57 protein-coding genes (1 of these 57 only partly in view) are annotated in these 54737 nt (G+C 73.1%); 34 read left to right on the top strand and 23 right to left on the bottom strand.

The window, feature by feature from the left end:
- From ACIA3K_RS18925 to ACIA3K_RS18915, 3 genes are all read right to left on the bottom strand, one after another.
- Window positions 1–150: the 5' portion of an SRPBCC family protein gene (locus ACIA3K_RS18925; protein ID WP_396802505.1), read on the bottom strand. 312 nt of this gene lie to the left of the window's left edge; the window shows 150 of its 462 coding nt (coding positions 1–150); the start codon lies at window positions 148–150; its stop codon lies off the left edge, out of view.
- A gap of 46 nt (window positions 151–196) precedes the next feature.
- Window positions 197–613: a DUF2795 domain-containing protein gene (locus tag ACIA3K_RS18920; protein ID WP_396802504.1), complete on the bottom strand. Its 417-nt coding sequence runs from the start codon at window positions 611–613 to the stop codon at window positions 197–199.
- An 82-nt stretch (window positions 614–695) separates the two neighbouring features.
- Window positions 696–1673 carry a YihY/virulence factor BrkB family protein gene (locus ACIA3K_RS18915; protein ID WP_396802503.1) on the bottom strand — a complete coding sequence of 326 codons (978 nt, stop codon included), beginning with the start codon at window positions 1671–1673 and terminating at the stop codon, window positions 696–698.
- A 178-nt stretch (window positions 1674–1851) separates the two neighbouring features.
- Here ACIA3K_RS18915 and ACIA3K_RS18910 point away from each other — a divergent pair, with 178 nt between their 5' ends.
- On the top strand, window positions 1852–2253 hold the full coding sequence (locus tag ACIA3K_RS18910) for a ChaB family protein (RefSeq protein WP_396802501.1): 402 nt from the start codon (window positions 1852–1854) through the stop codon (window positions 2251–2253).
- Window positions 2254–2339: 86 nt separating this feature from the next.
- Here ACIA3K_RS18910 and ACIA3K_RS18905 read toward each other — a convergent pair whose 3' ends face one another.
- Window positions 2340–3773, bottom strand: coding sequence for an aldehyde dehydrogenase family protein (locus tag ACIA3K_RS18905; protein ID WP_396802500.1), 1434 nt, complete (start codon window positions 3771–3773; stop codon window positions 2340–2342).
- Between the two features lie 72 nt (window positions 3774–3845).
- On the opposite strand from ACIA3K_RS18905, the gene ACIA3K_RS18900 reads away from it, so the two are divergent.
- Window positions 3846–5456: a phytoene desaturase family protein gene (locus ACIA3K_RS18900; RefSeq protein ID WP_396802499.1), complete on the top strand. Its 1611-nt coding sequence runs from the start codon at window positions 3846–3848 to the stop codon at window positions 5454–5456.
- 51 nt (window positions 5457–5507) lie between these two features.
- Here ACIA3K_RS18900 and ACIA3K_RS18895 read toward each other — a convergent pair whose 3' ends face one another.
- A complete protein-coding gene (locus tag ACIA3K_RS18895; RefSeq protein WP_396802498.1) occupies window positions 5508–6275 on the bottom strand; it encodes a polyprenol monophosphomannose synthase in 768 nt (255 codons plus the stop codon).
- A 141-nt stretch (window positions 6276–6416) separates the two neighbouring features.
- Window positions 6417–6863 carry an SRPBCC family protein gene (locus tag ACIA3K_RS18890; RefSeq protein ID WP_396802497.1) on the bottom strand — a complete coding sequence of 149 codons (447 nt, stop codon included), beginning with the start codon at window positions 6861–6863 and terminating at the stop codon, window positions 6417–6419.
- A gap of 155 nt (window positions 6864–7018) precedes the next feature.
- Between ACIA3K_RS18890 and ACIA3K_RS18885 the strand changes: the two genes are divergently transcribed.
- From ACIA3K_RS18885 to ACIA3K_RS18850, 8 genes are read left to right on the top strand one after another with little or no spacing between them, the layout of a single operon-like run.
- The gene (locus tag ACIA3K_RS18885) at window positions 7019–8692 is read left to right on the top strand and encodes an HAD-IIIA family hydrolase (RefSeq protein WP_396802495.1); all 1674 of its coding nucleotides are present in this window, start codon (window positions 7019–7021) and stop codon (window positions 8690–8692) included.
- Window positions 8689–9663, top strand: a complete 975-nt coding sequence (locus ACIA3K_RS18880; protein ID WP_396802494.1) for a glycosyltransferase — start codon at window positions 8689–8691, stop codon at window positions 9661–9663. The genes ACIA3K_RS18885 and ACIA3K_RS18880 overlap by 4 nt, the downstream gene beginning before the upstream one ends.
- Window positions 9648–10865: a glycosyltransferase gene (locus ACIA3K_RS18875; RefSeq protein WP_396802492.1), complete on the top strand. Its 1218-nt coding sequence runs from the start codon at window positions 9648–9650 to the stop codon at window positions 10863–10865. Before ACIA3K_RS18880 ends, ACIA3K_RS18875 begins: the two co-directional genes overlap by 16 nt.
- Window positions 10862–11545: an SIS domain-containing protein gene (locus ACIA3K_RS18870; RefSeq protein ID WP_396802529.1), complete on the top strand. Its 684-nt coding sequence runs from the start codon at window positions 10862–10864 to the stop codon at window positions 11543–11545. Before ACIA3K_RS18875 ends, ACIA3K_RS18870 begins: the two co-directional genes overlap by 4 nt.
- A gap of 16 nt (window positions 11546–11561) precedes the next feature.
- On the top strand, window positions 11562–13064 hold the full coding sequence (locus tag ACIA3K_RS18865) for a PfkB family carbohydrate kinase (RefSeq protein WP_396802491.1): 1503 nt from the start codon (window positions 11562–11564) through the stop codon (window positions 13062–13064).
- Entirely contained in the window at window positions 13061–13762 is a 702-nt protein-coding gene (locus ACIA3K_RS18860; RefSeq protein ID WP_396802490.1) for an SDR family oxidoreductase, read from the top strand. Before ACIA3K_RS18865 ends, ACIA3K_RS18860 begins: the two co-directional genes overlap by 4 nt.
- Entirely contained in the window at window positions 13759–14712 is a 954-nt protein-coding gene (locus tag ACIA3K_RS18855; protein WP_396802528.1) for a glycosyltransferase family 9 protein, read from the top strand. The genes ACIA3K_RS18860 and ACIA3K_RS18855 overlap by 4 nt, the downstream gene beginning before the upstream one ends.
- Window positions 14696–15679: a DNA topoisomerase IB gene (locus ACIA3K_RS18850; protein WP_396802489.1), complete on the top strand. Its 984-nt coding sequence runs from the start codon at window positions 14696–14698 to the stop codon at window positions 15677–15679. The genes ACIA3K_RS18855 and ACIA3K_RS18850 overlap by 17 nt, the downstream gene beginning before the upstream one ends.
- Window positions 15680–15848: 169 nt before the next feature.
- On the opposite strand, the gene ACIA3K_RS18845 is transcribed toward ACIA3K_RS18850, so the two are convergent.
- Together ACIA3K_RS18845 and ACIA3K_RS18840 are read right to left on the bottom strand one after the other, a co-directional pair.
- Entirely contained in the window at window positions 15849–16883 is a 1035-nt protein-coding gene (locus ACIA3K_RS18845; RefSeq protein WP_396802488.1) for a helix-turn-helix domain-containing protein, read from the bottom strand.
- Window positions 16884–16893: 10 nt separating this feature from the next.
- Window positions 16894–17655 (bottom strand): TetR/AcrR family transcriptional regulator, encoded by a 762-nt coding sequence (locus ACIA3K_RS18840; protein ID WP_396802487.1) that lies wholly within the window; start codon window positions 17653–17655, stop codon window positions 16894–16896.
- A 79-nt stretch (window positions 17656–17734) separates the two neighbouring features.
- On the opposite strand from ACIA3K_RS18840, the gene ACIA3K_RS18835 reads away from it, so the two are divergent.
- The gene (locus tag ACIA3K_RS18835) at window positions 17735–19324 is read left to right on the top strand and encodes an MFS transporter (RefSeq protein ID WP_396802486.1); all 1590 of its coding nucleotides are present in this window, start codon (window positions 17735–17737) and stop codon (window positions 19322–19324) included.
- Here the strand turns inward: ACIA3K_RS18835 and ACIA3K_RS18830 are convergent.
- From ACIA3K_RS18830 to ACIA3K_RS18815, 4 genes are all read right to left on the bottom strand, one after another.
- Window positions 19314–19817 carry a hypothetical protein gene (locus ACIA3K_RS18830; protein ID WP_355053404.1) on the bottom strand — a complete coding sequence of 168 codons (504 nt, stop codon included), beginning with the start codon at window positions 19815–19817 and terminating at the stop codon, window positions 19314–19316. The two genes, ACIA3K_RS18835 and ACIA3K_RS18830, sit on opposite strands and share 11 nt — an antisense overlap.
- Window positions 19818–19903: 86 nt before the next feature.
- Window positions 19904–21535: a RecQ family ATP-dependent DNA helicase gene (locus ACIA3K_RS18825; protein ID WP_396802484.1), complete on the bottom strand. Its 1632-nt coding sequence runs from the start codon at window positions 21533–21535 to the stop codon at window positions 19904–19906.
- Between the two features lie 74 nt (window positions 21536–21609).
- Window positions 21610–22560 (bottom strand): TIGR03557 family F420-dependent LLM class oxidoreductase, encoded by a 951-nt coding sequence (locus ACIA3K_RS18820; protein ID WP_396802483.1) that lies wholly within the window; start codon window positions 22558–22560, stop codon window positions 21610–21612.
- An 89-nt stretch (window positions 22561–22649) separates the two neighbouring features.
- Window positions 22650–22775 carry a hypothetical protein gene (locus ACIA3K_RS18815; RefSeq protein ID WP_355053401.1) on the bottom strand — a complete coding sequence of 42 codons (126 nt, stop codon included), beginning with the start codon at window positions 22773–22775 and terminating at the stop codon, window positions 22650–22652.
- 210 nt (window positions 22776–22985) lie between these two features.
- Here ACIA3K_RS18815 and ACIA3K_RS18810 point away from each other — a divergent pair, with 210 nt between their 5' ends.
- Entirely contained in the window at window positions 22986–24479 is a 1494-nt protein-coding gene (locus ACIA3K_RS18810) for a glycoside hydrolase family 3 protein (protein WP_396802482.1), read from the top strand.
- A 2-nt stretch (window positions 24480–24481) separates the two neighbouring features.
- Here ACIA3K_RS18810 and ACIA3K_RS18805 read toward each other — a convergent pair whose 3' ends face one another.
- Both ACIA3K_RS18805 and ACIA3K_RS18800 read right to left on the bottom strand, forming a co-directional pair.
- On the bottom strand, window positions 24482–24772 hold the full coding sequence (locus tag ACIA3K_RS18805; RefSeq protein WP_396802481.1) for a GNAT family N-acetyltransferase: 291 nt from the start codon (window positions 24770–24772) through the stop codon (window positions 24482–24484).
- Window positions 24769–25995 (bottom strand): cysteine desulfurase-like protein, encoded by a 1227-nt coding sequence (locus ACIA3K_RS18800; protein ID WP_396802479.1) that lies wholly within the window; start codon window positions 25993–25995, stop codon window positions 24769–24771. The genes ACIA3K_RS18805 and ACIA3K_RS18800 overlap by 4 nt, the downstream gene beginning before the upstream one ends.
- A gap of 75 nt (window positions 25996–26070) precedes the next feature.
- Between ACIA3K_RS18800 and ACIA3K_RS18795 the strand changes: the two genes are divergently transcribed.
- From ACIA3K_RS18795 to ACIA3K_RS18765, 7 genes are all read left to right on the top strand, one after another.
- Entirely contained in the window at window positions 26071–26436 is a 366-nt protein-coding gene (locus tag ACIA3K_RS18795) for a hypothetical protein (protein ID WP_396802478.1), read from the top strand.
- Between the two features lie 59 nt (window positions 26437–26495).
- On the top strand, window positions 26496–27317 hold the full coding sequence (locus ACIA3K_RS18790; protein ID WP_396802477.1) for a DUF1206 domain-containing protein: 822 nt from the start codon (window positions 26496–26498) through the stop codon (window positions 27315–27317).
- An 82-nt stretch (window positions 27318–27399) separates the two neighbouring features.
- Window positions 27400–28587 carry a mechanosensitive ion channel family protein gene (locus ACIA3K_RS18785; RefSeq protein ID WP_396802476.1) on the top strand — a complete coding sequence of 396 codons (1188 nt, stop codon included), beginning with the start codon at window positions 27400–27402 and terminating at the stop codon, window positions 28585–28587.
- 285 nt (window positions 28588–28872) lie between these two features.
- Window positions 28873–29307: a phage holin family protein gene (locus ACIA3K_RS18780; protein ID WP_355053394.1), complete on the top strand. Its 435-nt coding sequence runs from the start codon at window positions 28873–28875 to the stop codon at window positions 29305–29307.
- On the top strand, window positions 29304–29666 hold the full coding sequence (locus ACIA3K_RS18775; protein ID WP_396802475.1) for a DUF3618 domain-containing protein: 363 nt from the start codon (window positions 29304–29306) through the stop codon (window positions 29664–29666). Before ACIA3K_RS18780 ends, ACIA3K_RS18775 begins: the two co-directional genes overlap by 4 nt.
- A complete protein-coding gene (locus ACIA3K_RS18770) occupies window positions 29663–29935 on the top strand; it encodes a DUF4235 domain-containing protein (RefSeq protein ID WP_007458126.1) in 273 nt (90 codons plus the stop codon). The genes ACIA3K_RS18775 and ACIA3K_RS18770 overlap by 4 nt, the downstream gene beginning before the upstream one ends.
- A gap of 288 nt (window positions 29936–30223) precedes the next feature.
- Window positions 30224–30427, top strand: a complete 204-nt coding sequence (locus ACIA3K_RS18765; RefSeq protein ID WP_011905669.1) for a cold-shock protein — start codon at window positions 30224–30226, stop codon at window positions 30425–30427.
- Between the two features lie 121 nt (window positions 30428–30548).
- Here the strand turns inward: ACIA3K_RS18765 and ACIA3K_RS18760 are convergent, their stop codons facing one another.
- Window positions 30549–30743 carry a hypothetical protein gene (locus ACIA3K_RS18760; protein WP_396802474.1) on the bottom strand — a complete coding sequence of 65 codons (195 nt, stop codon included), beginning with the start codon at window positions 30741–30743 and terminating at the stop codon, window positions 30549–30551.
- 94 nt (window positions 30744–30837) lie between these two features.
- Window positions 30838–31821 (bottom strand): aldo/keto reductase, encoded by a 984-nt coding sequence (locus tag ACIA3K_RS18755; RefSeq protein WP_396802473.1) that lies wholly within the window; start codon window positions 31819–31821, stop codon window positions 30838–30840.
- Between the two features lie 83 nt (window positions 31822–31904).
- Here ACIA3K_RS18755 and ACIA3K_RS18750 point away from each other — a divergent pair, with 83 nt between their 5' ends.
- Window positions 31905–32699: a trans-aconitate 2-methyltransferase gene (locus tag ACIA3K_RS18750; protein ID WP_396802472.1), complete on the top strand. Its 795-nt coding sequence runs from the start codon at window positions 31905–31907 to the stop codon at window positions 32697–32699.
- Entirely contained in the window at window positions 32696–33718 is a 1023-nt protein-coding gene (locus tag ACIA3K_RS18745) for an adenosine deaminase (protein WP_396802470.1), read from the top strand. Before ACIA3K_RS18750 ends, ACIA3K_RS18745 begins: the two co-directional genes overlap by 4 nt.
- A gap of 321 nt (window positions 33719–34039) precedes the next feature.
- Here ACIA3K_RS18745 and ACIA3K_RS18740 read toward each other — a convergent pair whose 3' ends face one another.
- On the bottom strand, window positions 34040–35443 hold the full coding sequence (locus tag ACIA3K_RS18740) for an ATP-binding protein (protein ID WP_396802468.1): 1404 nt from the start codon (window positions 35441–35443) through the stop codon (window positions 34040–34042).
- A gap of 29 nt (window positions 35444–35472) precedes the next feature.
- Complete coding sequence (locus ACIA3K_RS18735; protein WP_074318485.1) at window positions 35473–36162, bottom strand: response regulator transcription factor; 690 nt, start codon at window positions 36160–36162, stop codon at window positions 35473–35475.
- A gap of 73 nt (window positions 36163–36235) precedes the next feature.
- Between ACIA3K_RS18735 and ACIA3K_RS18730 the strand changes: the two genes are divergently transcribed.
- Window positions 36236–37204: an ADP-ribosylglycohydrolase family protein gene (locus ACIA3K_RS18730; protein WP_396802466.1), complete on the top strand. Its 969-nt coding sequence runs from the start codon at window positions 36236–36238 to the stop codon at window positions 37202–37204.
- 94 nt (window positions 37205–37298) lie between these two features.
- Here the strand turns inward: ACIA3K_RS18730 and ACIA3K_RS18725 are convergent, their stop codons facing one another.
- Window positions 37299–38162 (bottom strand): DUF1775 domain-containing protein, encoded by an 864-nt coding sequence (locus ACIA3K_RS18725; RefSeq protein WP_396802465.1) that lies wholly within the window; start codon window positions 38160–38162, stop codon window positions 37299–37301.
- A 197-nt stretch (window positions 38163–38359) separates the two neighbouring features.
- Here ACIA3K_RS18725 and thrS point away from each other — a divergent pair, with 197 nt between their 5' ends.
- The gene (gene thrS / locus ACIA3K_RS18720; protein ID WP_396802464.1) at window positions 38360–40369 is read left to right on the top strand and encodes a threonine--tRNA ligase; all 2010 of its coding nucleotides are present in this window, start codon (window positions 38360–38362) and stop codon (window positions 40367–40369) included.
- A gap of 20 nt (window positions 40370–40389) precedes the next feature.
- Here the strand turns inward: thrS and ACIA3K_RS18715 are convergent, their stop codons facing one another.
- On the bottom strand, window positions 40390–41118 hold the full coding sequence (locus ACIA3K_RS18715; RefSeq protein WP_396802463.1) for a D-Ala-D-Ala carboxypeptidase family metallohydrolase: 729 nt from the start codon (window positions 41116–41118) through the stop codon (window positions 40390–40392).
- Window positions 41119–41294: 176 nt separating this feature from the next.
- Here ACIA3K_RS18715 and ACIA3K_RS18710 point away from each other — a divergent pair, with 176 nt between their 5' ends.
- Window positions 41295–41807, top strand: coding sequence for an HIT domain-containing protein (locus tag ACIA3K_RS18710; protein ID WP_355053448.1), 513 nt, complete (start codon window positions 41295–41297; stop codon window positions 41805–41807).
- Window positions 41808–41841: 34 nt separating this feature from the next.
- On the opposite strand, the gene ACIA3K_RS18705 is transcribed toward ACIA3K_RS18710, so the two are convergent.
- Window positions 41842–42324 (bottom strand): hypothetical protein, encoded by a 483-nt coding sequence (locus ACIA3K_RS18705; RefSeq protein ID WP_396802461.1) that lies wholly within the window; start codon window positions 42322–42324, stop codon window positions 41842–41844.
- Window positions 42325–42421: 97 nt separating this feature from the next.
- On the opposite strand from ACIA3K_RS18705, the gene ACIA3K_RS18700 reads away from it, so the two are divergent.
- Window positions 42422–43480 carry an aldo/keto reductase gene (locus ACIA3K_RS18700; RefSeq protein ID WP_396802460.1) on the top strand — a complete coding sequence of 353 codons (1059 nt, stop codon included), beginning with the start codon at window positions 42422–42424 and terminating at the stop codon, window positions 43478–43480.
- Window positions 43481–44043: 563 nt separating this feature from the next.
- On the opposite strand, the gene ACIA3K_RS18695 is transcribed toward ACIA3K_RS18700, so the two are convergent.
- Window positions 44044–46200: an elongation factor G-like protein EF-G2 gene (locus ACIA3K_RS18695; RefSeq protein ID WP_396802459.1), complete on the bottom strand. Its 2157-nt coding sequence runs from the start codon at window positions 46198–46200 to the stop codon at window positions 44044–44046.
- Window positions 46201–46451: 251 nt separating this feature from the next.
- Between ACIA3K_RS18695 and pgsA the strand changes: the two genes are divergently transcribed.
- From pgsA to ACIA3K_RS18660, 7 genes are all read left to right on the top strand, one after another.
- Window positions 46452–47081 (top strand): phosphatidylinositol phosphate synthase, encoded by a 630-nt coding sequence (gene pgsA / locus ACIA3K_RS18690; protein WP_396802458.1) that lies wholly within the window; start codon window positions 46452–46454, stop codon window positions 47079–47081.
- A 22-nt stretch (window positions 47082–47103) separates the two neighbouring features.
- Complete coding sequence (locus tag ACIA3K_RS18685; RefSeq protein WP_396802456.1) at window positions 47104–48033, top strand: phosphatidylinositol mannoside acyltransferase; 930 nt, start codon at window positions 47104–47106, stop codon at window positions 48031–48033.
- Window positions 48034–48049: 16 nt separating this feature from the next.
- A complete protein-coding gene (locus ACIA3K_RS18680; protein ID WP_396802454.1) occupies window positions 48050–49210 on the top strand; it encodes a glycosyltransferase family 4 protein in 1161 nt (386 codons plus the stop codon).
- Between the two features lie 83 nt (window positions 49211–49293).
- Window positions 49294–49797, top strand: a complete 504-nt coding sequence (locus ACIA3K_RS18675) for a hypothetical protein (RefSeq protein WP_396802452.1) — start codon at window positions 49294–49296, stop codon at window positions 49795–49797.
- 143 nt (window positions 49798–49940) lie between these two features.
- Window positions 49941–50858 (top strand): pyridoxal 5'-phosphate synthase lyase subunit PdxS, encoded by a 918-nt coding sequence (pdxS, locus tag ACIA3K_RS18670; protein WP_357119612.1) that lies wholly within the window; start codon window positions 49941–49943, stop codon window positions 50856–50858.
- A gap of 62 nt (window positions 50859–50920) precedes the next feature.
- Window positions 50921–51523 carry a pyridoxal 5'-phosphate synthase glutaminase subunit PdxT gene (pdxT, locus tag ACIA3K_RS18665; RefSeq protein ID WP_396802451.1) on the top strand — a complete coding sequence of 201 codons (603 nt, stop codon included), beginning with the start codon at window positions 50921–50923 and terminating at the stop codon, window positions 51521–51523.
- Between the two features lie 258 nt (window positions 51524–51781).
- The gene (locus ACIA3K_RS18660; RefSeq protein ID WP_139587604.1) at window positions 51782–52534 is read left to right on the top strand and encodes a YebC/PmpR family DNA-binding transcriptional regulator; all 753 of its coding nucleotides are present in this window, start codon (window positions 51782–51784) and stop codon (window positions 52532–52534) included.
- Between the two features lie 138 nt (window positions 52535–52672).
- Here ACIA3K_RS18660 and ACIA3K_RS18655 read toward each other — a convergent pair whose 3' ends face one another.
- On the bottom strand, window positions 52673–52900 hold the full coding sequence (locus ACIA3K_RS18655) for a hypothetical protein (protein ID WP_396802450.1): 228 nt from the start codon (window positions 52898–52900) through the stop codon (window positions 52673–52675).
- A 505-nt stretch (window positions 52901–53405) separates the two neighbouring features.
- Between ACIA3K_RS18655 and ACIA3K_RS18650 the strand changes: the two genes are divergently transcribed.
- Together ACIA3K_RS18650 and ACIA3K_RS18645 are read left to right on the top strand one after the other, a co-directional pair.
- On the top strand, window positions 53406–54284 hold the full coding sequence (locus tag ACIA3K_RS18650; RefSeq protein ID WP_396802449.1) for a helix-turn-helix domain-containing protein: 879 nt from the start codon (window positions 53406–53408) through the stop codon (window positions 54282–54284).
- Window positions 54277–54483, top strand: a complete 207-nt coding sequence (locus ACIA3K_RS18645; protein ID WP_396802448.1) for a DUF397 domain-containing protein — start codon at window positions 54277–54279, stop codon at window positions 54481–54483. The genes ACIA3K_RS18650 and ACIA3K_RS18645 overlap by 8 nt, the downstream gene beginning before the upstream one ends.
- Window positions 54484–54737: the final 254 nt, after the last annotated feature.

Genomic DNA, 54737 nt, shown 5'->3' with positions numbered 1-54737 from the left:
GTCCACCGTCCAGTGCGTCATCGTCTCGGAGAGCTGCCGGACCTCCTGCACGCCCTCCATGAACTGGGGGAAATCCTCGAACTGCGTCCACTGGTCGTACGCGGTCCGCACGGGTACGGAAACCTCGACGTGTTCGGTAACGCCACTCATCGGTCAATCCTCCTTCGGCCGCTGTCTGTCGGATCGGGGGCGATCACTACCAGCGGGTTGTCTCGTTCTTGTTGCCGAGCGCGGCCCACACCTCGGAGACCGTCTGGTACTCGGTGCCCTCGGGCAGCCGTTCCAGCGCCGCCACGACGTCGTCGGGCGCCTCGTTCTCCCGCGCGCTGGCGATGAGCACCAGCCGGTCGCCGGGCAGCGCGCTCATCGAGATGAACCGGCCGAGCCGGCTGCGCTGCTCCACGTCGGTGGAACTCATGCCCTGCGGGGTGCCGGTGCGCAGGTCGCCCGCCGGGGCCGTGGTGGCCTCCGGCTGGTCCTCACCGGCCGGCTCGGGCACCCGGGATTCATCGACCCGTGAGCCGCCGGTGCCCGGCCCCTGCACGAGGCCGCTGACCTCCTGGCTCATCTGCTCGTCGATCCTCGGTCCGTGCTTGCTGTTGCCACGCTCCATGTCTTCTGCGCTACCCGGCACCTCGTCCGGTAAACCGGCACCGGGTCGCGAACCGGCCCTCGGGCCGGACATCCGGTCGATTTCAGTCCTCGGCCGGCTTGCGCGGCGGCAGCACCGGATCGCCCGCGTCCTTCTCGCCCGCCTGCAACTGCCGGCCGCGCTGCACCTCGGCGTTGATCTGCACGCCGAGCATCAGGGCGCTGTTGGACAGGTAGAGCCAGACCAGGAACGCGATGGCCGCGCCCAGGCTGCCGTAGGTCGTCTTGTAGGTGGCGAAGTTCGCGACGTAGAAGCCGAAACCGAAGGACACCACCGCCCAGGAGAGCAGGGCCACAAAGCCGCCGGGGGTGAGCCAGCGGAAGCGCGGTTGGCGCACGTTCGGGGCGATCCAGAACAGCAGGGACAGCAGCACCATCATCACCAGGGCGAGCACCGGCCACTTCGCGACGCTCCACACCGTTCGCGCCAGACCACCGGCGTTGATCAGGTCGCCGACCGCGTCGGTGACCGGGCCGCTGACGATCAGGGCGAGCGCGACCACCGCGAGCAGCACCAGCGTCACGGCGGCCAGGCCGATCTGCAGCGGCCGCAGCCGCCAGACCGGTCTACCCTCGGTCACCCCGTAGATGGCGTTGGAGGCGCGGGTGAACGCGCCGATGAAGCCCGACGCGGACCACAGCGCGCCGAGCAGGCCGAAGCTCAGCAGCACCTTGGCGTTGCTCTGCTGGACGACCACCGAGCGGATCACCCCGACCACGCCGCCGTCGTCGTCGGCCACCACCGAACCGGCGCCCACCTGCTTGGCCAGGTCGACAACCGTGTCGAGGGTCCGCTCGCCCGACGAGACCAGCCCGACCAGGGCCACCACCACGATGGCGGACGGAAAGAGCGCCAGCACCCCGTAGTAGGTGAGCGCGGCGGCCCAGTCCGAACAGTTGTCGTTCACGAAGTTCTGCACACTGCGGACCAGCACCCCACGCCACGTCCGCCAGCTCAGTTGCCGGATCCGCCGGGGAACCCCCGAACCGGTGAGTGTCGTACCGGGATCCGTGGTCGTCATGCCCGCTCCCTGTGCCCCGGCCACCGGATGACCGGTCGTCCGGTCTGGCCTGGACCGGCCGGTACCCAGGGCGGGAAAGCGACAAACCCGCTCGACGGCCCGCCGACGCCGCCAGGGTTTGCCGCCGCGCTCGCAGGGAACGGACACAGTGACTCTGTCGATGCTTCAGGAGGACGAGATGCCCGCGCGCGAGGACATGCCCAGCACGCTGCGACGCTCCTCGGACAAGGCGCAGCGCACCTGGGCCAAGACGCACGACTCGGCGGTGGAGACCTACGGCGAGGGCGAGCGGTCGCACCGTACCGCCTTCGCCGCCGTGAAGCACCAGTTCGAGAAGGTGGGCGACCACTGGGAGCCCAAGGGTCGTAAGGGCCCGAGCGACCGCCAGGCCGCCGGTGGAGGCCCCGAGCGGCGTGCCCCCACCGCCGGTGGGGTGGACGCCAACGCCAGCAAGGACCACCTGATGTCGGTGGCCCGCAAGCTGGACGTACCGGGCCGGTCCAGCATGACCAAGTCGGAGCTGGTCACGGCCATCGAGAAGGCCAACGACCGGGCGACCCGCAAGGCTCACGGCGACTGACCCACGCGCGGCGTGGCACGGGGCGGAAGCGCCACCCCTGCGTCCGCCCCGTGCCGCTCACCACCGCTCCGCTCACCGGTGACCGCTCACCACCGCCCGCCGCCGGGCGCCTCGATGTGCACCGCCTTCGTGGCGGTGAACTCGTCCAGCAGCTCCGGGCCGTACCCGAAGCCCTGCCCGCTGGCCCGGCGCGGATGCGCGGCTCCGCCCGGCGCCCCGCCGAACACCGCGTTGACCTTCACGGTGCCCACCGGCAGCTCCCGCCAGGCCCGCTGCGCGTGGCTCATCGACGCGGTCAGCACCGTGGCCGCCAGCCCGTACGGGGAGTCCGCCGCACAGGTCAGCGCCTCGTCGAACGAGTCGACCACCACCACCGGGGCGACCGGCCCGAACGTCTCCTCGCGCACCAACGCCATGTCGTGCCGGCAGTCGGCGACCACGGTGGCCGGGTAGTACGCGCCCGGTCCGTCCGGCAGCTCCCCGCCGGTGCGTACCCGCGCGCCGGCCGCCACCGCCGCCGTCACCTGCCCGTGCACGTGGTCGCGGTGCCGCCGGTCGACGAGCGGGCCCAGGTCGGTGCCCGGGTCGCGCCCCGGCCCGACCCGCAACGCGTCGGCCCTGCGCACCAGCGCCGCCACGAAGTCGTCGGCCAGGTCGCGGTGCACGTAGATCCGCTCCACCGCGACGCAGATCTGCCCGGCGTTGGCGAACGCGCCGAGCGCGGCCTGTTGCGCCGCCCATTCGGGGTCGACACCCGCGTCGACGACGAGCGGGTCGCTGCCCCCGTTCTCCAGCAGCACCTTCGCGCCGGTGCCGGCAGCGGCGGCGGCGATCTTCCGCCCGGTGGCGGTGGCGCCGACGTGCGCGATCACGTCCACGTCCTGCGCCGCCAGCGCCGCCCCGACCTCCGGGCCGCCGGTGAGCAGGGACAGCACGCCCGCGGGCAGGGCCCCGTCCAGGGCCCGGGCCAGCAGCCAACCCGTCGCGGGCGTCCGCTCGCTCGGCTTGTAGAGCACCACGTTGCCGGTGACCAGGGCCGCGCCGAGCAGCCCGCACGACACCGCCACCGGGTCGTTCCAGGGGGTGATCGCGGCGACCACACCGCGCGGCTGCGGGGTCATGAAGTCCACCGCGTCGGTTGCGCCGTGCAACGTCCGTCCGCCGCGCAGCGGCGCGAGTTCCGCGTACTGTCGCAGGGTGCCGATGCCCGCCTCGACGCCGCCGCGGGCGTCCGCGAGTGGCTTGCCCATCTCGGCGGTGACCGCCGCCGCCAGCTCGTCGGCGAGCGCCGCGACCGCGTCCGCGGCCCGGTGCAGGGTCGCCGCCCGCTCGGCCGGGGCGGTCGCCGCCCATTCGTCGGCCGCCTCGCGTGCCGCCTGGGCCGCCTTGCCGACCTCGTCGGCCGTGGCGACCGGCGCCGAGGTGACCGGTTCGCCGTCCGCCGGATCACACACGACCAGCTCGCCGCCGGACCCGCCCGCGCCCCACACCCCGCCCACCAGCTGCGCAACCGTGTACATGCGGCGCTGGATGCCCGGGTCCCGGCGAGACAAACGCGTTTCGCCCGGTTGCGCCCCGGGTAGGCGGGTCGGATGACTACCACCGGCGCCGAGAGCGCGGACGCCGTCGTCATCGGCGCCGGGCACAACGGCCTGGTCGCGGCGAACCTGCTGGCCGACGCCGGGTGGGACGTGGTCGTGCTGGAAGCGACCGCCGTACCCGGCGGCGCCGTCCAGTCGGCCGAGGTCACCGCGCCGGGCTATCTGAGCGACCTCTACAGCTCGTTCTACCCCCTCGGGTACGCCTCGCCGGTGCTCGACGGCCTCGACCTCGGCCGCCACGGGTTGTCCTGGCGGCACGCCCCGGACGTGCTGGCGCACCTGCTGCCCGACGGACGGGCCGCGGTGATCAACCGGGACCCGGACGCCACGGCCGCCTCGCTGGAACAGTTCGCCCCCGGCGACGGAAAGCGCTGGCTGAACGCGTACACGGACTGGCTCGAGGTGGCCGAGCCGATGCTGACCACGATCACCACGCCGTTCCCGCCGGTACGCGGCGGACTGGGTCTGCTGCGCCGGCTGCGGGTCGCCGGGGCGCTGCGGCTGGCCCGCCGACTCGTGGTGCCGGTCCGCAAACTCGGCGACGAGCTGTTCGACGGCGAGGGAGGCCCGGCGCTGCTCGCCGGATGCGCCCTGCACACCGACCTGTCCCCCGAGGAGGCCGGATCCGGCGTGTACGGCTGGCTCCTGGCCATGCTCGGCCAGCAGGTCGGCTGGCCGGTGCCCGACGGCGGCGCGCGGCGGATCACCGATGCGCTGGTGGACCGCCTCGCCGAACGCGGCGGCCGCATCCTGTACGGCGCGCGCGTCGACCGGGTGCTCACGGCGCGCGGCCGGGCGATGGGCGTACGCACCGAGGGCGGCACGCTGTGGCGGGCCCGGCGGGCGGTCCTCGCCGACGTGCCGGCGCCGGCGCTCTACCTCGACCTCGTCGGTGCGGCGGTCCTGCCGTCGCGGCTCGTCGAGGACCTGGCGCACTTCCGGTGGGACGGCTCGACGCTGAAGGTGGACTGGGCGCTCTCCGCCGGAGTCCCGTGGACCAACCGGGCGATCGCCGGCGCCGGCACGGTGCACCTCGGCGCGGACCTCGACGGGCTGACCCGCTACGCCGGCGAGCTGGCCCGGGGTGAGCTGCCCCGGGACCCGTTCCTGCTGGTCGGGCAGATGTCGGTGGCCGACCCCAGCCACTCGCCGCCGGGCACCGAGTCGCTCTGGTCGTACACCCACCTGCCGTTCCGGCGGAACTGGCGGAGCGAGGACATCGCCGAACACGTGCAGCGCATGGAGGACGTGCTCGAAGCGGCGGCCCCGGGTTTCCGGCAGCTCATCGTGGGCCGGCACGTGGCCGGACCGGCCGACCTGGAGAAGGGCGACCCGAGCCTGGTCGGTGGCGCGCTGGGCGGGGGCACCGCCGCCGCGTACCAACAGTTGTTCCTGCGCCCGATCCCTGGCCTGGGCCGTGCGGACACTCCGGTGGACCGGCTCTTTCTGGCCAGTTCGTCGGCACATCCGGGCGGTGGGGTGCACGGCGCGCCGGGCGCGAACGCGGCCCGCGCGGCGCTGGCCCGCGACCGCGCCCTGACCGGCACCGCCTACGCGGCGACCATCGCCGCGGCCCACCGGAGCATCTACCCGCCGACCTGAACCGTCGGCCAGGAGATTCGCGCCGCGAACCTCCTGACCGACGAGGTGCGATCAGGAGGTGATGTTGCGGTGCTTGCTGCGCAGGCGGAACGGCATCAGCGCGCTCTCGACCTTGGTCGCGGTGGTCATCTTGGAGACGCCGTCACGCCGCTCCTCGAAGCGGATCGGGACCTCCAGGATGGTGTGCCCCAGCTTGGTGGCCAGGTAGTGCATCTCCACCTGGAAGCTGTAGCCGTTGGACTGCACCCGGTGCAGGCCGATGTCCTTGAGCGCGTCGGCCCGCCAGATCTTGAAGCCGGCGGTCAGGTCGCGGATGCGCACCCGCAGCAGCGTGTGCACGTAGAGGTTCGCCCAGCCGCTGAGCGCGCGGCGGTACAGCGGCCAGTTCTCGTCCAGCTCGCCGCCCGGCACGTACCGGGAACCGATCACCACGCCCGCCTGGGTGGAGAGCAGCGCGCCCAGCATCCCGGGCAGCGCCTCCGGCGGGTGCGACAGGTCGGCGTCCATCTGCGCCACGAACTCCGCCCCGCCCTCGAGCGCCCGGGTCATCCCGTCGACGTACGCCCGACCCAGGCCCTCCTTGCCGGCCCGGTGCATCACCTCGATCCGCTCCGGGTACTCGATGGCCAGCTTGTCGGCCACCTCCCCGGTGCCGTCGGGGGAGTTGTCGTCGGCGACGAGGATGCGCAGTCCCGGCAGCGGCAGCGCGAGCAGCCGCTCGACCAGCGCCGGCAGGTTGCCCGCCTCGTTGTAGGTGGGCACGACGACTGTCAGGTGTACGTCTCGCCACGGCGACGGCAGCTGGACGGGCTCGATCATGTCGGACATCCTCGGTTTGCGGACACGGCTACCCCAGAGGGTAGCCAGTTGCCCGACCCGGATTGAAAAGGCTCCCCGTGGGTCCGGCCGCCCGCAGGTGGCAGCGCGCTCAGCGCGGGCGGCGGCGCACCACCGTCCGCGTCACTGCGGGCCCTTCTGCCGGGTGGCGATGTCGGAGAGCCGGGCCAACGTCTCCCGGTTACGCAGGTGCAGCACGAGATCGTTGGCCTTGTTGCGGACCCAGCGCAGCGGACCGGCCGCGAAGTCCTCACCGATGCGGACACGGGTGGCGCCCCCGTCGACCGGTTCCAGGCTGAACGCCACGATCGCCTCCCCGGCCGGCCACAGCCCGGCGCGCAGCACCAGCCGGTGCGGCGGCTCGCACACCAGCACCGTCGAGGCGTCCTCCAACGAGAACGGCCACGGCCCGGCCCGGTGGTGCAGTTGGCTGCCCACCCGGGGCCAGGCGTCGTCCACGTCGCGTACGTGCGCCGTACCGACCACCCAGTCGCTGTACGTCCACCCGTCGGCCAGCACGTCGAACACCTGCTGCGGGGGAGCGTCGATCACTTTCTCCACTATCGCCACTGAACTCCCATACCCCTGCGGTGACGGAGGCTAACGAGCCGTCGGGTTAGCTTCTTCCGGGCGGCGGGTAAGGCCGACCGGGGCACCGCCGGTGGCGTTGGCCCACGGCGCCGACGACGACGTTTACTCCTTCGGGCGCCGGGAACCCGCCGGCTGTGCGACAGGACCAGGAGGATCCGTATCAGCGCAGGTCAGCCCGGGTGTACGCCGGTGCTGGCCGGGTTGGTCGCGGGCCTGCCGCACCGCACGGTGGCGTCCTGTACGACGCGGTGCTGCTCGACCGCGACGGCACCCTGATCGAGGACGTGCCGTACAACGGCGACCCGGAGAAGGTACGCCCGCTGCCGGGCGTCCGCGCGGCGCTGGACCGACTGCGGGCCGCCGGTCTGCGCCTCGCGGTGGTGACCAACCAGTCCGGCCTGGCCCGGGGCTACTTCGACGAGGAGCAGATGCGGGCGGTGCACGCCCGCGTCGAGGAGCTGCTGGGCGGCTTCGACGCCTGGCTGGTCTGCCCGCACGACGACGCCGACGGCTGCGACTGCCGCAAGCCGTCGCCCGGCCTGGTGCACGCCGCCGCCCGGGAGTTGGGCACGAGCGCGTCGCGCTGCGTACTGGTGGGCGACATCGGCCGGGACGTGGGCGCGGCGCTGGCCGCCGGTGCGGCCGGGGTGCTGGTGCCCACGCCGGTGACCCGCCCGGAGGAGATCGCCGCCGCCGGCTGGGTGGCGCCGGACCTGCCGTCCGCGGTCGACGAGATCCTGCGCCGCCAGCGGGCCGTGCAGCCCGCGCGAGACGCCGACGGAGTGGGCACCGCTCTGGTGGTGCGCTCGGACTCGGCCGGGGACGTGCTCGTCACCGGGCCGGCGATCCGGGCCGTCGCGGCCGGCGCGCGACGGGTGGTGCTGCTCTGCGGACCACGTGGGCGGGCCGCCGCCGAGCTGCTGCCCGGCGTCGACGAGATCATCGAACACCCGCTGCCGTGGATCGATCCCGCGCCGACGCCCGTCGACCCGGACGACATGCGACGCCTGACCGCCCGGCTCGCCGCCGTCGGCGCGGACGAGGCGGTGGTGTTCACCTCGTTCCACCAGTCCGCCCTACCGCTGGCGTTGCTGCTGCGGATGGCCGGGATCACCCGGATCGCCGCGATCAGCGACGACTACCCGGGCGCGCTGGTGGACATCCGCCACCGGGTGCCGGCGGGTGTCCCCGAACCCGAGCGGGCGCTCTCCCTCGCCGCCGCGGCCGGCCACCGCCTGCCGGCCGGCGACGAACCCGTGCTGCGGCTCCGCGACGGCGCCGTGGCGTCCCGCCCGGCCGCCGTCGGCGACCCCGGCTACGTGGTGCTGCACCCGGGCTCGGCCGCGTCGAGCCGGGCCTGCCCGACCGAGCTGGCCGCCCGCATCGCCGGGGCGCTCAGCGCGGCCGGGCATCGCGTGCTGGTCACCGGCGGGCCCGACGAGCGGACGGTGACCGCCCGGGTCGCGGCGGCGGGCGGCACCGACCTGGGTGGTACGACCGACCTGGCCGGACTGGCCGCGCTCGTCGCCGACGCCGCCGCCGTGGTGGTCGGCAACACCGGACCCGCCCACCTGGCCGCGGCCGCCGGCGTACCGGTGGTGAGCCTCTTCGCGCCGACCGTCCCTTTCGGGCAGTGGGGTCCCTACCGGGTGCCCACCGTCCGGCTCGGCGACGCGGGCGCGCCCTGCCGCGACACCCGGGCGGCGAGCTGCCCGGTCCCCGGCCATCCGTGCCTGAGCGGCGTCGACCCGGCCGAGGTGGTCGAGGCGGTACGGACCCTGACCGTCAGCGGTGGTGGCGTCCGATGAACATCCTGCTCTGGCACGTGCACGGCTCCTGGACGACGTCCTTCGTGCACGGCGGTCACCGCTACCTGATCCCCACCACGCCCGACCGGGGTCCGTACGGCCTCGGTCGGGCGCGGACGTACCCGTGGCCGGACAGCGCCGTCGAGGTGGCCCCCGACGACCTGCCGGACGCCGACGTCGACGTGGTCGTCCTGCAACGCCCCGAGGAGATCGACCTGGCCGAGCAGTGGCTGGGCCGGCGTCCGGGTCGCGACCTGCCCGCCATCTACGTGGAGCACAACACGCCCAAGGGCGACGTCCCGCACACCCGGCACCCGATGGCCGACCGGGACGACCTGCTCGTCGCCCACGTCACCGGGTTCAACCAGATCTTCTGGGACACCGGCGCGACCCGCACCGGCGTCGTCGACCACGGCATCGTCGCGCCGGCCGTGTCGTACACGGGTGAGCTGGACCGGCTCGCCGTCGTGATCAACGAGCCGGTGCGGCGGGGACGGGTCACCGGCACCGACCTGCTGCCCCAGTTCGCCGAGATCGCGCCCCTGGACGTGTTCGGCATGGGCGTCGCGGGCCTCGCCGACCACCTCGGACTGCCCGCCGACCGGCTCACCAGCCACGACGACGTCCCACAGGACCGGATGCACGCCGAACTGGCCCGCCGGCGGGCGTACCTGCACCTGTGCCGCTGGACCAGCCTGGGACTCAGCCTCATCGAGGCGATGGCGATCGGCATGCCGGTCGTCGCGCTCGCCACCACCGAGGCGATCACCGCCGTGCCCCCGGAGGCGGGGGCCCTCGCCACCCGGATGGACGTCCTGCTCGACGCCGCCCGCCGGTTCATCGCCGAGCCGGCGGCCGCACGCCAGGCCGGCGTGGCGGCCCAGGCCGCCGCGCGCGACAGGTACGGCCTCGACCGTTTCCTCGCTGACTGGGACCGGCTGCTGGAGGAGGAAGTATGCGGATCGCGATGATCTCGGAGCACGCCAGCCCGCTCGCCATCCTCGGAGGGGAGGACGCCGGCGGCCAGAACACGCACGTGGCCGAGTTGTCCGCCGCGCTCGCCGCCGCCGGGCACGACGTACGGGTCTACACCCGCCGCGACGCCCTCGACCTGCCGGTGACCGTCCGCGCCCCGGACGGGTACGACGTGGTGCACGTGCCCGCCGGCCCGGCCGAGCCGGTCGCGAAGGACGCGCTGCTGCCGCACATGCGCGAGTTCAGCCGGTGGCTCGTCGAGCGGTGGCGGGGCGGGGACTGGACGCCCGAGGTGATCCACGCGCACTTCTGGATGAGTGGCCTCGCCGCGCTGACCGCCGGCCGGCAGGCCGGTGTGCCGGTGGTGCAGACGTACCACGCGCTGGGCACGGTCAAGCGCCGCCACCAGGGCGTGCAGGACACCAGCCCGGCCCGCCGCATCGCCTACGAGCGGGAGCTGGGCCGCTCGGTGGACCGGGTGGTCGCCCAGTGCCGCGACGAGGTCGGCGAGCTGGTCCGGATGGGGGTGCCCCGGAACCGCATGACGGTCGTGCCCTCCGGCGTCAACCTCGCCTCGTTCGCCCCGCTCGGGCCGGCCGCCGACCGGGAGCCGGGCCGCGCCCGGATCCTCACCGTGGGCCGGCTGGTCGAGCGAAAGGGCTTCCAGACGGTCGTCCGCGCGATGGCGCTGGTGCCCGACGCGGAGTGCGTCGTGGTCGGCGGCCCGCCCGAGGGGCTGCTGGAGACCGACCCGTACGCCCGGCGGCTGCGGGCCCTCGCCGAGTCGTGCGGGGTCGCCGACCGGGTGCACCTGGTCGGCGCGGTGCCCCGCGAGGAGATGGGCCGCTGGTACCGGTCCGCGGACCTGCTGGTCGCCGCACCCTGGTACGAGCCGTTCGGCCTGACGCCGCTGGAGGCGATGGCGTGCGGCGTGCCGGTCGTCGGCACCGCCGTGGGCGGCATCCGCGACACCGTCGTCGACGGTACGACCGGTGACCTCGTGCCGGCCCGCGACCCCAACGCCCTCGCCGCCGCGATCCGGGGACTGCTCGACGACCGGATCCGCCGCTTCCGGTACGCCACGGCGGCCCGCGAGCGGGCCCGGTCGCGCTACTCGTGGCAGGCCACCGCCGAACGCCTCGCCGAGGTCTACAACGAGGTCGCCGCCGTACGCCGGCCGACCCGGGTGGTGGCCTGATGCCGGCGGTCAGCCCGCTCGACACACACCTGACCAACCTCGCCGCGGCACTGGAGCCGTACCGCCGGTGTGAACCGCAGTTGGCGCGCTGGGGTGCCCACCTGGCACACCGGCTGGCCGGCGGCGGACGACTGCTCGTCGCCGGCAACGGCGGCAGCGCCGCCGAGGCCCAGCACCTCACCGCCGAGCTGGTGGGCAAGCTGCACGACGACCGCCAGCCCCTGTCGGCGATCGCCCTGCACGCCGAGACCAGCGCGGTGACCGCCATCGCCAACGACTACGGCTACGCCGACGTCTACGCCCGTCAGGTCCGCGCCCACGGCCGACCCGGCGACGTGCTGCTGCTGCTGAGCACCAGCGGCGTCAGCGGCAACCTGCTCAGTGCGGCGCACGCGGCGCGCGACGCCGGGCTCACCTCCTGGGCGCTGACCGGGCCCGCTCCCAACCCCCTCGCGGACGCCTGCGACGAGGTGCTCGCCGTGTCGTCGGCCGACACCCAGGTCGTCCAGGAGCTGCACCTCGTCACCAGTCACCTGATCTGCGAGTACCTCGAGAAGGAGTTGCCCGCGGCGCTGGCCGCCGCCGTACCGGCGTCGGCCGGGCGGCTCGCGCCCGAGCCGGTACGCACCGGGGTCGAGGTGGTGCTCGACGGCCCGACCGCCCAGCAGATCGACGCGTGAGCATGAGGAGGTAGGCGTGAGGGGACCCGTGGTGGTCGTCGGGGACACCCTGCTCGACCGGGACGTGGAAGGGGTGGTGAACCGCCTCTGCCCGGACTCCCCGGTGCCGGTGCTCGACGAGACCTCGGCCGTCGACCGGCCCGGCGGCGCGGGCCTCGCGGCGGTCTTCGCCGCCGCGCAGGGCGCCGACGTGGTGCTGGTCACCGCGCTCGCCGACGACGCCGGGGGCGCGCGGCTCAGCGCGTTGCTGGCCGCCGCCGGCGTGCGGGTGTACCCGCTGGCCCTCGCCGGCGCGACGCCGGAGAAGATCCGGCTGCGGGCCCGGGGTCGGGTGCTGCTGCGCCACGACCGGGGTGGCCCGTCCGGTGAGCCGGGCCAGCCCTCCGACGAGGTGCTGCGGGTGCTCGCCGGCGCGTCGGCGGTGCTGGTCAGCGACTACGGCCGGGGCGTCGCCCGGCAGCCCGCGCTGCGCGCCGCGCTGGCCGCCACCCGCGCGCCGGTCGTCTGGGACCCGCACCCGCGCGGGCCGGCGGCCGTACCCGGCGTGCACCTGGCCACGCCGAACGAGTCGGAGGTGCGCGAACTGGTCCCGACGCTGCCCGGCGCGTCCCGGATCGCCACCGCCTCCCAGGGTGCGCAGGGACTGCGTCGACGGTGGCGGGCGGGCGCGGTCGCGGTGACGTTGGGCGGGGACGGCGCGTTGCTCTGCCACGCCGGGTCGACGCCGCTGGTGGTGCCCACGTCGGGCAGCGCCGAGGGCGACACCTGCGGGGCGGGCGACCGGTTCGCCGCCGCCGCGAGCCTCGCGCTGGCCCAGGGCGCGCTCGTCTCCGAGGCGGTGCAGGCGGCCGTCGCCGAAGCCTCCACGTTCGTGGCCGGTGGGGGAGTGGCCACGGCCCTGCCACCCCCGGCCGACGTGGTGAGCGTGCGCGGCCCCCGCCGGCCCGGCGTCGGCGCTGAGCGGGTGGGTGTCGCGGCGGTCGCCGCGCTCCTTTCCGAGGTACGGGGCGCGGGCGGCACGGTGGTGGCCACCGGAGGCTGCTTCGACCTGTTGCACGCCGGGCACCTGGCCACCCTTCAGGCCGCCCGGCAGCTCGGCGACTGCCTGATCGTCTGCGTGAACTCCGACGCCAGCGTCGCCGGGTTGAAGGGGCCGCAGCGACCCGTGCTGCCCGAGGGCGACCGCGCCCGGCTGCTGGCCGCTCTGAGCTGCGTCGACGCCGTCCTCGTCTTCGACGAGCCGACGCCCGAGGCGGTGCTGTCCTGGGTGCGCCCGGACGTCTGGGTCAAGGGCGGCGACTACGCGAGCGGTGTCGGCGACGCGTCCACGCTGCCCGAGGCGGAGGTGCTGCGCCGGTGGGGCGGGAACACGGTGGTGGTGCCGTACCTGGACGGCCGCTCCACCAGCGACCTCATCGCGCGTGCCGCCGCCGGGCCGGCCCTCGACACGGACAGCAAGCCGCCACCGCCGGTCGGCATCGCCGTCCCGGTCACGACGACAGGGGAGCGGACCCGATGACCGCGACACGACCCGACGCCGGACCTGCCGTCCTGGTCACCGGCGGTTCCAGCGGGCTCGGCGCGGCGGTGGTCGCGGCGGTGGCCGCCTCCGGCGGCCGTCCACTCGTGCTGGACCGGCAGCCGCCGGTCGACGGCGTGGACTGGACCGAGTGCGACCTCGCCGACACCCGCGCCGCCGAGGTGGCCACCCGGCACCTCGCCGAGCAGGCCGGCGGCCTGGACGCCGTGGTGACGGCCGCCGGTGTGGACGTGCCGGGCCGGCTCGCCGACGTGCCCGGGGAGACGTGGGACCGGATCGTCACCGTGGACCTGCTGGCCACGGCCGCGGTGATCCGGGCCGCGCTCCCGTTCCTGCAGACCTCCGCCGGGCGCATCGTCACGGTCGCCTCGACTCTGGGCGTGAAGGCGGTCAGCGACGCCACCGCGTACTGCGCGGCGAAGTTCGGCGTCGTCGGGTTCACCCGTGCGCTGGCCGCCGAGCTGGCCGGTCAGGTCGGGGTCACCCTGCTCATCCCCGGTGGCATGCGCACCGCGTTCTTCGACGAACGCGATCCGCAGTACAAGCCCGGTCCGGACGCCATCCTCAACGACCCCGCCGACACGGCCGCGGCGATCATGTTCGCGCTCCAACAGCCGCCCGGCTGCGCGGTGCGGGAGATGGTGGTGTGCGCCGAGCAGGAGACGTCGTACCCGTGATCCTCGTGCTGCGCGCCCTCGGCGTCGGCGACCTGGTCACCGCGGTGCCCGCGCTGCGGGCGCTGCGGGCCGCGTACCCGGATCACGAGCTGGCGCTCGCCGCGCCGGGCGGCCTGGCCCCGCTGGTCGACCTGGTCGGCGGCGTCGACGAGCTGGTGGACACCACCGGGCTGGACGGGCCGCTGCGGCCGGGCCGTGCGCCGGAGATCGCGGTGAACCTGCACGGGCGGGGGCCGCAGTCGCACCGGCTGCTGGCCGCCGCCCGCCCCGGGCGGCTCGTCGCCTTCGCCAACGCCGACGCCGGGTTCGGTGACGGGCCGCGCTGGCGCGACGACGAGCACGAGGTGGACCGTTGGTGCCGGCTGCTCTCCTGGTACGACATCCCGGCCGACCGCCGTGACCTGGGGCTGCGCCGACCCGACCCGGCGGGCCTGCCGGTCGGCGCGACCCTGCTGCATCCGGGCAGCAACGTCCCCGCCAAGCGGTGGCCGGCCGAGCGGTTCGCGGCGCTGGCCCGGGCGCTGCGGGAGCGGGGGCACCGCGTGCTGGTCACCGGCTCGGCCGACGAACGCGGGTTGGCCGAGCGGGTGGCCGAGGCGGCCGAACTGCCGCCGGTCGCCGTGCTGGCGGGCCGGACCGACCTCGGCGCGCTGGCCGCGCTGGTCGCCGACGCGCGGCTGGTGGTCAGCGGGGACACCGGTGTGGCACATCTGGCCACCGCGTACGGGACCGCCTCGGTGGTGCTCTTCGGGCCGGTGCCTCCGGCGGCGTGGGGGCCGCCGCCGGACCGTCCCCGACACCGGGCGCTCTGGGCCGGCGAGGGGGATTGGCCCAGGTGGGACGGGGTAGGAAGCCACCCGACACTGACGGCTCTGCCGCTGGACGAGGTGCTGGCCGCCGTGGACGAGGTGGAGAGGGTGGTGCGGGTCTCCGGTGCGGTTACGGCGTAGCGACCCGGCTCGGCCCGGCTACGGGCGACGACGGCGCGGCAGGGGCTGGACCTTCGTCGATCCGAGCGGCGCCGTCGTGCGCGACCCGGCCATCCGGGCGCGGCTGAACGACCTCGTGATCCCGCCGGCCTGGCAGGACGTGTGGATCGCGCCGCACGCCAACGGACACATCCTGGCCACCGGCGTCGACGCGGCCGGGCGCAAGCAGTACCTCTACCACCCGGTCTGGCGGGAGAAGCAGGACGCGGCGAAGTTCGACCGCATGCTGGAGGTGGCCCGACGGCTGCCGACGTTGCGCGAGCGGGTGGGGCAGGACCTCGTCGGGCGGGGACTGAACCGCGATCGGGTGCTGGCCACCGTCGCCCGTCTGCTCGACATGGGGATGTTCCGGGTCGGCAGCGACCAGTACGCGGCCGGCGACGATCCGACGTTCGGGGTGTCGACCCTGCGCCCGGAGCACGCGCGACGCCGGGGCGACTGCGTGGTCTTCGAGTTCCCCGCCAAGGGCGGCATCGAGCAGGTGCGCCGGATCGACGACCCACAGCTGTGCGAGGTGCTGGTCAACCTGCGTCGGCGTCGCCGCCGGGCGGACCGTCTGTTCGGCTACTGGGACGGCCGGGAGTGGCGGGACGTGCGCAGCGACGAGGTCAACGGCTACCTGCGCGACGCCAGCGGCGGCGAGATGACCGCCAAGGACTTCCGCACCTGGCACGCCACGGTGCGCGCGGCGGCGGAGTTGGCCGCCGCCGACCCGGCCCGCTCGGTCACCGCCCGGCGCAGGGCGGTGACCGCGGTGATGTGCGCGGTGGCGGAGCTGCTGGGCAACACCCCGACCGTGGCGCGCACGTCCTACGTGGATCCGCGGGTCGTCGACCTCTACCACGACGGGGTGGTGGTGCCGGTCGACCCGAGCGCCACCCGCGAGGAGATCGAGCGGGTCGTGTTGGAGTTGCTGGAGAAGGCCTGACCGGCCCCGCCGACGATCCTGGGGGGGAAGCGACGGGGCCGGAGCCTCGGCCGGGGGCGACACCGGGCGGCCGCCCGCCGCGCGCCGCGGCGGGCGCCTCGCCACGGCCCCCGTTCGCGGCCGACGCGGGCCCCGGAGTACGCGGGCGCCGCCTCTGCCGCGTCGGTTGTCAGTCTGCCTGGGTCGAGTTGACTCTGGACGCCAGGTCGTTGACGTCCCGTGCCGTAACCGGATCACCGTCGCGGCACGCCTGCGGGCTCATCCCGTACGCCGCCCGGAATGCCCGGCTGAAGTGGGCCTTGTCGCCGAACCCCCAGCGTGCCGCGATGACCTGCACGGACTGGGCCCGCAGCGCCGGGTCGGTGAGGTCGCGCCGGCACCGGGCCAGCCGAAGGTCGCGGATGTACGCCGCCACGGTGGTGTTCTCGCCCTCGAACAGGCGGTGCAGCGTCCGCAGCGAGATGTGGTGGGCGTCCGCGACGACCTGTGGGTTGAGTGTGGCGTCGCCCAGGTGACGGTGGACGTACGCCTGCACCTGGGTGACCAGCGCCCGGCGGCGTACCTCGGTCGGCACCGCGTCCTCGGCGACCAGGTGCCGGCCGAGCATGGTGGTGGCCAGGTCGAGCCCCAGCGCGCCGAGCCGGCCGGCGTCGGCGGCGTGGTACTGCTCGGGGTGCCCGGTCACCTGGACCAGGAACTGCGCCAGCAGCGCCCCGAGCCCTTCGCTGCCGGTCATCCGGCCGCCGAAGAGCGCGGCCATCCGCTTCGGCGGCAACGGCAGCGCGGCGTGCGGAATCAGCGCGGTGATCGAGGTGGCCCGGGTCCGCCCCGGCTCGCTCGCGTAGTGGCAGACGTCGTGCGGGCGCGAGGCGTCGTAGAAGGTGAACTCGCCGGCGAGGATCTCGCTGCGCCGACCGTCCTGGCTGGACATGCCGAGCCCGCTGGTGGTGAGGGCGAGGATGTACAGCTCCGGATCGGATCGTCTGATCAGCTTGCGGGTGCGGGAAACGTCGAGCGAGGGGTACTCGTAGCCGATCACCTCGAACCCGCCGAGGTCGGTGAAGTCGGCGCGGGCGGCGAAGTCGGCGGCGGACGCGGACTCGACCCGCACCGGCACGGAGGTGCGCGCCAGCAGCTCCAGCCACATCCCGAACCGCTCGGCGGGCGGCAGGACGGTCGTGTCGATGGTGTTCCTGGCCAGCATCCGCGCCCCCTCACGCCGTCCGGCGGGTGATCAGGGCCTCGACGCCGTCGAGGATCCGGTCAAGGCCGAACGTGAACTCGTCGTCCGGGCCATCGTCCTGGTCGAGGACGCCGGCGTCGAGCACCCGTGTCAGCGCCGGGAAGCGGGCCGGGTCGATCAGTCGCGCCAGCATCGCGCCGTACGCGGGCATCATGTCGGCCGGCTCGACACCGGCGGCCCGGCTGCCCTCGGCGATCTGGTTGGTGAGCATCGCCTCGTTGCGGACGTACCCGGTGAGGAGCAGGAGGATCGACATCTTCTCGGCCTCGGGCAGCGGGGTGCCGTCGAGGCAGCCCAGGCCGTCCTCCATCCAGCCGAGCTGCTGGGGCGTGATCGGCGGTCCGGAGATCGGTATGTGCAGCAGCCAGGGGCGCTGTCGCAGGACGTCGTGTTCGGCCCAGGCCCAGCGGGTCAGGCCGGTACGCCAGTCGTCGTCCGGCGCGGCCGGGCCGGGCGAGGGGCCGTAGCCGACGTCCACCATGAGCGTCAGCAGGTCGTCCTTTGAGCCGACGTGCCGGTAGAGAGCCATGGTGGCGGCGCCCAACTCCTTGGCCACGCGGCTCATCGACACGGCCGCCAGCCCGTCGGCGTCGGCGACCTGGACGGCCGCGTCGACGATGCCGGGCACGGTGAGGCCGGGCCGGGGGCCCTTCGGCGCCCGCTCCCGCAGCCCCCAGGCGCTCTCGATTGCCGGGGGGAGCGCCGGGCCGCTGTCGTCTTTCGTCTCCGCCACATTTCCTCCTTGCCCCGCCATCCTAGTTCTGCGTATGGTCTACGCATTAAAGCGTACGTCATACGCAGAAGGAGTTCTCATGACAGCGACGACCGCACCGGCACCCCGCGCGGGCCGGCGGGAATGGATCGGGTTCGCGGTGCTGATGCTTCCGCTGCTCCTGGTCTCGATGGACGTGTCGGTGCTCTACTTCGCCGTCCCGTTCATCAGCGAGGAGCTGCGGCCCAGCGCCACCCAGCAACTCTGGATCTTCGACATCTACGGCTTCGTGCTGGCCGGGCTGCTGATCACCATGGGCGCCCTGGGTGACCGGATCGGCCGGCGTCGGCTCCTGCTGCTGGGCGCGACCGCGTTCGGGGCGGCGTCCCTGCTGGCCGCGTACGCCGACAGCGCCGAGACCCTGATCGCCGCGCGCGCCGTGCTCGGTGTCGGCGGGGCGACCCTGATGCCGTCCACGCTCGCCCTGGTGCGCAACATGTTCCACGACGCCAAGCAGCGGGGCACCGCGATCGGCATCTGGACCGCCACGCTGACCGGCGGCATCGCCATCGGTCCGGTGCTCAGCGGCGTCCTGCTGGAGCACTTCTGGTGGGGATCCATCTTCCTGATCAACATCCCGGCGATGCTGCTCCTGCTCCTGCTCGCCCCGGTCCTGGTCCCCGAGTTCCGCAACCTGACGCGCGGCCGATTCGACCTGCTCAGCGCGGCGCTGTCGCTCGGCACGCTGCTGCCGGTGATCTACGGCATCAAGGAGATGGCCCGCGACGGCGTCAGCGCGGCGCGGGTGCTGGCCGTCGTCGCCGGCCTGCTGGTCGGGGCGCTCTTCCTGCACCGGCAGCGGACCCGGGCGTACCCCATGATCGACCTGGCGCTGTTCCGCCGGCGCGGCTTCGCGGGATCACTCGCGGTCAACCTGCTCGCGATGTTCGCCCTGGTCGGCTTCGCCATCTTCACCACCCAGCACCTCCAACTGGTGCTCGGCCTGAGCCCGCTGCGCGCGGCACTGTGGAGCCTCGTGCCGTCGCTCGCGGTCGGCGGGGTGGCCCCGGCCGCCGCCGCGCTCGCCCAGCGTGTCGAGCGGGCGTACCTGATCGGGGCCGGCTTCGTGATCGCCGTCGTCGGCTTCGCGGTGCTGACCCGGGTCACCCCCGAGACGCCCCTCTGGCTGCTGCTCGTCGGCGCGAGCGTGTACGCGGGCGGCCTGGTGATGGTGATGTCGCTCGTCACCGAGCTGGTGCTCGGCGCGGCGCCCCCGGAGCAGGCCGGTGTCGCGTCCGCGCTGACCGAGTCCAGCAGCGAGCTGGGTGGCGCGCTGGGAATGGCCATCCTGGGCAGTGTGGGCGCCGCGATCTACCGGCGCGAGGTTCTCGACGAGCTACCGGCCGGGCTGCCGACGGGTGCCCGGGACGCGGCCGGCGAGACCCTGGGCGGCGCGCTCGCCGTGACCCGGGGACTGCCGGCGGAGGTCGGTGACGCGGTGCTGCACGCGGCCCGGTTCGCCTTCACCGACGGGCTGCACCTCGCCGCCCTCGCCGCCATGGTGGCGATGGCCCTCGGCGCGGTCGCCGCGCTGCTGACGCTGCGCGGCGTCCGTCCGGCCGACCCCGCGGCGCTGGCCGCCGAGCCGACCGGACCGTCGCTGTCGGACGTCGCCCCGGTCAGTCGTTGAGCACCTGGGCGAGTCGGTCGCGGAACCGCCGCTCGGAGTCGCTGACCGACTCGCCGCCCAGGCCCAGCAGACCGCCGCTGGACGCGGCGCCCACGACCTGGTCGGCGATGGTCACCAGCCAGTGCTTGTACGCGCCGGCCTCGCCCTCGTCGACCCGGGCGGCCAGCAGCACGGCCGCCTCACGGGCCCGCACCAGCACGTCGTCGATGTACGCCTGCGGGTCGGCGGGCGCGATGACCGGCAGCTCCTCGCCGGCCTCGGGGTCGCCGACCCGGGTCACGATCTCGCCGGCCACGGCGGCGACCAGGGGGTTGGCCGACTCCCGGCCCGCCCCGATGGACTCCAGACCGGCCGCGTTCTCCGCCATGGTCCGGCGGGTGCCGTCGGACTCGGCGGCGCTCGCGGCGGTCAGCACCGACTGCGGCAGGCCGACCAGCAGCCCCCACTCCTCGTCGGAGAAACCGAAACCGGTGTACGCCGGCTGCTCGATCACGGCAATGCCCCTTCCGCCCTGCTCTGTGTGGTCAATCGGTGCTGCTTGAGTCGATCCGCCGGGCCCCGTGCGGTGCCCGGGTCAGGCTAGTCGAGGGTCAGCAGACCCTGCTCGGACACCACGCGCACCGAGAGGGTCTTGTAACCGACCTCGTCGAAGAGGACCGTCATCTTGTCGTCCTCGTAGCTGAGCACCAGGCCACGCCCCCACTCGCCGTGACGCACCTGACTGTGCACCGGGAACGGGCCGACCGCGCCCTCGTCGGCGGTGCTGGTACCCCGGTGGCAGTTGTCGCAGTGCGCGCAGACCTCGGTCATCTGCTCGCCGAAGTAGGCCAGCAGGGTCTGCCCCCGGCAGGCGGTGGTCTCGGCGAACGCCCGCATCATGTCGGTACGTGAACGCGTCACCGTCTGCTGGCGTTCCGCCTCGGCCAGGGCCGCCGCCGCCGCGTCGACCGCCGCGGGGGAGTAGCGCGGGGCTCCGATGCGCTGGCGGGCGCGGGGCTCGGCAGCCCCCACCTGCTCCAGCAACGCCAGGTACTGGCCCAGCTTGCGCGGGCCCAGACCGGTGGCCTCCCGCAGTTCGGTCTTCGTGGCCGGCTTGCGGCGCAGCAGCGCGGCCAGGTCCCGTAGCTCGTTCTCGTCCGGCAGGCCACCGCTGAAGAATCGTTGCAGGCCCACGTCCTCGGCCCGCCAGAGCAGCAGCACCCGGGCCGGTTGCCCGTCCCGCCCGGCCCGGCCGATCTCCTGGAAGTAGCTGTCCGGCGAGTCGGGCAGCGCCGTGTGCACCACCCAGGCGATGTTCGGCTTGTCGATGCCCATGCCGAACGCCGAGGTGGCCACCATTATGGGCACCTCATCGGCGAGGAACGCCTCGTGCAGCTCGTTGCGCGCGCCCATCGGCATCCCACCGTGGTAGAACTGCGCCGGGAAGCCCGCCTTGGTCAACTTCTCGGCCAACTCCTCCGCCGAGCGGCGGGTCGGCACGTAGATGATCCCGGGCCGTTCGTCGTCGCGCAGCAGGGCGATCAGCCGCCGCCACCGGTAGTCCTCGGTGGGGCAGTGCGCCACCTCGAGAAAGAGGTTGGGCCGGTCCAGCCCGGAGACCACCACCTCCGGGTCGCGCAGCCGCAGCCGGGCGATGATGTCGTCGCGTACGGGCGGTGACGCGGTGGCGGTCAGCGCGACCACCGGCGGTCGGCCGATGCCCTCGATGAGGTGGCCCAGCGCCAGGTAGTCGGGACGGAAGTCGTGCCCCCAGGCGGAGATGCAGTGCGCCTCGTCGATCGCCACCAGCGCCGGCTTCAGCGCGGCGACCTCGGCCATCCGGTCCGGGTTGCTCAACTGCTCCGGGGTGATGAACAGGAACTCCGCCCGCCCGGCCTGGATCTCGGCGATCGCCTCGGCCTGCTGGGCGGCCGACTCGTTCGAGCTGATCCGTACCGCCCGCAGCTCGGGACGTTGCCGCTCGTTGAGCGCCGCGATCTGATCCTGCTGGAGGGCCAGCAGCGGAGAGATCACCACGGTCGGGCCGGGGATCAGGCTGGCCGGGATCTGATAGATCGCCGACTTGCCGGCGCCGGTGGGCAAGACCACCAGGGCGTCGTGTCGCTTCATCACCGCGCGCATGGCGGCGAGCTGGTTGGGCCGGAGCGCTTTCCAGCCGAAGAGGCTCTTCGCGGCGCGGCGCAACGTCATCGAGTGCGTGGACAGTTTCATCGAGGGCCGGAGGTACCCGAGCCCACGACCACCGAAACACTCCTTCGCGATCATGGGCTCGGGTGCGTTCCGTCTCACCGTAGGCGGGGCAGGACCTCGCGCTGGTAGAGGTCGAACAGGCCCTGGAAGTGCGGGCCGGTGTTGGCCACATACAGCTCGTCGAAGCCGGCCTTGGCGTACTGGTCGATCATTTCCAGGTGCGCGTCGGCGCTGTTGCCGCAGACGAACGCCTCCCGCACCATGTCCTGCGTGACCAGCTCGGAGGCCTGCTCGAAGTGGCGCGGCGAGGGCAGCACCTGCGACAGCTCGCCCGGCACGCCCGCGTTGGGCCAGCGTTCGTACGCGATCCGCGCGCCCTCGGACTCGCTGGCCGCGAACGCCGCCTTGAACCCGGCCTGGCACGGCTTGTCGCCGCCGCCGTTCTCCCGGAAGCGCCGGACCAGGTCGCCGTCGGGCATGGTGCTCACGTAACCGTCGCCGATGCGGGCGGCCAGGTCGACGGCCTTCGGCCCGAACCCGGAGACGTAGATCGACGGCGGGGTGTCCGGCAGCGTGTAGACCCGGGCGTTCTCCACCGTGTAGTGCGTGCCCCGGTGGTTGACGAAGTCGCCCCGCCACAGCTCGCGCATGACCTCGATGGACTCTTCGAGCATCTCCAGCCGCACGTCGGCGGACGGCCAGGCGTCGCCGAAGATGTGCTCGTTGAGCGCCTCGCCGGTGCCGACGCCGAGCACGAACCGGCCGCCGTGCAGCACCGCGCTCGTCGCCGCCGCCTGGGCGATCACGGCCGGGTGGATCCGTACGGTCGGGCAGGTCACCGCCGTGGTCACCGGCAGCGCGCAGACCTGGCTGAGCGCGCCGATCATCGACCAGACGAAGGGGCTCTGCCCCTGCGCGTCGACCCAGGGGTGGTAGTGGTCGGAGATCCACAGTGCCTCGAAGCCGGCCGCCTCGGCGCCGCGGGCCTGCGCCAGCAACTCGGCCGGCGTGTACTCCTCACTGGACAGAAAATACCCGATCTTCATGACTTCCCCTTCGGCGCGCGGTCCTGCTGTTGGGGAGAGCCGTACCCCGGTCGCGGCGGGCCACACCGCCGGGTCGGGGCCTGATCGCCTCAGCGTCGGCCGAACATGGCCCGGATCGCGGCGAGCAGCAGCAGAGCGCCGACCACCAGGCCGAGCAGGCGTACGCCGGGGATGTCGGCCGGGCTCGTGGCGTCGGCCAGCGGGGCGGTGTCCATCCCCGCACTCTTCCGGGGAAGGGCCGCATCGGGCAACTGTAAGGTTTATTGACTATTGAATCGCTCGGTGTGACCATGGCAGCACCGCCTGCCGAGGACGGTGCGCCGAGGGCGCGCGAGAGATGGGGTACGGGGCCGCATGAGCGAGCGCAACCAGCGGGTCGGCGTCACCGCGCCGGCGGGGAACGTCGACCGTTTCGAGGCGACGGCGTGACCGCGCCGGCCGGGCACCTTCCGACGTTGGCAGCCGCCGTCCTGCAACCCGGTTTCGTCGGCACCACGCCGCCGCCCTGGGTGTGCCGTTGGCTCGGCGAGGGGCTCGGCTCGGTGGTGCTGTTCGCCCGCAACGTCGTCGACACCGCCCAGGTGGCGGCGCTCACCGCGACGCTGCGCGCCGAGCGGCCGGACGTCATCGTGGCGATCGACGAGGAGGCCGGTGACGTCACCCGGATCGAATCCGGCCGGGGCAGCTCCCGACCGGGCAACTACGCCCTCGGCGCGGTCGACGACCCGGCGCTGACCGAGGCCGTCGCCCTCGACCTCGGCATCGAGCTGGCGGCGGCCGGGGTGACCCTGGACTACGCCCCGGACGCCGACGTCAACTCCAACCCGGCCAACCCGGTGATCGGCGTCCGCTCGTTCGGGGCCGACCCGGCGCTCGTCGCGCGGCACACCGCCGCCTGGATCCGCGGCCTCCAGGGCGGCGGCGTGGCCGCCTGCGCCAAGCACTTCCCCGGGCACGGGGACACCCGCGTCGACTCCCACCACGACCTGCCGCGCATCACCGCCGACCGGGCCCGCCTGGACGCCTGCGAGCTGGCCCCGTTCCGTGCCGCGGTGGCGGCCGGCGCGCAGGCGGTGATGACCGGCCACCTGCTCGTGCCCGCGCTCGACGCGGACCTGCCGGCCACGCTGAGCCAGCGCATCCTGGGTGGCCTGCTCCGCGACGAGTTGGGCTTCTCCGGCGTGGTCGTGACCGACGCCGTGGAGATGCGCGCGGTCGCCGACCGGTACGGCTTCGCGGGCGCGGCCGTGCGGGCGCTCGCGGCCGGGGCCGACGCCATCTGCGTCGGTGGCGAGCGCAGCGACGAGGAGGCCGCCCGGGAACTGCGCGACGCCATCGTGGCCGCCGTCGTCTCCGGCGAGCTGCCCGAGGAGCGCCTCGCCGAGGCCGCCAAGCGGGTCGGTCAGCTCGCCGCCTGGACGGTGGCCGCCCGCGCCGCCCGCCCGAACGCCGCCCACCGGGCCACCGACGTCGGCCTGGTCGCCGCCCGGCGGGCCGTGCGGGTCACCACCGGCCCGGACGCGCCGGTCGCGCTGCCCCTGACCCGCGCCGCCCACGTGGTCGAGTTCGAGCCGCCGCGCAACATCGCCATCGGCGCGGAGACCCCGTGGGGCATCGGCGGGCCGTTGGGCGAACTGCTGCCCGGAACGACGACGGTCCGCCACGCCGAGAACGACGTGCCCGCCGACCCGGGAGCCGACGCCGGGGACCGCCCGCTGGTGCTGGTCGTGCGTGACCTGCACCGGCACGACTGGATGCACGCGGCGGTGCGGCGGGCGCTCGTCGACCGGCCGGACGCGGTCGTGGTCGAACTGGGCGTGCCCGAACTGGTCGCCGGGGCGGTGCACCTGGCCACCCACGGCGCCACCCGGGCCAGCGGGCGGGCCGCCGCCGAGGTGCTGACCGGCCGGAGCGGCTGACGCTACAGGTGCTCGGCCACCAGGTCGGCGTACTCGGGGTGCTTGTCGATGAACGCCGCCACGAACGGGCACTGCGGCACCACCCGCCCACCCCGGGCCCGCACCTCATCGAGGGTGGCGCGGATCAGCGCGCCGCCGACGCCCTTGCCCTGGAAGCCCGGGTCCACCTGGGTGTGCGTGAAGACCAGCACGTCCTCGCCGCGCGGCAGGTAGGCCGTGAAGCCGGCCAACGCGTCGTCAACCAGGATCTCGAATCGGTTCTTGGCGGGATTGTCCTCGACGAGGGTGCTCACCGGGCCATTGTCCCCGCTCCGGCGGCCAGCACGTCGAGTTCGGCGAGCAACCGGTCCACCTCGTCCACCGTGTTGTAGTGGTAGATGCTGGCCCGCACCGCGCCACCGCTGTCGCGCAGACCCATCGTCTGGAAGTACTCGTAGGCGTAGTAGTCGCCGGCCGACAGGCAGAACCCGGCATCGCCCAGCGCCTGCTGGGTCTGCTGCGGCGACAGCCCGGCGACCCGGAAGGAGACGGTCGGGCAGCGCCGGGCCGGCGAGCCGTAGACCGTGACGGCGGGCCGCTCGGCGAGACCGGCGAGCAGCCGGTCCAGCAGCGCCTCCTCGTGGGCCTGGGCGGCGGCCAGCCCGGCCCGCAGCCGCGCCCGGCGGTCGCCGGTCGCGTCCGGGTCCAGGGCGGCGAGGTGATCCACGGCGGCGGTCACGCCGGCCAGCAGCGGGAAGCTCGGTGTGCCGTACTCGAAACGGTCCGGCGCGGCGTCGGAGGACGGCACCAGCTTCGCCGGGCGCGACGCCGCCCACCGGCTCGGGTCGGCCACCATGGCGGCCAGGTGCGGCCCGGACCACTTGTACGCGCTGGTGACCAGCACGTCCGCGCCGAGCGACGTCAGGTCGGTCGGACCGTGCGGCACCGAGTGCACGCCGTCCACGCAGACCAGCGCCCCGACCGAGTGTGCGATCTTGGCGATCGCCGGCACGTCCGGCACGGTGCCGATGGCGTTGCTGCCGGCGGTCACCGCCACCAGCCGGGTGCGCTCGCCCACCAGGTCGGCGTACTGGCCGCTGGGCAGCTCACCGGTGTGCCGGTCGAACTCGGCCCAGCGCACCGTCGCGCCGGCCGCCTCGGCGGCCTGCACCCACGGGCGCACGTTGGCGTCGTGGTCGAGCCGGGACACCACCACCTGGTCGCCGGGCCGCCAGGTCGCGCCGAGGGTACGGGCCAGCGTGTACGTCAGCGCGGTCGCGCTCGGCCCGAGCACCACCCCGTCCGGCTCGGCCCCGAGCAGGTCGGCGACCGCCGAGCGGGCCTGCGCCACCATCTCCAGCGAGCGACGACCCGGCGTGAAGGCGGCGCTGCGATTGCCGACGGCGGCGCGCATGGCGTCGGTGACCGCGTCGATCACGCCGGCCGCGGTCTGCGTGCCTCCGGCGCCGTCGAAGTGGACGAAGCCCTCGGTCAGGGCGGGATAGGCGGCCCGGGTACGGGCGATGTCGAAGGCCATGCCCGGACCCTAGCCGGGACGCCGGCCACGCTCGCCCCCGCCCGGTCGTCGCGGACGTCTCGTACCCTTGGCGGGGTGACGAACCGACCCGCCACCATCCCCCTGCCCCCCGTCCGCCGTGCCGCCGGTCTGGTCGCCGCCGTCGCGCTCGGCCTCGCCCTGCTCGCCGGCTGCAGCTCCCAGGGCGCCTCCACCGACTGCGGGTTGGACGCCTGCACGGTCACCTTCGAGCGGGGCGTCGAGGCGAGCGCCACCATCCTCGGCGTCGAGGCGAAGCTGGTCGGCGCCGAGGGCGACCAGGTGACCGTCGAGGTCGCCGGCGAGCAGCTCACCCTCACCACCGGCCAGCAGGCCACCGAGGCCGGCGGGTTCGCGGTCACCGTCGACAGCGTCACCGACCAGCAGGTCAAGATCCGCGTTTCCCGCAACCCGGGTAACTGACCCGCGCGGGCGGCGGTGGCCGACGTTTGGGGATCTTCGTAATCGGAGATTGTGACGCCATGTCACTCACCCGTAGCGCCGAAGCCACCGCCTCCCGAACGGCGGACAGCCGGTGGCTGGAACTCCTCGCCCGGGCCGGCTTCATCGGCTACGGCATCGTCCACCTCCTCTTCGCCTGGTTGGCGTTGCAGATCGCGTTCGGCACGTCGTCCGACGACGGCGACCAGTCCGGCGCGCTGCGTACCCTCTCGGAACAGCCCCTCGGCAAGTTCCTCGTCATCGCCGTCGCGGTCGGCCTGCTCGCCATGGCGATCTGGCAGGGCCTCGAGGCGGCGGGCGGGCACCGCGCCGAGCGGGGCAAGGAGCGGGTCATGGAGCGGCTGGCCTCGGCCGGCCGGACCGTCGTCTACCTCTACTTCGCCTGGACCGCCTTCAAGGTGTTCTCCGAGGCCGGGTCGAACAGCGCCGACAACCAGGAGGCGCTGAGCGGCAAGCTGATGACCTCGACCGGTGGCCGCTGGCTGGTCGGCCTGGCCGGGCTGGTGGTCGCGGCGATCGGCATCGGCCTGGTCATCTACGGCATCCGCAAGACGTTCGAGAAGCACCTCAAGACCGGCGAGATGAGCCCGAAGACCCGCCAGTTGGCCCGTCGCCTCGGCATCGCCGGGTACGTCGCCAAGGGTGTCGCGTACGGCATCGCCGGCCTGCTGGTCATCGTCGCGGCGGTGAAGTACGACCCGGAGAAGGCCCGTGGTCTGGACGCCGCCCTGCACACGCTGCGCGAGCAGTCGTACGGCTCGTTCCTGCTGGCCCTGGTCGCCCTCGGCATCGCGGCCTTCGGCGTCTACTGCTTCCTCCAGTCCCGGTACCGCAAGGTCTGAGCTGGTCGATACCGAGGACGTCGGGCACTATTGGGCTTTTGCCCCAAGTTCCGCCGCTCGGTCGAAGGGAAGCGCCCCACTCGTGCAGAGCTATCTCGAAACGACCGTCGCCGCGCTCGCCGCGGCGGCGGTCGCCCTCTTCCTGGTCGAGGTCGTCCACCGGATCACCCGGCGGTTCGGCCGCCGGTCCCTGTTGTTGACCGAGTTGACCGACCACGCGCACCGTCCGTTCCAGGTCGCCGCCACGGTCCTCGCGGTGCAGTTCGCCGCCCGCTTCACCACCGGGTACGCCGTCGGCGAGAGCTGGCGGCGGCTCCTGCTGCATCTGCTGGTGCTCTGTGTGATCGCCAGCGCCGCCTGGCTGGTGGCGGCCCTGTTGATCGTGGTCGAGGACACCGCGCTCGCCCGGTTCCGGGTCGACGTGCCCAACAACCGGCACGCCCGGCGGGTGCGTACCCAGGTGGTGATGCTGCGCCGGCTGACCGTCGCGGTGATCGTCATCCTGACCATCGGCGTGATGCTGATGACCTTCCCGAGCGTGCGGGGCATCGGCGCCGGGGTGCTGACCTCCGCCGGAGTCGTCGGTGTGGTGGCCGCCCTGGCCGCCCAGAGCCTGCTCGGCAACGTCTTCGCCGGGCTGCAACTCGCCTTCAGCGACGCGGTCCGCCTCGACGACGTGGTGGTCGTCGAGGGGGAGTGGGGTCGGATCGAGGAGCTGACCCTCAGCTACGTCGTGGTCCAGATCTGGGACGACCGGCGGCTGATCCTGCCCACCTCGTACTTCACCAGCAAGCCGTTCCAGAACTGGACCCGTACCGAGGCCGCGGTGCTCGGCACCGCCGAGTTCGACGTCGACTGGGCCGTGCCGGTGCAGATCATGCGGGAGGAGCTGCGCCGGCTCGTCGAGGGCACCGAGCTGTGGGACGGCCGGGTCTGCGTCCTCCAGGTCACCGACGCCACCGGCGGGATGGTGCGGCTACGCGCGCTGGTCAGCGCCGCCGACGCGGGCAGCCTGTGGGACCTGCGCGCCCTCGTCCGCGAGCACCTGGTCGGCTGGATCCGGGACAACCGGCCCACGGCGATGCCCCGCGTCCGCACCGAGCTGGGCGACGCCAACAGCAACCTGTCCTGGCAGTGGGTGCAGCCGAGGCGGCCGGTCCGCCGCCCGTCCGACACCGAGGCGCCCGACGACGCCCGTGTCTTCGGCGGCAGCGACGACGGCGACGCCCGCAGCGAAGCCTTCGTGGGCCCCGAGGAAACCCGCCCCTAACTCCCGTACTCACCCCGTTGTTCATGAAAGTTATTGCCTCTTGCTTCGGCGTGTCCCGGCAATAACTTCATGATCGCCGCGAATGGGAGGGGTGGGGTCTGGGGAGGTTTGGTTGGGGTTGCGCGGGGGATGTGCTGCCGGACGTCTCTGCCGTGATCGGGGTGACCCACTCAGCTTGTCGGCGCGGCATCCGGACAACGACGTCGGTGCGCCGCACCTCGGGATTTAGGATTGGCGGGCGGCGACTCCGGGCATACAGCGCGGTGATGAGGAAAGGAGGACAGCATGGCTGACGTGGCGAATGCCCGCACATCCCGCAATGGGAGCGAGCCCTCCACCGCCGAGCTGGTGCAGCGGGCCACCGAACAGGTATCCCGTCTGGTACGGGACGAACTGGCGCTGGCCCGGGCGGAGTTGACCCAGAAGGGCAAGCACGCCGGCATCGGGATCGGCCTGTTCGGCGGCGGCGGTGCGCTGGCGTTCTACGGCCTGGGCGCGCTCGTCGTCACCGCCATCCTGCTGCTGGATCTGGTGCTGCCCGCCTGGGCCGCCGCGCTGATCGTGGCGGTGGCGCTCTTCCTGGTGGCCGGGATCCTCGCGCTGGTGGGCAAGAAGCAGGTCAGTCGTGCGGTCCCACCGGTCCCGGCGGCGACGGTCCGCAGCCTCCGTGCCGACGTGGACACCGTGGCCGCCGCCGTGAAGGACAGGGGACGGGCATGACGGGCAACGGAACGGGCGACACCGAGGCCCTGCGCGAGGAGATCCGCCGTACCCGGGTGGAGCTGGGCGAGACCATGGAGGCGTTGGCCGCCAAGGCGGACGTCAAGGCCCGCCTGAAGGAGTCCGCCGAGCAGGCGAAGGAGCGGATGCGCGAGCAGGCGGCGCAGACCGTGGCCCGGGTCCGCGGGCAGGCCGCGCGCGGCGCCGGGATGGCCCGCGCCCAGGCGTACGACAAGGGCGGCCTGGTCCGCGAGAAGAGCGAGCTGGTTCGACGCAACCCGGTGCCGTGGGCGGCGATCGCCGCCAGCGCGGTGGCCACCGTGGTGGTGCTGATGATCGTGCGGGGGAGGCGTAGGTGAGCAGGAGCATCGGCAAGGTCGCGTACCGGCCGGTCGGCGTGTTGTTGGGTATCGCCGCGGGTACGGTGGCCGGCGCGATCTTCCGGCAGGTCTGGAAGGTCACGGCGGGCGACGGCGAGGCGCCGAACGCCACCGACGAGGATCGCGGTTGGGGCGAGATCCTGGCCGCCGCGGCGTTGCAGGGGGCCATCTTCGCGGTGGTCCGTGCCGCCGTGGACCGGGGCGGGGCGGTCGGCGTCCGCCGGATGACCGGCCACTGGCCGGACTGACCGACGCATAGACGTCAGGCCCTCTTCCCCATCGACGGGAAGGGGGCCTTTCGCACGACTCGCAACGCCGCCCAGCGACCTGAGTCATCCGTCAGGTCACATGTCGGAGAAATTCGTCGGACAGGTCGTGCAGACTTTTTGCGTACGTGATTTGCTGTTCCACGCTGTTGCGAGATGGCGTGGGTTGAGAGAAGTCTCCTTCGTGGAGGCCGCCTCAGACGCCGCTGCTCGAAAACGGCCAATCGGCCGCACGGCGTGCACGGCCGCCAGTTTTAGAAGGAGATACACATGGCGCAGGGAACCGTGAAGTGGTTCAACGCTGACAAGGGCTTCGGCTTCATCACCGTCGACGGCGGGGGTGCTGACGTGTTCGTCCACTTCTCGGCCATCCAGACCAGCGGCTACCGCACGCTGGAGGAGAACCAGCGGGTGGAGTTCGAGATCGCCCAGGGTCAGAAGGGCCCGCAGGCCGAGCAGGTCCGTCCCCTCTGACACATCTGGCCGGCCCCCGCCGGTCAGGGCTCGTTGAAGTGAAGCCCCGTATCCCGTGTTGGGATGCGGGGCTTTCCACGTCCACCGCTCGCCCGCTCGCGCCGGCGACCAGGCTGGCTTCTCACCGGCGGCGTCGCGAGCGCAGTCCCAGCCAGAGCGCCACCAGCCCGGCGGCGGCCACGATCGGGCCCACCACCACCCAGAGCGTCTCGTCGGTCATCGGGCTGCCGCTGACGTAGCCGAGGCCCTGCACCGTCCACACCGCACCGATCACCACGGCCAGCAGGCCGAGGGTGAGTGTCAGCCAACCCCTCATCGCGCACCCTCCTCGCCGGATCGGGCGGTACGCCGCCCCGGGCGTCCAGCATCGTCGTCTCGGAGGCGCGACGCGAGCACCCGGGGTCGGCGGCTCACCACCGGTCGTGCACCTGCGGGCGGATCAGCTCGTCGTAGACCTCGCGTACGCCGGCCAGCTGGGCGGCCTCCAGTGGCGGCAGGTCCGCCGCGGCGGCGTTGCGTCGCGCCTGCTCGGCGTCGCGCGCGCCCGGGATGACGACGGTGACGCCGGCCTGGTCCAGCACCCACCGCAGCGCGAACTGCGCCATGGTGCGGTCGGCGTCGACAAGCGGCGCGAGCCGGCGTACGGCGGCGAGCCCCTGCGTGTAGTCCACGCCGGAGAACGTCTCGCCCACGTCGAACGCCGCACCGTGCCGGTTGTAGTTGCGGTGGTCGTCGGCGGGGAACTCGGTGTGCTCGTCGTACCGGCCGGAGAGCAGGCCACTGGCCAGCGGCACCCGGGCGATGATCCCGACGCCGGCCTCGGCGGCCGCCGGCAGCACCTGCTCCAGCGGTTTGTGCCGGACGGCGTTGAGGATGATCTGGACGCTGGCCACGCCGGGCCGGGCGATGGCGGTCAGCGCCTGGTCGCAGGTCTCGACGCTGACGCCGTACCCCGCGATGGCCTTCTCCGCGACGAGGGTGTCCAGGGCGTCGAAGACCGCGTCGTCGGCGAAGACGGCGGTCGGCGGGCAGTGCAGTTGGACCAGGTCCAGGGTGTCCATCCCGAGGTTGGCCCGGGACCGGTCGGTCCACTGCCGGAAGTTGGCCAGGGTGTACGCCTCGGGCCGCTGCTCGACGCGCCGGCCCATCTTGGTGGCGACGGTCAGCCCGGCGTCCGGCCGGGAGCGCAGGAAGCGGCCGATCAGCTGCTCGCTGCGGCCGTCGCCGTACACGTCGGCGGTGTCCAGGAAGGTGACTCCGGCGTCCACGGCGGCGGTGAGCACGGCCATGGCGTCGGCCTCGCTGACCGTTCCCCAGTCGGCGCCGAGCTGCCAGGCGCCCAGGCCGACGACCCCGACGGTCCGGCCGAGCCGGTTGAAGCTGCGCTGTTCCATGTCCCGAGCCTAGTGATCGGGTTGCCGGGCTGCCACGCGAGTCGTACCGTCAACAAGACGGACGTACGGTTTTGGAGGCGGCGATGTGGGATCCGACGACGTACCTGCGCTACTCCGACGAGCGCTCCCGCCCCTTTCACGACCTGCTCAACCGGATCCCCGCCGCCCGGCCGCGGGCGGTGGTCGACCTCGGCTGCGGACCCGGCCACCTCACCGCCATCCTGGCCGAACGCTGGCCGGACGCGCGCGTCGTCGGCCTCGACTCCGCGCCCGAGATGATCGACCGCGCGCGGGCCCTGCCGACCCCGGTCGAGTTCGCCGTCGCCGACCTGCGCGACTGGCGTCCAACCGGTGACGAGGACGTGGTGATCACGAACGCTGCCCTGCAGTGGGTGCCCGGCCACCAGGAGCTGCTGCGTCGCTGGGCCGTCGAGCTGCCCGCCGGCGCCTGGCTCGCCATGCAGGTCCCCGGCAACTTCGACGCCCCGTCGCACCGGGCGCTGCGCGAGGTCGCCGGTCTCCCGGCCTGGCGGGCCGAGCTGGCGCCGCTCCAGCGGACCGACCCCGTCGACGAACCGGCCGACTACGCGGACCTGCTGACCACCGCCGGCTGCGCGGTGGACGCCTGGGAGACTACCTACGTGCACCTGCTGCCGGCCGATCCCGCCGCCGACCACCCGGTACTCGCCTGGATGGAGGGCACCGCGCTGCGACCCGTCCGGGCCGCGCTGGACGCCGCCGGCTGGTCGGCCTTCCGGGCCGAGCTGGGGGTACGCCTCAGCGCCGCCTACCCGGTCCGGCACGGTCAGGTGTCCTTCCCGTTCCGCCGCGTCTTCGTCGTCGCCCGTACCGGCGCCCCCGCACAGGAGAACCCGTGACCGATCTGACCACCTTCATCGCCGGGCTGCCCAAGGTGGAGCTGCACGTGCACCACGTCGGCTCCGCCTCGCCCCGGATCGTCGCCGAGCTGGCTGCCCGCCACGAGGGCAACACCCCCGTCCCGGCCGACCCGGACGCGCTCGCCAGCTACTTCGAGTTCCGCGACTTCGCGCACTTCATCGAGGTCTACCTGAGCGTCGTCGACCTCATCCGGGACCCGGAGGACGTCTGGCTCCTCACCCACGAGGTGGCCCGGGAGCTGGCCCGCCAGCAGGTCCGGTACGCCGAGCTGACCATCACCCCGTACTCGCACGTGCGGCGGGGCATTCCCGCGCCCGCGTTCTGCGAGGCGATCGAGGACGCCCGCAAGCGCGCCGCCGCCGACTTCGGCCTCGACCTGCGCTGGTGCTTCGACATCCCCGGCGAGGCCGGCCTGCCGGCCGCCGAGGAGACGCTGCGGATCGCCCTCGACGAGCGGCCGGACTCGCTGATCAGCTTCGGTCTGGGCGGCCCGGAGATCGGCGTACCCCGGCCGCAGTTCCGGCCCTACTTCGACCAGGCCCGCGCCGCCGGCCTGCGCTCGGTGCCGCACGCGGGCGAGACCACCGGCCCGCAGACCATCTGGGACGCCCTGCACGAGCTGGGCGCGGAGCGGATCGGGCACGGCATCTCCGCCGCACAGGACCCGGAACTGCTCACCTACCTCGCCGAGCGGCAGATCGGGATGGAGATCTGCCCGACCTCGAACGTGCGGACCCGGGCCGTGGCCAACCTCGACGAACACCCGCTGCCCCGGCTGGTCGAGGCCGGGCTGCTGGTCACCATCAACTCCGACGACCCGCCGATGTTCGGCACCACCCTCAACGACGAGTACGCGGTGGCGGCCCGACTGCTCGGTGCGGGCCCGGAGGAGCTGGCCGCGCTGGCCCGTAACGCGGTGACCGCGTCCTTCCTCGACCCGGCCGGCAAGCAGCGGATCATCGAGGAGATCGACGCGTACGTGGCCGACGCCGGCTGAGGTACGGGGTGAGCGGGGCGCGCGGCGGGAGCGTGGGTGTGGGGGGACCTGAAACTCCCGCCGCGCGCACGGCTCCACCGGCCGGTGGGTGCGCGGTGCGCTGGCCGGTGGAACTGGTGGGTTCGTGCACTGATCCTGTCAGCCCGCAAGCGTCTGACCGTGCTCGTTAACCTTGATCTAAGGAAGACTTGTGCCACCGCACAGCCCCGGCCCGCCCGGCCGATCGGAGCGCGCCCGTCAACCGATCGGCCGGGCGGGCCTCGGCCGTCGGTCGACAGTGCTCGGTCGTCGTTCGGGCGGCCTCCGCCCGTCGGGGGACGCTCAGTCGTCGGTGGGGCGCTGGCGGGGCCAGCGACGACCGCTGCTCTTCTGATCCCGGGCGTCGCGGGCCATCCGGCCCACCAGGCCGAACCGGTTGACCTGCCGGGGCGTGGCGTCCGGGTCGGCGAGCAGCATCACCACGCTGGCGCCGCCCAGCCGGGCCCGGTCGATGCTCACCGAGCCGTTCGCCTGCAACGACACCCGCTTGGCGATGTCCAGGCCGAGCCCGGTCGAGCCCTGGTCGCTGGCACCCCGTCGCAGCGCCCGGTCCGGGTTGGCGATCCCCGGGCCGGCGTCGTCGATCCGGATCGCCACGTACCCGTCGCGGCGGGACACGGCCACCTCGAACGCCGTTCCCTGCGGCGTGTAGCGGAAGACGTTGCCGATCACCGCGTCCAACGCGGCGGCCAGCTCGGCCCGGGGCACGGGCGCGGGGATGCGTAGCTGGGCGCCGGTGACCCGGTGCGGCCGGTTCTGGTCACCGGCCAGCGCCGCCCAGAACACCATCCGGTCCCGGACCACCTCGCTGACGTCGCACATGGCCGGGCCGGCCTCGTGTGCCACCGCCTTGCGGGTGGTCTTGATCAGCACGTCGATCTCGCCCTCGAGGGTGACGATCGCCTGGCGGATGCGCCGGATACCCCGCAGCCGGTCCAGCTCCGCTGGGCTGAACGAGCCAACGCTGGTGTCGTCGGACTCCAGCGCCTCCGCGTCGAGCCGCAGCACGGTCAACGGCGTCCGCAGCCGGTGCGACAGGTCGGCCACCAACTCGCGCTCGTCCGTGCGGGCCGCGTCCAGCCGGTCGGCCATCCGGTTGAAGGCGTACCCGGCCTCCGCCAGCTCGCGCGGACCGGTCGGGTCCACGCGTACGCCCTGGTCGCCGTCGCCGATGGCCAGAGCGGCCTTGACCAGCCCCTGGGTGGCGTCCACCGCCCGGGCGGCCACCCGATCGACCACCAACACCGCCGCGCCGACCATCGCCGCGCCCACCGCGAACAGCAGCAACCAGGTGCCACCGGCGCCCTCGCCAAGCGTCGAGTCCGGCACGAACACCTCGACCACGGCCGTCCGGTCGCCGAGGACCACCGGGTCGAGCCGGACCACCCCGCCGTCGACGTCGGTGACCAGCGAGCGACGGTCGGCGCGGGCCCGGTCCAGGTCGGCGCCACCGGCGCGGCCCGCGGACTCGTCCAGCCCCAACCCGTACACCACCGGCCGGACGGCGGCATCGTCGCCGCTGGCCACGACGGCCCGTTCGATCACCGCGCGGTCCGTGCTCACCGCCAACGCGCCGGTGACCAGCGCGCTGCGTCGGGCCGCGTCGGCGATCGCCTCCTCGCGCGTCTGCCCCCGCAGGCTCAACCCGAGCGGGATCAGGAACGCGAGCGCGACGAGGCTGCACATGCCGGCCGTGAGCAGGGCCAGCGCGGTCCTCAGTCCGGTGCCACCAGCCGGAACCCGACCCCCCGCACGGTGCGCAGGTAGCGCGGCTTCGCCGCGGACTCGCCCATCTTTCGGCGAAGCCAGTACAGGTGTACGTCGATGGTCTGATCCTCGCCGACCGATGGCTGCCGCCATACCTCCTCCAAGAGTTCCCGGCGGGACACTACCCGCCCGGGTCGTGCGGCGAGATACGCCAGCAGGTCGAATTCCTTACGGGTCAGCGCCAGCGGCTCCCCGTCGAGATGGGCGCTGCGCTCACCGACGTCCACCCGCAGCCCGCCGACGGTGTGCACCGCCGGCTGCACCGTCCGGCTGGCCCGTCCGGCGCGCCGCAGGACCGTGGTGATGCGGGCGTCCAGGTGTGCGCCCGTGAACGGCTTGACCATGTAGTCGTCGGCCCCGGCGCGCAGCAGCTTGACCACCGACTGCTCGTCGTCGCGCGCGGTGGCGATGATGATCGGGATGTCGGTGATGCCGCGCAGCATCCGCAGCGCGTCCGAGCCGTCCAGATCGGGCAGGCCCAGGTCCAACACCACCAGGTCGGGCGTCTCCGCGGCGACCCGTCGCAGCGCGTCCAGGGCGGTGCCCACGGCGTGCACGGCGTGCCCACGGTCAGCGAGGGACCGCAGCATCGCGCCGCGTACGACGTGATCGTCTTCGACCAGGAGCACGGAGGCCACGACAAGACGGTACTTGGCCTGGCAAGTTGATCGCGTTGCGACGTACCCGGGAAGCGGGCAAGCTGGTACGACGATGTCCTTCACCCTGTTCGCCGACGCTCGGCTGGCGCTCGCCCGGGACAGTCTCGCCGGCCTCTCCACCGGTGACGCGCTCGGCGAGCGGTACGCCCCGCCGGCCACGGCCGTCGTTCCCGGCGACGACGGGCCCGGCGCGTGGGCCGACCCGTCGGGCGTGGCCGAACCCGGCGCGGGCAGCCTGCCACCGGCACCGTGGTCCTGGACCGACGACACCGAGATGGCCTGCTCGGTCGTCGCCGAACTGGCTGCGGCGGGCACCATCGACCGGGACCGGCTGGCGCTGGCCTTCGCCGAGCGCTGCGACGCGCGACGCGGCTACGGCGCGGGCGCGATGCTGATCCTGCGGTTGATCCGCAGCGGCACCCCGTGGCCGGTGGCCGCCGCGTCCGCCTTCGACGGGCAGGGCTCCTGCGGCAACGGGGCAGCCATGCGGGTGGGTCCGCTGGGCGCGTACTTCGCCGACTCCACGGCCCGCGCCGCCGCGCAGGCCCGCGCCTCGGCCGAGGTGACCCACGCGCACCCCGAGGGGATCGCCGGCGCGGTCGCCGTGGCGGTGGCCGCCGCGCTCGCCGCCCGGGCCCGCCTCGACGGCCACCGACCGGCCCCGGCCCGGCTCCTCGCCGGGGTCGCCGCCGTGGTCGACGCGGGCACCGAGGTGCACCGTGGCGTACACACCGCCGTCGGGCTGCTCGGCCGCCCGCTGTCCCGAGTGGTGGCCGCGCTCGGCAACGGCGCCCGGGTGACCGCCCAGGACACCGTCGCGTTCACGCTCTGGGTGGCCGCCACCCACCTCGACGACTACCCGGCGGCGATCCGGACCTGCGTACGCGCCGGCGGCGACGTGGACACCACGGCCGCCATCGCGGGGGCGGTGGTGGCGGCCTACACCGGGGTCGGCACCTCGGGCGGCGTCCCCGCCGCGTGGCTGGCCGCCCGCGAGCCGCTACCCGCCTGGCTGCCCTGATCTCCGCCGGGCCCGGCTTGATCGACCCCGGGTTCCCGGAACTCGGGCCGTCCGCGAGCCTCGGATGCCGCGGTTTGCGGGAACCCGGGGTGGATCAGCGGGAGGCGGACACCGGTTCGTCCGCGCGGCCGGTGACCTCGGCGAGGGAAGGCGGCTCGTCGGCGCTGCCGGTCACCTCGTCGAGCGCCTCGGTCTGGGCCGGGTCGCGTCGACGCCAGCGACTGACCACCCAGCCGATCGCCGCGCCGCCGCCCAGCCCGGCCAGCAGGCCGGCGGCCAGCATCCCGTCGGCGTTGCCGGATTCCTCGTCGCCCTCCCGGCCGACCGGTGCGGGATTCACAGCACCGTCCCCGGCGGCGGGTCCGCCCGCCGCGGGCGCGCCGTGGCCGCCGCCGTGCGCGGCCGGTGCGGCGGCGCCCGGGACCGCCGGCAGCAGCGTCAGCACCGGCGCGCGGTGGTCGCCGCCGGTATCGGCCCACCGGACGACCGTGCCGTCGGCGTAGGTCTGGACGACCTCGAACGTGAGCCGCTCGGCCTGCGGCAACGGGCCCATGGACAGGGCCAGCTTGGCCGGGCCGGTCGCACCCTCACCGACGCGGACCCACGTCACCGCCGTGGTCACGGTGCTCACCCCGTTGGAGTGGATGCCCGCCACCGGCTTGTCCAGGGTCTTGGAGTCGATCCGGGGCGCCCAGCCGTCGACCGACATCGGGTAGACCTCGGCCACCGGCGCGTCGGCCGGCAACCGGATCTCGATCTGCTTGGTCGTCGTGCCGGCGCGCTCCTCGGGCACGCTGAACTCCAGCCGTACGGCGTCGCCCTGCCGTGCCTCCGTCGGGGTGGTCGTCACGTCCGCGGCCTGCGCCGCCGCAGCGGGCCAGAGCAGCAGCCCGGCCGCGGTCAGCGCGGTCACCGCCGCGATCCGCCGCGGGCGGCCACCGCCGTGCGTGCTCGCCATCTCGTGCCCCCATCCGTCTCGGCGCGACCGGCACCGGTTTCCGGCCACACCACCTAGTTCGGATTCGAGGCGCGAAAGGTTCAACGCCGTCCGTGCGGGGTTCAACGCGAGCCGTCCGGAAAGTGCCGACGTCGCGACCGATAGCATCGGCAGGGGCCGACTGTCGGCACCCTGTCGTACTGCTTGGAGGAGTCACCGTGTCCGCACCCCGTACCCCCGCCGTGGCCGACCCCGTCGTCGTCGCCGCCGGGACGACGGCGGCCGACGCGGTGGCCGCGGCCGGACTGCCCGCGAACGGCCCCAAGGCGATCGTCGTGGTCCGCGATCCGCAGGGCCAGCTCCGCGACCTGGACTGGACGCCGGCCGAGGACACGACCGTCGAGCCGGTCAGCCTGGACTCGCCGGACGGGCTCAACGTGCTGCGGCACTCCACCGCGCACGTCCTCGCCCAGGCCGTGCAGGACGTCTTCCCCGAGGCCAAGCTGGGCATCGGGCCGCCGATCGAGAACGGCTTCTACTACGACTTCGACGTCGACAAGCCGTTCCAGCCCGATGACCTCAGCAAGCTCGAGAAGCGCATGCAGGAGATCGTCAAGTCCGGGCAGCGGTTCCGTCGCCGCCGCTTCGGCAGCCTCGACGAGGCGCGCGCCGAGCTGGCCGATGAGCCGTTCAAGCTGGAGTTGATCGAGGTCAAGGGCGAGGGCCTGGACACCGACGAGGTCATGGAGGTGGGCGGCGGCGAGCTGACCATCTACGACAACCTCGACGCCAAGGAGGACAAGGTCTGCTGGTCGGACCTGTGTCGGGGCCCGCACCTGCCGACCACCCGCCTGATCGGCGCGTTCAAGCTGATGCGCTCGGCCGCCGCGTACTGGCGCGGGTCGGAGAAGAACCCCCAGCTCCAGCGGGTGTACGGCACCGCGTGGCCGACCCGGGACGAGCTGAAGGCGTACCTGAAGCTGCTGGAGGAGGCCGCCCGGCGCGACCACCGCAAGCTCGGCGCGGACCTGGACCTGTTCAGCTTCCCCGACGAGATCGGCTCGGGCCTGGCCGTCTTCCACCCCAAGGGCGGCATCATCCGTCGGGAGATGGAGCACTACTCGCGGCGGCGGCACGAGGAGGCGGGATACGAGTTCGTCAACACCCCGCACATCACCAAGGCGCAGCTGTTCCACACCTCCGGTCACCTGCCGTACTACGCGGACACGATGTTCCCGCCCATGCAGCTGGAGGGCGCGGACTACTACCTCAAGGCGATGAACTGCCCGATGCACAACCTGATCTTCAGGGGCCGCGGGCGGTCGTACCGGGAGCTGCCGCTGCGGATGTTCGAGTTCGGCACGGTCTACCGGTACGAGAAGTCCGGTGTCGTGCACGGCCTCACCCGGGTCCGGGGTCTGACCCAGGACGACTCGCACATCTACTGCACCCGCGAGCAGATGGCCGGTGAGCTGTCCACGCTGCTCAGCTTCGTGCTCGACCTGCTGCGCGACTACGGGCTGGACGACTTCTACCTGGAGCTGTCGACCCGCGACGACTCGCCCAAGTTCATCGGCGCGGACGAGGACTGGGCGGAGGCCACCGAGGCGCTGCGAACCGCCGCCGCGACCTCCGGCCTCGACCTGGTGCCCGACCCGGGTGGCGCGGCGTTCTACGGGCCGAAGATCTCCGTGCAGGCCCGCGACGCGATCGGCCGGACCTGGCAGATGTCCACCATCCAGGTCGACTTCAACCAGCCGGAGCGCTTCGGGTTGGAGTACCAGGCCGCCGACGGCAGCCGCCAGCGTCCCGTGATGATCCACCGGGCGCTGTTCGGGTCCATCGAGCGGTTCTTCGGGGTGCTCACCGAGCACTACGCGGGCGCGTTCCCGGCCTGGCTGGCGCCGGTGCAGGTGGTCGGCATCCCGATCCGCGAGGACCACACCGACTACCTGCACGGCTTCGTCGCGGCGCTGCGCGCCGAGGGCATCCGGGCGCAGGTGGACGCGGGTGACGACCGGATGCAGAAGAAGATCCGCACGGCGCAGCAGCAGAAGATCCCGTTCATGGTGATCGCCGGTGACGACGACGTGGCCGCCGGCACGGTCTCCTTCCGCTACCGCGACGGCTCGCAGCGCAACGGCGTGCCCACCGCCGAGGCGGTGAACCACATCCTGGACGTGGTCACCTCCCGTACCAACGTCGGCCCGTCCGCCGCCGCCGAGTAGCCGGCGGCGGCGCGATCGGGTCAGATGCCGCAGTTCGGCGCTGACCAGCCGCCGACCGCCGCCACGTGGGTGTGGTCGTTGTGGTCCGGGTAGCCGGGGCCGAGGATCTGGCCGAAGCCGTGGTAGCGGGCCTGCTGGGCGAGCCGGCAGAACGACGGTGAGCCGACCAGGTCGACCGCGTCGCCGTACAGGTGCCGGCTGTTCGACGCCCCGCCGACCGCGCTGTTGCAGGCGTAGCTGCGGAAGCTGCTGCTGATCGCGATGGGTACGTCGCCGAGGGCGTGCCGCAGCGCCTGGAGCTTCCACATGGAGACGAGCGCGTTGGCGCGGGCGGTGCTCGCCGAGACCGCCCCGCCGGACCAGGTGCTGTTGCAGTTGTTCAGCTCGGCATAGCTGAAGTTGGCGGGCGTGCAGTCGTCGTCCTGGAGCGCGTAGAGCCGGTTGAAGGTGTTCGGGCCGGCGATTCCGTCCGCGCCCAGCCCGTACGCCTGCTGGAAGCGGATCACCGCCGACCGGGTGGCCGGGCCGAACGCGCCGTCGATGGTGAGCACGGCGGCGTAACCGGGGTAGCCGGCGACGCGGATCTGCAGTTGCCGGACGTCCTCGCCGGACATCCCCTGGGACAGGGTGCGAACCCAGGTGTAGCAGCCGTCGGCGTGCGCGGCGCTGGAGGTGAGGGTGACCCCGGTCACCGTGGTGACGGCGGCCAGCGCGAGCGCCGCGAGGATCCTGCCGAGCTGACGGATCATGAAGCTCTCCATCCATCGATAAAATGAAATGAATGAATGGAAGTTTCACGGCTGAGTCTCGACTCCGTCAAGAAGTTGCAGCAGCGAGTTTCCGGTCACGGGTGTCGCGGCCCGCCGGCCCGGCTCCGTAGGATCGGCTCGTGACAGGGGCGGAGCGAGACACGGACAGCGGCGGCATGGCGGACGGCCTGGAACGGCTCTGGACGCCGCACCGGATGACCTACATCTCGGGTGAGGACCGCCCCGCCGAGGGCTACGAGAAGCCGACCGGCTGCCCCTTCTGTCTCGCCCCCGGGCTGCCCGCCGAGGAGAGCCTCGTGGTGGCCCGCGGCGAGCGCGTCTTCGTGGTGCTCAACCTCTACCCGTACAACCCGGGGCACCTGCTGGTCTGCCCCTACCGGCACGTCGCCGACTACACCGACCTCGACGAGGCGGAGACCGTCGAGCTGGCGTCCCACACGCAGACCGCGATGCGGGTGATCCGCAAGGTGAGCAACGCGCACGGCTTCAACCTCGGCATGAACCAGGGCGGCGTCGCCGGCGCCGGCATCGCCGCCCACCTGCACCAGCACGTGGTGCCGCGCTGGGGCGGCGACGCGAACTTCATGCCGGTGATCGGCCGCACCAAGGTGCTGCCGCAGCTGCTGCACGACACCCGCGACCTGTTCGCCCGCGCCTGGCCGTCCTGACCGCGCCGCCCGCGCGGCGTCCGCGCCGGGCCGGCTAGTCGGCGCGCAGCAGCGGCACCAGCTCCGGCCAGCTCTCCACCCGGTGTACGAGCGGCAGCAACGCGGCGTACGCGGCGACCTGCGCCGGGCGAGGTCGGAACAGGAACCGGTGCGGCACCGAGTCGAGGTAGCCCAGCACCTCCAGCTTGTCGTCCACGAAGTGGGTCAGGCCGAGCCGCCGGGCGATCGGCGCCTTGTCCGGACGGGTCCGGCAGAAGTGCATCCGCTCGACCGGGATCCCGGTGTGGGCCGTGAAGTCGTGGTGCGCCAACCACTGGAGGGTCCGCCGCTCGATGGACTCGCCGCACTTGGAGACCAGGTGCACCTCGTCGAACGTCGGCCCGAGCGCCGCGAGCGCGTCGAACGCGCCCTCGACCATGGGCGTACGCAGGTAGTGCGCGCCGAAGAAGGAGGTGTCGGCGTCGTCGTCGGCCGGCTCGATGAGCACCCCGCCGATGTCCACGCCCAGCCGTCGCATGGCGACGATCATGCCGTACGCCGACGGCGTACGCGTACCGCGTTTCCGCGTCCGTGGTTGCTACGCCCCGGCCCGTCGGAGGTGGCACGATCGGCCGATGGCAGTCACGACACGGATGTTGGGGCGCAGCGGCATCGAGGTCAGCGCCCTCGGCATGGGGTGCTGGGCGATCGCCGGCCCCTGGGCGGAGGGCAGTCAGCCGCTGGGCTGGGGCGCGGTCGACGACGACGAGTCGGTGCGGGCCATACGCCGCGCGCTCGAGCTGGGCGTGACCCTCTTCGACACCGCCGACACGTACGGCGCGGGGCACGGCGAGCGGGTGTTGGGCCGGGCGCTCGCCGGCCGCCGGGACGACGCCGTGATCGCCACCAAGTGGGGTTACACGTTCAACGAGGCGACCCGGCAGGCCACCGGCGAGGACGCGTCACCGGCGTACCTGCGGCGGGCCGTCACCGCCTCGCTGCGCCGGCTGGGCACCGACCGGATCGACCTCTACCAGCTCCACCTGGCCGACCTGCCCGTGCACCGGGCGGAGGCCCTGTTCGCCGCCTGCGAGGATCTCGTCGCCGAGGGCCTGATCCGGGCGTACGGGTGGAGCACCGACCGCGCCGACCGGGCCGCCACCCTCGGGTCGACCGCCCCGGGCGCCGCCGCCGTGCAGCACGCCCTGTCGGTGCTGCGCGACGCCCCCGAGGTGCTCGCCGTCTGCGACAAGTACGACCTGGCCAGCATCGACCAGGGGCCTCTCGGGATGGGGCTGCTCACCGGCAAGTACACGGCCGCGTCCACGCTGCCCCGCGACGACGTACGCGGGTTGACGCCGGGCTGGCTGGAGTGGTTCCGCGGTGGCCGGCCGGCGCCGGAATGGCTCCGCCGGGTCGGCGCGGTCCGTGCCGCGCTGACCGCCGACGGTCGTACCCTCGCCCAGGGCGCGCTGGGCTGGATCTGGGCCCGCAGCGGGCGGACCATCCCGATCCCGGGTTGCCGTACCGTCGCCCAGGTCGAGGAGAACGCGGCGGCACTGCACCGCGGCCCGCTACCGGCGGAGCAGTTCGTCGAGGTGGAACGCCAACTAGCCGCCCTACGCACGGCGGCCCTCCGCGACGCCGACCGCCCCCACTGGCCCCGCCCCACCCACCCCCAGACCCACCCCTGACCCCAATTCGCCGCGCCCAGAGCGCACGCCTGTCCAGCCGTCGCGGCGTGCCGCCGCGTGCCGTGGCCGGCCGCCGCGTGCGGCGCCGGCCGATCACGCGGGCGGGTGGGCGGTGCCGCGCGCGCCGGCCCGTGCCACCGTGGTCTGGTGGCGGCCTGGTCCGGTGCTGGTCGGATCTGGTGCTGGCGTGGTCTGGTGCCGGCGTGGTCTGGTGGCGGCTTGGTCCGGTGCTGGTCGGATCTGGTGCCGGCGTGGTCTGGTGCCGGCGTGGTCCTGCGCCGGCCTGGTCCGTGCTGGTGTCTTCCTGTCGAGCTGCCCCAGATATGGGACAACCGAACAGCTCCTCGGCCTGCCGCGACCCACCCGCCATGTGCGCGCGGATGCGCTCCTCGTCGGCCGTCCTCCTCCGCTGCGGTGTCCCGAATATGGGGCAGCTCGACAGGACGCGAACACCTAGGGCGCCCCTCCGCCCGCTCGCGACGGCTCGCCCGTGGCCGGCAGCCGTCAGAGACGGCACGCGGGCGACCGGGCCAGCCGAAACGCGGGTCGGCGGGAGCGGAGTGTTACGGGGTGTGTTCCTTGCGGGTCTGGTCGGCCAGATGGGTGGGCATCGGGTCGTGGCGGACGAAGTGGCGGCGGAAGGTGCCGGTGCCGGCCGTCATCGAGCGCAGCTCGACGGTGTAGCGCAGCAGTTCCAGGGCCGGCACCTCGGCGCGGACCAGTGTGCGGCCGTCGGCGTCCGGGTCCGGCTCGGTGCCGAGCACCCGGCCGCGCCGGGCGGACAGGTCGCCCAGCACGGCGCCCACCGAGCCGTCCGGCACCCGGATGGTCACCTCGTCGATGGGCTCCAGGAGGGCCGGCTGGCCGCGCTCGGCCGCGTCGCGCAGCGCCAGCGCTCCGGCGGTCTGGAAGGCCGCGTCGGAGGAGTCGACGCTGTGCGCCTTGCCGTCGACCAGGGTGACCCGCAGGTCGACCACCGGGTGGCCGGCGACCAGTCCGCGTTCCAGCTGGGCGCGGACGCCCTTCTCCACCGACGGGATGTAGTTCTGCGGGACGGCGCCGCCGACGACCCGGTCGACGAACTCGAAGCCGGCGCCCCGGGGCAGTGGCTCGACCTCGATGTCGCAGACCGCGTACTGGCCGTGGCCGCCGGACTGCTTGACGTGCCGGCCGTGCCCCCGCGCCGGGGCGGTCAACGTCTCGCGCAGCGACACCCGCACCGGTTCGGTGTCCAGCTCGACGCCCCCGGAGCGCAGCCGGTCCAGCAGGACGTCCGCGTGCGCCTCGCCCATGCACCAGAGCACCAGTTGATGGGTCTCGGGGTTGCGGTCCAGCCGCAGGGTGGGATCGCCGGCGATCAGCCGGGCGAGGTTGCGGGCGAGGGCGTCCTCGTCGGCGCGGCTGCGGGCGACGATCGCCACCGGCAGCAGCGGCTCCGGCATCTCCCACGGCGCGATCAGCAGCGGGTCGTCCTTGGCCGACACCGTGTCGCCGGTCTCCGCGCTGGGCGACTTGGTGATCGCGCAGATGTCGCCGGCGACGCAGTGCGGCACCTCGCGCAGGGTGGCGCCCAGCGGCGTGTAGAGGTGCCCGACCCGCTCGTCGGCGTCGTGGTCGGGGTGCCCGCGTTCGGCCATGCCGTGCCCGCAGACGTGCACCGTGTCGTCGGGACGTAGCGTGCCGGAGAAGACCCGGACCAGCGAGACGCGGCCGACGTGCCGGTCGACGGTGGTCTTGACGACCTCGGCCACGAGCGGGCCGTCCGGATCGCAGGTCAGCGGCGGGCGGGGCGAGCCGTCCACCCCGGTGACCGCTGGCAGCTCGTGCTCCAGCGGTGACGGGAACGCCGCGGTCAGCAACTCCAGCAGCGCGTCCAGGCCGACGCCGGTCTCGGCGCAGACCGGCACCGCCGGGTAGAAATGGCCCCGGGCGACGGCCTTCTCCAGGTCGTCGATGAGCACCTCGGTGCTGATCTCCTCGCCGTCGAGGTAGCGATCCATCAGGGTCTCGTCCTCGCTCTCGGCGATGATCCCCTCGATCAGCTCGTCGCGGGACTCGTCGATGGCCCGCTGGTGCTCCGGGTCCGGGTCGCGAACGTCGGCGGGCAGCCCGGCGGTGTAGTCGAAGACCCGGCGGGTGATCAGCCCGAGCAGTCCCTCGGTGGAGATGCCGTCGTCGCCGAGCATCGGCAGGTAGAGGGGCATCACGTTGTCGCCGAAGACCCGCTGGCAGAGCGCGACCGTCTCGTCGAAGTCGGCGCGGGGCGCGTCCAGGCGGGTCACCGCGACGGCGCGCGGCATGTCGACCGCCGCGCACTCCTCCCAGAGGGCGACGGTGGCCGAGTCCATCCCGCCGGCGGCGGAGACCACGAACAGCGCGGCGTCGGCGGCCCGCAGACCGGCACGCAGCTCGCCCACGAAGTCGGCGTACCCGGGCGTGTCCAGCAGGTTGACCTTGACGCCGTCGTGCAGCAGGGGCGCGCACGACAGGCTCACCGAGCGCTGCTGGCGTACCGCCGCGGGGTCGTGGTCGCCCACGGTCGTGCCGTCGACGACGCTGCCGGCCCGGCCGATCGTGCCGGTCGCGGCGAGCAGGGCCTCGACGAGCGTGGTCTTGCCCGCGCCGGAGTGCCCGACGAGCGCCACGTTGCGAACCCGCGCGGGTTCGGTCACCACCGGCGTGCCGCCGGCGGCCCCCTTGTCCTGATGTTTCTGCGCCATGGGGCGCACCTCCCTCAGCCGGTGGTGGGTGGCGACCGCCGCGCGAGGTGGAAGCGGCCCGGGGCGAGTGCGCGGCGATATCCTCCGGTGGTCTGCTGCCCGGTGAGAAATCCACGGGCGGACGGGTGAGCTGGCTCACCTCCCGGCTCGATCTCACACCCGTTGCCGGACACACACAAGCCTGCCCCGGGCGGGTCGTCGGGACCGGCGTTATGGCCGGAGCTGCGCGGACCGTTATCGTGGGGACCGCCATGGCGAAGATCTTCCAAGTGTCGGCCCGCGCGGGGATGACCCGCGTCGTCGAGCCGATTGCCCGCGCCCTACTGCGCGCGGGCGTCACCCCCAATGTCGTCACCGTCGCGGGCACCGTTGGTGTGCTCGTCGGCGCGCTCGGCTTCGGTGCCCGCGGCCATCTGGTCGCGGGCGCGTTGATCGTGACTCTGTTCGCGTTGACCGACCTGCTCGACGGGACGATGGCCCGGATGAGCGGCGGCTCCACCCGGTTCGGCGCGTTCCTCGACTCAAGCATGGACCGGGTCGCCGACAGCGCCGTCTTCGGCGCGGTGGCGTACTGGCTGGCCACCCAGGGCGACCACTCGGGCGTCGCCGCCGCGCTGCTCTGCCTGGCCGCCGGCGGGCTCGTCTCGTACGTGAAGGCGCGTGCCGAAGGGCTGGGCATGACCTGCAACGTGGGCATCGCCGAGCGCACCGAGCGACTGCTGATCGTCGGTGTCGGCGGGATCCTCACCGGGCTGCACGTCAAGCCCGCGTTGGAGATCGCGCTCTGGCTGTTGGCCGCCATCTCGATCTTCACGGTGGGACAGCGCATGGCGCACGTCTACCGCCAGGCCCAGCAGCTCCAGCCGGACGGCCAGGCGTGAGCGCGACCGGCGGCCGGGCCGCGTGAACCTCACCGAGCTGGGCTACGTCGCGGGCTGGCGGCTGGTCCGCGCGCTGCCCCGGCCGCTGGTGGCGGCGGCGTTCGCGAAGGGCGCGGACCGCGCGCACCGCCAGGGCGGCGGGAGTACGACTCGACTGCGCGCCAACCTGCGCCGAGTCGTCGGCCCGGAGGTGCCCGAGGCCGAGCTGGACGATCTCGTGCGGCGCGGCCTGCGCTCGTACGCCCGGTACTGGATGGAGGCGTTCCGCCTGCCGTCATTGAGCCGGGCGCAGATCCTGTCCGGGTTCCGGCTCGACGGCGCGGAACTGCTGGCCGCCGACGTGGCCGCCGGCCGGGGCGCGGTGGTGGCGCTGCCGCACGCCGGCAACTGGGACGCGGCGGGCGCCTGGGTGGCCGCCAGCGGCTGGCCCATCACCACCGTCATGGAGCGGCTCAAGCCGGAGGGGCTCTACAAGCGTTTCGTGGCGTTCCGCGGGAAGCTGGGGATGGAGATCCTGCCCACCCACGGCGGCCCGCGTCCGGCGTTCGACGTGCTGCTGGACCGCCTGCGCTCGGGCGCGATCGTGCCGCTGCTCGCCGACCGGGACCTGTCGGCCCGTGGCGTCGAGGTGGACTTCTTCGGCGCGAAGACGCGGATGCCCGCTGGCCCCGCGCTGCTCGCGATCCACACCGGTGCGCCGCTCTACGTGGCCTCGATGTGGTACGAGCAGGACAGGGCCTGCGCGTCGCTCGCCGGCCCGTTGCCGGTGCCCGGCCCGGAGGCGGGGCCGCTCGACGCGCGGGTCCGGTCGCTGACCCAGATGATCGCCGACCGTCTGGCGGCGGGTATCGCCCGGCATCCGCAAGACTGGCACATGTTGCAGCGGATGTGGCTGGACCAGCGCGGCGCGGGGGGCACGGACCTGCCGGCGTCGACCTCGGGTCGGTCCTGAAGGGGGTGGCTGACGCATGCGGATCGGTATCGTCTGCCCGTACTCCTTCGACGTGCCCGGCGGCGTGCAGAACCACGTCGTGGACCTCGCCGAGACGCTGATCACCCTCGGGCACGAGGTCAGCGTGCTCGCGCCGGCCGACGAGGACGCCGACCTGCCGGGGTACGTGGTGTCCGCCGGGCGGGCGGTGCCGCTGCCGTACAACGGGTCGGTGGCCCGGATCGCGTTCGGCCCGGTCTCCACGGCCCGGGTCCGGCGTTGGCTCACCAACGGTGACTTCGACGTGCTGCACGTGCACGAGCCGCTGACGTTGAGCCTCTCCCTGCTGGCGGTGCTGTCGGCGCGCGGGCCGGTGGTGGCCACCTTCCACACGGCAATGACCCGCTCGCGGGTGCTGGCGGCCGCGCAGGGCGTGCTGCAGATCGTGTTGGAGCGGATCACCGCCCGGATCGCGGTGAGCGCGCTGGCCCGCAAGGTGCAGGTCGAGCACATGGACGGCGGCGCGGTGGAGATCCCCAACGGCGTGGCGGTGGCGAAGTTCGCCGACGCCGAGCCGCTGCCGCAGTGGCCGGGGGAGTGCGGGCCGGGCACCGGCGGCACGTTGGGTTTCCTGGGGCGGTTCACGGAGGCGCGCAAGGGCTTCCCGGTGCTGCGCGACGCCTTCGTGGCGCTGGCGGCGACCCGTCCGGGCCTGCGGCTGCTGGTCGCCGGCCCGGGTGACCCGGACGACCTCTACGACCAGTTCCCCGCCGAGCTGCGGGAGCGCGTGACGTTCCTCGGTCTGGTCTCCGAGCCGGACAAGGCGCGGATGCTGCGCAGCGTGCACCTGTACGTGGCGCCGAACACCGGCGGCGAGTCGTTCGGCATGATCCTCACCGAGGCGTTGGCCGCCGGCACCACGGTCGTGGCCAGCGACCTGGACGCGTTCCGCCGGGTGCTCGACGGTGGGCGGGCGGGACGGTTGTTCCCCACCGGCGACGCGGTGGGGCTGCGCGACGCCCTGTCCGAGTTGCTCGACGATCCGGGAGCACGGGCCGCGCTGACGGCCTGCGGTGATCAGGTGGTGGCGAATTTCGACTGGCCGATGGTTGCCCGCCGTGTTCTGGAGGTATACGCAGCGGCGATCGAGGCGACCGACGGACGGGTCATCGACCAGGAATGGGTGGGGCTGGGCTGAGCCGGAGTGACCGATGGTGCGCCTGGTGACGCCGGTGACGAGCGGCGACGCGCGCGATGGAGGAGAAACGGAGCAGCACTACGATGCCGCACATGTGGTGGGTGGTGGCCGCGAGCGTGCTCGTGGGGGTGCTTGCGGCGTACCTCATCTGGACCGCCGGCCGGGTCGAGCGGCTGCAGGCCCGCGCGGAGCTTGCGGCGCGGGCCCTCGACGCTCACCTGTTGCGCCGGGCGGCGGCCGCCGCGGTGCTGGCGGAGCGGCGGTTCGGCGTCGAGCTGTACGCGGCGGCCAGGATCGCGCTCGACGCCGCCCCGGACGAGCGGGAGGCGGCGGAGAACGACCTGACCCGGCAGCTACGCACGGTGCGGTTGGACCCGGCCGACGCGGACTGCACGGCGGTCATCGCGGCGAGCCGCCGGCTCGCGTTGTCCCGGCAGGTGCACACCGACCTGGTCCGCGATGCCCGGTCGGCGCGTAGCCGCCCGCTGGTGCGGTTGTTGCGGATGGGGCGGGGTCACCAGTGGCCGCGCTACTTCGACATCGACGATCCGACGCTCGTCGTGCCGGCGGACGTGCCGGCCGGCTGACCAGCTCGAAAGCGGTGCCGGCGGACCGTGAGCGGGGCCACAGAGCAGGCCACCGGGGGCCTGATTGGCTGTCGAAGCGGCGTTGCGCCGTGCGTAGCATTTTCGCTGCCACCGCCCACCGCACGTTCTAGGAGCGCCGACCCGTGTCCGACACCACCGCCTCGACCACCGGTACCGCCCCCGTTGTCGGCACGGCCCGCGTGAAGCGGGGCATGGCCGAGATGCTCAAGGGCGGCGTGATCATGGACGTCGTCAACGCCGAGCAGGCCAAGATCGCCGAGGACGCCGGCGCGGTCGCGGTGATGGCGTTGGAGCGGGTGCCCGCCGACATCCGCGCGCAGGGCGGGGTGTCCCGGATGAGCGACCCCGACATGATCGATGGCATCATCTCGGCGGTCTCGATCCCGGTGATGGCCAAGGCCCGCATCGGGCACTTCGTCGAAGCGCAGATCCTCCAGTCGCTGGGGGTGGACTACGTCGACGAGTCCGAGGTGCTGACCCCGGCCGACTACGCGAACCACATCGACAAGTGGGCGTTCACGGTGCCCTTCGTCTGCGGCGCGACCAACCTGGGCGAGGCGCTGCGCCGGATCACCGAGGGCGCGGCCATGATCCGCTCCAAGGGTGAGGCGGGCACCGGTGACGTCTCGAACGCCACCACGCACATGCGGAAGATCCGCCAGGAGATCCGCCGGCTGTCGTCGCTGCCGGCCGACGAGCTGTACGTGGCGGCCAAGGAGTTGCAGGCCCCGTACGAGCTGGTCAAGGAGGTCGCCGAGAGCGGCAAGCTGCCGGTCGTGCTGTTCACCGCCGGTGGGATCGCCACCCCGGCCGACGCCGCGATGATGATGCAGCTCGGCGCGGAGGGCGTGTTCGTCGGCTCCGGCATCTTCAAGGCCGGTAACCCGGCGCAGCGGGCCGCCGCGATCGTCAAGGCCACCACCTTCCACGACGACCCGGACGTGCTGGCGAAGGTCTCCCGTGGTCTGGGTGAGGCGATGGTCGGCATCAACGTCGACGAGATCCCCCAGCCGCACCGCCTGGCCGAGCGCGGTTGGTGAGCGCGAGGAGTGAGCCGCTCCTGCGAGCCCCGCAGTCGCGAACGAAGGGAGGAGCGGTGAGGATGAACGCACCCACCATCGGTGTCCTCGCCCTGCAGGGTGACGTCCGCGAGCATGTGGCGGCGCTGACCGCGGCGGGTGCGGACGCCCGCCCGGTTCGCCGTGCGGGCGAGCTGGACGCGGTCGACGCTCTGGTGATCCCCGGCGGCGAGTCCACCACCATCAGCAAGCTCGTCGACATCTTCGAGATGCGCGAGCCGATCGACAAGCGGATCGCCGACGGGATGCCCGTCTACGGCTCCTGCGCTGGCATGATCATGCTCGCCGCCGAGGTGCTGGACGGCCGCGCCGACCAGCGCGGTTTCGCCGGCATCGACATGACGGTACGGCGCAACGCGTTCGGGCGGCAGGTCGACTCGTTCGAGGCGCCCGTGGAGATCACCGGCGTGGCGGGCGACCCCTTCCACGCGGTGTTCATCCGGGCGCCGTGGGTCGAGCGGGTCGGCCCGGCCGTCGAGGTGATCGGCACGGTGACCGGCGGCCCGGCCGCCGAGCGGATCGTGGCGGTCCGGCAGGGCAACCTGCTGGCCACCTCCTTCCACCCCGAGCTGACGGGCGATCTGCGCCTGCACGCGTACTTCGTCGAGCTGGCACGGACCGCCTGAGCGGCCGACGCCCCCGCGCGGGCATGGATCGGGCCCCCGGGCCGTTGGTCTGAGGGGCCCCGACGCCGCGCCGCTGCCCCGGGCAGGTCCCGGGTGTGACACGGCGGGGTGTGACCTCGGTAAGATTGCCGCGGTTCGGCAGGGCCGTCGCCCGGCGCGGTACTTCCCGCGGGGCCGACCGGCCGCCGGATCGCCGGATGCGGCGCGGAATCGGTGCGGCAGTCGACGCAGGCGTGCAATGACAGACGGAGGTAGAAGATGTCCGGCCACTCAAAGTGGGCGACGACCAAGCACAAGAAGGCCGTCATCGACGCCAAGCGCGGCAAGATGTTCGCCAAGCTGATCAAGAACGTCGAGGTGGCCGCGCGGACCGGTGGCGGCGACCCGTCCGGTAACCCGACGCTGTTCGACGCCATCCAGAAGGCGAAGAAGAGCTCGGTTCCCAACGACAACATCGACCGCGCCGTCAAGCGCGGCTCCGGCCTGGAAGCCGGCGGCGCCGACTGGCAGACCATCATGTACGAGGGGTACGGCCCGAACGGTGTGGCCATGCTCATCGAGTGCCTCACCGACAACCGCAACCGGGCGGCCACCGAGGTGCGCACCGCGCTGACCCGCAACGGCGGCTCGCTCGCCGACGCCGGCTCGGTGTCGTACATGTTCTCCCGCAAGGGCGTGGTGATCGTGCCCAAGGAGGGCACCAGCGAGGACGACGTGATGATGGCCGTCCTCGACGCCGGCGCCGAGGAGGTCAACGACCTGGGTGAGGCGTTCGAGGTCGTCTCCGAGCCGACCGACCTGATCCCGGTGCGGACGGCGTTGCAGGACGCCGGCATCGAGTACGAGTCGGCCGAGTCCTCCCTGATCCCCAGCATGAACGTCCCGCTGGACGAAGAGGGCGCTCGCAAGATCTTCAAGCTGATCGATGTCCTGGAGGACTGCGACGACGTGCAGAACGTCTACGCGAACTTCGACGTCTCCGACGACGTCATGGCGGCCGTCGACGCCTGAGCTCCGGCCTCCGTCCGCCGGGCGCTTGATCGACTCGACTTCACGGAAAGCGGGGTGTCCGCACGCGGCGGACACCCCGCTTTCCATGAACCGGAGTCGATCAAATGCTCGGCCCGGCCTTGAGCTGCCTGAGATGGGTCAGCGCCCTCTTGCCCGCGACCTGACGACCGGTCGCAGTCCGGCGGGCCGTACGAAGATCGATCGTCGAGCGATCGCGTCCAGTCCCGGTCCGACCTCGTAGCCGTCGAGCCAGACCCACCCGTCGTAGGTGGGCCAATCGAGCACGCGGATGACGCGGAACAGGATCGGTCGACTGAACTGGATACTCGCCGCACGGGTGACCTGGAACAGATCACCCGCCCGCACGGCCGTCGGATTTCCGGTCGCGCCACGCCTTGAGATGATCACTCGCCTCGACGAGGCGGGGGCACGAACCGTCTGGCGTGCACCTGGTGCAGACGTTGCGGTGGTGGAAGTCGATCACGTAGCTCGCCATCGTCACGAGAAACGGCGGTTCCGGCCGGGGCTGCTCACCCATCATCGCGATCACCTCGCTGGGACGACGCCGCGCCCTTCCCTCTCGACGAGGACGGCGTGGTGAGCCGGTAGGCCCCGGTGCGAGCCGGGAAGCTGGTCCGCTCCACCACGTCGATCGGCTCGTCTGGACGGTGAAACCACTTCCAACGGCACATCGCCTGCCTCCCGAGATCAATGCGAGTAGGGCATCTACCAGGCACGATCCTGCGTCCAACCATCAATCTGCAACGTCTCATGTCGAAAACCACGCTTCGAGATTGACGCCGTCTCGTTTGGCCGGTCATTCTGTTCCAGATGAGACAGAGAGGCCACGTGAGGTGAGACCGGAGGCCGGATGAGTGAGGTCGGTTCGTCAGTTCCACGGCGGCAACTGGGCCGGCTTCTGCGCCAGGCACGTGAGGAAGCCGGAATCAACCTTGAGGCTGCCGCCAATGACCTCGAATGGTCCCGGGCCAAGATGTACCGGCTGGAAAGTGGCCAGACTGCGCTGCGCACCCATGACGTGGTCTTGATGTGTCAGCTCTACGGCACGTCTGCCGAGTTGACCGAGGTGTTGGTCAGTCTCGCTCGGGAGAGCAAGTTCCGGGGGTGGTGGCACGCCTATGACGAGGTGATCCCGGGTTGGTTCGAGTTGTATGTGGGGCTGGAGGCGGCCTCCTCCGCCATCCGCCAGTACGAGCCGACCCTCATACCCGGGCTCCTCCAGACCCCGGAGTACATGGCTGCGGTGTTCGAGACCAAGCCCGGACGTACCCCGCAGGAGGTGGCGCAGAAGGTCGCCTTACGGATGCAGCGGCAGAAGTTGTTGACCAGGCGTAGTCCTGCGGCACCGCGTCTTGACGTCGTGGTCGACGAGGCCGTGGTCCGCCGACCCATCGATGACATCGAGGCTTGGCGGATGCAACTCGCTTACCTGGTCAACGCCGCCCAGGCGCCGAACATCGCGGTCCGGGTGCTGCCGCTGGGGGTCGGTCCGCACCGAGCATCCGTGGCCGGAGCCTTTGTCCTGCTCGATCTTCCGGCAGTTGGCACTCGGCCGGCCGAGCCCAGCACGGTCTACAGCGAGTCGCTGACCGGTGGCCTCTACCTCGATCGTGCGGCCGAGGTCCAGACGTACTCTGAGGTCTGGCAGGCGCTTTGGGATCTTGCCCTGCCCGAGCGCGCGTCGGAGGATCTGGTGAGCACAGTGATCAAGGAGACCTACGATGAGTGATCTGACCGGTGCCCGCTGGCGCACGAGCACGCGTAGTGGAAATGAGGGCAACTGCGTCGAGGTCGCGGACAATCTTCCCGGCGTCGTGGCCGTTCGGGACAGCAAGGACGTCGAAGGGCCGGCGCTCACCTTCTCCCCGGGGGCCTGGGCCGCATTCCTGGCGCACACCAAGGCCGACGGAGTAGCGCCCAACGCGTGATCGACTCGACATCGTGGAAGTGGGGGTGTCCCTGCGCGTTGGACACCCCCACTTCCGTGAACTGGAGTCGATCAAGCGCAATGCACCAAGCCCTTCCCCCTGGTCAGAGCCACCGAACGGCGAGCGGTCCGGTGTCGTACGCACGGCGGCCCGGCGCGGATGTCCGCGCCGGGCCGCCGTCTCGGGTGGCCCGCAGGTGGTGTGGGGGCGGGGGGTGAGGGGGGGGTGGATCAGTTCCCACCCCCCGATACCCG

Origin of the sequence: Micromonospora sp. NPDC051543 (genome assembly GCF_044454415.1) — a bacterium.
Taxonomy (GTDB): domain Bacteria; phylum Actinomycetota; class Actinomycetes; order Mycobacteriales; family Micromonosporaceae; genus Micromonospora.
The sequence above is the reverse complement of the archived record's forward strand: the minus strand, read 5'-3'. Positions and strand labels throughout refer to the sequence as shown.

Bases quoted from the DNA above. Each gene is read 5' to 3' on its own strand.
- ACIA3K_RS18920 (WP_396802504.1), bottom strand. From the start codon at position 613: ATGGAGCGTGGCAACAGCAAGCACGGACCGAGGATCGACGAGCAGATG.
- ACIA3K_RS18915 (WP_396802503.1), bottom strand. From the start codon at position 1,673: ATGACGACCACGGATCCCGGTACGACACTCACCGGTTCGGGGGTTCCC.
- ACIA3K_RS18910 (WP_396802501.1), top strand. From the start codon at position 1,852: ATGCCCGCGCGCGAGGACATGCCCAGCACGCTGCGACGCTCCTCGGAC.
- ACIA3K_RS18905 (WP_396802500.1), bottom strand. From the start codon at position 3,773: ATGTACACGGTTGCGCAGCTGGTGGGCGGGGTGTGGGGCGCGGGCGGG.
- ACIA3K_RS18900 (WP_396802499.1), top strand. From the start codon at position 3,846: ATGACTACCACCGGCGCCGAGAGCGCGGACGCCGTCGTCATCGGCGCC.
- ACIA3K_RS18895 (WP_396802498.1), bottom strand. From the start codon at position 6,275: ATGATCGAGCCCGTCCAGCTGCCGTCGCCGTGGCGAGACGTACACCTG.
- ACIA3K_RS18880 (WP_396802494.1), top strand. From the start codon at position 8,689: ATGAACATCCTGCTCTGGCACGTGCACGGCTCCTGGACGACGTCCTTC.
- ACIA3K_RS18875 (WP_396802492.1), top strand. From the start codon at position 9,648: ATGCGGATCGCGATGATCTCGGAGCACGCCAGCCCGCTCGCCATCCTC.
- ACIA3K_RS18860 (WP_396802490.1), top strand. From the start codon at position 13,061: ATGACCGCGACACGACCCGACGCCGGACCTGCCGTCCTGGTCACCGGC.
- ACIA3K_RS18845 (WP_396802488.1), bottom strand. From the start codon at position 16,883: ATGCTGGCCAGGAACACCATCGACACGACCGTCCTGCCGCCCGCCGAG.
- ACIA3K_RS18835 (WP_396802486.1), top strand. From the start codon at position 17,735: ATGACAGCGACGACCGCACCGGCACCCCGCGCGGGCCGGCGGGAATGG.
- ACIA3K_RS18825 (WP_396802484.1), bottom strand. From the start codon at position 21,535: ATGAAACTGTCCACGCACTCGATGACGTTGCGCCGCGCCGCGAAGAGC.
- ACIA3K_RS18820 (WP_396802483.1), bottom strand. From the start codon at position 22,560: ATGAAGATCGGGTATTTTCTGTCCAGTGAGGAGTACACGCCGGCCGAG.
- ACIA3K_RS18815 (WP_355053401.1), bottom strand. From the start codon at position 22,775: ATGGACACCGCCCCGCTGGCCGACGCCACGAGCCCGGCCGACATCCCC.
- ACIA3K_RS18800 (WP_396802479.1), bottom strand. From the start codon at position 25,995: ATGGCCTTCGACATCGCCCGTACCCGGGCCGCCTATCCCGCCCTGACC.
- ACIA3K_RS18790 (WP_396802477.1), top strand. From the start codon at position 26,496: ATGTCACTCACCCGTAGCGCCGAAGCCACCGCCTCCCGAACGGCGGAC.
- ACIA3K_RS18780 (WP_355053394.1), top strand. From the start codon at position 28,873: ATGGCTGACGTGGCGAATGCCCGCACATCCCGCAATGGGAGCGAGCCC.
- ACIA3K_RS18775 (WP_396802475.1), top strand. From the start codon at position 29,304: ATGACGGGCAACGGAACGGGCGACACCGAGGCCCTGCGCGAGGAGATC.
- ACIA3K_RS18765 (WP_011905669.1), top strand. From the start codon at position 30,224: ATGGCGCAGGGAACCGTGAAGTGGTTCAACGCTGACAAGGGCTTCGGC.
- ACIA3K_RS18760 (WP_396802474.1), bottom strand. From the start codon at position 30,743: ATGAGGGGTTGGCTGACACTCACCCTCGGCCTGCTGGCCGTGGTGATC.
- ACIA3K_RS18755 (WP_396802473.1), bottom strand. From the start codon at position 31,821: ATGGAACAGCGCAGCTTCAACCGGCTCGGCCGGACCGTCGGGGTCGTC.
- ACIA3K_RS18750 (WP_396802472.1), top strand. From the start codon at position 31,905: ATGTGGGATCCGACGACGTACCTGCGCTACTCCGACGAGCGCTCCCGC.
- ACIA3K_RS18740 (WP_396802468.1), bottom strand. From the start codon at position 35,443: ATGTGCAGCCTCGTCGCGCTCGCGTTCCTGATCCCGCTCGGGTTGAGC.
- ACIA3K_RS18730 (WP_396802466.1), top strand. From the start codon at position 36,236: ATGTCCTTCACCCTGTTCGCCGACGCTCGGCTGGCGCTCGCCCGGGAC.
- ACIA3K_RS18725 (WP_396802465.1), bottom strand. From the start codon at position 38,162: ATGGCGAGCACGCACGGCGGTGGCCGCCCGCGGCGGATCGCGGCGGTG.
- ACIA3K_RS18715 (WP_396802463.1), bottom strand. From the start codon at position 41,118: ATGATCCGTCAGCTCGGCAGGATCCTCGCGGCGCTCGCGCTGGCCGCC.
- ACIA3K_RS18710 (WP_355053448.1), top strand. From the start codon at position 41,295: ATGGCGGACGGCCTGGAACGGCTCTGGACGCCGCACCGGATGACCTAC.
- ACIA3K_RS18705 (WP_396802461.1), bottom strand. From the start codon at position 42,324: ATGCGACGGCTGGGCGTGGACATCGGCGGGGTGCTCATCGAGCCGGCC.
- ACIA3K_RS18700 (WP_396802460.1), top strand. From the start codon at position 42,422: ATGGCAGTCACGACACGGATGTTGGGGCGCAGCGGCATCGAGGTCAGC.
- ACIA3K_RS18695 (WP_396802459.1), bottom strand. From the start codon at position 46,200: ATGGCGCAGAAACATCAGGACAAGGGGGCCGCCGGCGGCACGCCGGTG.
- pgsA (WP_396802458.1), top strand. From the start codon at position 46,452: ATGGCGAAGATCTTCCAAGTGTCGGCCCGCGCGGGGATGACCCGCGTC.
- ACIA3K_RS18680 (WP_396802454.1), top strand. From the start codon at position 48,050: ATGCGGATCGGTATCGTCTGCCCGTACTCCTTCGACGTGCCCGGCGGC.
- ACIA3K_RS18675 (WP_396802452.1), top strand. From the start codon at position 49,294: ATGCCGCACATGTGGTGGGTGGTGGCCGCGAGCGTGCTCGTGGGGGTG.
- pdxT (WP_396802451.1), top strand. From the start codon at position 50,921: ATGAACGCACCCACCATCGGTGTCCTCGCCCTGCAGGGTGACGTCCGC.
- ACIA3K_RS18660 (WP_139587604.1), top strand. From the start codon at position 51,782: ATGTCCGGCCACTCAAAGTGGGCGACGACCAAGCACAAGAAGGCCGTC.
- ACIA3K_RS18650 (WP_396802449.1), top strand. From the start codon at position 53,406: ATGAGTGAGGTCGGTTCGTCAGTTCCACGGCGGCAACTGGGCCGGCTT.
- ACIA3K_RS18645 (WP_396802448.1), top strand. From the start codon at position 54,277: ATGAGTGATCTGACCGGTGCCCGCTGGCGCACGAGCACGCGTAGTGGA.